Raw genomic sequence first — 57,671 nt, forward strand, 5'->3', positions numbered from 1 at the left:
TTGTGTTACGGTCGGATCATCCATCTCATTGTGACCATGGCGGCGGTAGCCGATCAAGTCGATGAGGAAGTCCTTCTTAAATGTATCGCGATATTCGAACGCCATACGTGCCGCAGCGATACAAGCTTCTGGATCATCAGCGTTCACATGGATGATAGGAATCTCGTAGCCTTTTGCCAAGTCACTCGCATACAGCGTAGAACGGGAATCTTCACTTTCCGTTGTGAAGCCGATGCGGTTGTTGACGATAAAGTGCAACGTTCCTCCATTTTGGTAACCGCGCAGATTATTGAAATTCAATGTCTCTGCTACGATACCTTCACCAGGGAAGGCTGCATCTCCGTGCATAAGGATAGCAACAGCTTTCTCTGTGTCTTGTACAGGGAATCCAGCGCTGCTTCTATCTTCCTGTGCTGCACGTGCAAAGCCCTCAACGACAGGGTCAACGAATTCAAGGTGACTCGGATTGTTCGCCAAGTTAATAGTAGTCTTGAATTCATTTTCTTCGAAGTTGCGATCAGCACCCAAGTGGTACTTCACGTCTCCTGTCCAGCCGTAATTGATACCAGTAGAGCCCTCGGAAGGGAACAGATCTTTATTCGGTGAATGATGGAACTCTGAGAAAATAGCGCCGTAAGGCTTGCCCAACACGTGAGTAAGCACGTTCAGACGTCCTCGGTGAGCCATACCCATCAATATATGTTTGGCACCATCGCGTGCGAAGTCGCGTACAAGCTCATCGAGCATCGGTACGAGTGCATCGTTGCCTTCGATGGAGAAGCGTTTTTGACCAACAAATGTCTTATGCAAGAACTTCTCGAAATGCTCAACTTCCATCAGGCGACGAAGCAATTGAATGCGATCATCATTCGTCATGACAGGAGGAACTTGTTTGTGTTCTGCTTTGTCGCGAAGCCATTGCTTCTCGTTCACATCATGCACATGTCCAAAGTCGTAAGCAATTGAACGAGTATAAGACTTTAACAAGTGCTGGATAGCATCCCATGCAGTCTTCACATCGGCAGGATGGTTATTCCATACGATGGAAGCAGGAAGAGCTTGCAGGCCTTCAACGGTTAGGCCGTACGCTTCTGGAGAGAAGCGACGAATATCTGGTGAGGCATTAATGCCAAGTGGATCGATATTAGCTGCCAAATGGCCGTACGTGCGAATATGTTCTGCAAGTTTTGCTGCATTGACTGCTTGCATGAGCGCTTCTCCGCTGCTCATTGCATAATGGACTGTAGAAGCAGTGCTGTTAACGGATTGTGATGTGTATTCCTCATTAGCAAAAGCAGGTGGCGGACCATACTGCTCAAACCATTCTTGGAATCGTGCATCAACCGCATCCGGGTTGTCTAGGTACTGCTCGTATTGCTCATGAATGTATCCAAGATTGGGACCGAAATATCGCTCCCACGCCCCGTTCTTGTTTGACACCCCAGCCGACATGGATAGGACCTCCTTAATGTTCTCGTACAGGTTGTTGGTGTAGTAGTTTTGTAATAATAAGAATAAGCCAATAAATGCGCTTTCAAATGATAATACTGGAAACGTCTTCATTATACTAAACAATTGCCGGATTGAATAATAAAGAGCATTAAATTTTAGATACAGATTAAAGATGATAATTATATCAATAAGAGATAGATGGCTCTATAGCAAGAAAAAACGCTGATACCATGCGCTTTTTCGGTCGAGGGCAAGACAATTGGGGACGTTGAAGACAGAGGTAAATTACGTTTTTTAGGTAGGGAGAATTTTTTTCTATAAAATAAGTCCTTGTGATAGGTACATTATAAATTAAAATGCCGCTGCACCTGGTAAAAGGGCAACGGCATAAGTGACTCACTATGTTTGAAATGAACAGTGACTCGGCAAAGCTGCAAGGGCAGTGTTCAAAGTCAGTGAATAAGATCGTTCACAGTTTGGATGTAGTGCGATTCGACAAACAAGTCATCATTATTTTTCATTACTACGAAGCTCTTAGTCCTTATGCTGACGTAGAAGAAGTAGAAGCCTCTTGCTCAAATGATTTTTGTTTACGTGAAGGCAGTCCCCACGATAGTGCCACCATACTGAAAGCAACTACAACTAAGATTAGAAAGATTACATGAATGCTACTTGCAAGACTATCTCGCAAGACAGAAATGACCAACTCACTCAGAGACACACTATCTTGGGCAGGCTGAATCATCGTGTTCAGCATCGCAGGTGTGACATCGCCTGCATTATCTGGATGGCTGCCAATCGTCTGTGCTGTTTGAACATTGAAATAACTGCCGATTAGCGACACGCCAATCGTTTGCCCGATGTTACGGAACAGCACGTTCGTTCCGACTGAAGTTCCGATCATATCTGGGCTGATCGCAGATTGAACGACAACGGTGTGCAGCGTAACGGAAATACCGAAGCCGATACCGATAAATGCTGTTATAACATACAGCCACCAATGGTTGCTGTCTATTTGCATAAAGAGCAGGGCGATGGCACTCAAAAATAAGAAGAGGCCGCCGATAATCGAAGAGGTGCGCATGCCTCGATTGATCATTAGTTTTCCACATAGGAAGGCGCCGAATGTCCAAGTGATAGACATAGGTGCAAGCGCTAAGCCAGATAGTGTTGCATTTGAGCCCGCTACTCCTTGCATCCATAGCGGAACGTAAACGACGATGCCGATCAACAACACATGAATAATGAAAGAAAGTACATTTGTTACGGCTACAGCCCGGTTGCGGAATAGCTGTAAAGGCATAATCGGATCTTTTACCGTTGCTTCAATACGGATGAAGGCGATTATAAATACGATAAATACGGCGAATAGAGCTAATACGCTGACAGACAGCCATTCTCCTGTTTCGCTGCCAACATGTACACCGTACAACAAAGCAGTAACGGCAATCGTGAATGTAATTGCGCCAGCGAAATCGAGCGGTTGCTTGTTCGTGCGCTTTTCCTCTTTTAAATAAATGGCAACGAGTATCATGGCTACTACGCCAAATGGGATGTTCATAAAGAAAATCCAGTGCCATGAAATCTGGTCCACCATAAAGCCGCCCACGAGCGGTCCAGCAATACCTGCTGTCCCCCATACGGCACCGATATAGCCGAGAATTTTGGCACGCTGCTCATAGGGATATAGGTCAGCGATAATCGTATTGGTGACGGGAAGGATGGCGCCGGCTCCAAGTCCTTGAATGACGCGGAACCAAATCAACTGCTCCATCGTTTGAGCGAAGCCGCATAAGGTCGAGCCAATGAGAAATAGAGCAATACCTGTTAAGAAGATGGCTTTGCGGCCCCAAATATCAGATAGCTTTCCGTAAATAGGTACGGATACGGAAGAGACTAGCAAGTAGGCTGTGAACACCCAGCTCATCATATGGAAGCCTTGCAAGTCGCCTGCAATTTTGGGCATGGCTGTACTGACGATGGTGCCCTCAATTGCCGCTAAGAAAGTGGCTACCATGAGGGAGGCCATTATCATTGTGCGATTCATATTTAAAATTCAATCCTCTCTATCATTTATCCGTGAAAGATAGGCAATGGTAGTGCGAGATGTAAAAAAGGGTTTAAAAAAGGTACACTGCGCTACGCCATTGTGATATCGATAACACGGGACAATCCTCGAAAAAGAAAGCGGTAGAGTGAGTTAATTTAAGCTGATAGAACGTTAATTAGCTTAGCTGGTAGAACGTAAATTGAAGAACGCAAATTGAATATTAGGCGGAACGAATATGATGTGGAACCAGACAAAGCTGCGCTAGGTGGGAGGTTCCTTCGGTTAGATTAAGGACAAAAATGCAGTTATTTAACCTGTAACTGTGCTTATTTGGGTGATTAGCGGCAAAAATACATTTATTTTTGCCTCTTTGCCCATTTAATTGCCGAATCGAGAAAAAGAACTGCATATTTGTCCGAATTCACGGCTAAATGGCGTTTTTCGCTTAAAATAGATGCACATTTGTCCATGACCCCATGATTTTTGCGCACTAGTCATGCGTTCATAGTATGAGGTCAATTTACAAGCTCGTGGTGGGCGCGCATGTCACGGACTCATGCTATAAGTCGTGATACGTACACATGTCATGAACCCATGCTATCGTGCGTGTTATTCACTTATATGGAAGATTGCGTGAAAACGCTGCTGATCAACGCTGTCTTTATATCTGCCTTTTCTATTGTAGATACCTTGTAAAAGTTATTAAATAGGCAAACATAATTTCGAGAAATTAAATAGCTGCTTCTATTTGATTATGTAAGCATTCAAGTTTGGCATGCTTACATATTGAACCCCCGTAAGGGATTGCTATCTTTAGAAACGGATTCAATTAGATTCGGTTAAAATTCGGTTAGTAATCTATTCTGTGATTAGGCAGCACTACCTATTATTAAGGGGGAATATGTAACTGTCAACATGGTGATGTGTGTGATTAAATGTGTATGGCAGGCATAGGGATGAAATAGTTCATGTCGGACTGTGATGAATGTGATGAATAACATGATGAGAAATAGGATGAATAATGGCCTCTATTTTTTGCTCTAATAGAATTTTTCTCTAGTAGAACAATAATAGAGGCCATACAAAATGAGGCGCTATATTAATAAGTTGTGCGCATTGGGGATTGCACTCTCATCAGCCATTCGAGCGACTGGAATACATGCTGAAGCAAATCACCATCTTGGTACACCTCTGAAAGGAATAGACCGCCCTCAAATATAGATAGAACAAGTGCTGCTGTTTGCGGAATCGGAAGAGAGACATGCAGTTGACCGTTCGAAATCCCTTCTTCGAGCAATTGCTCTAGTAATTGCTGTTTTGAACGGAAGAATTTATCGATCCGCTCACGCACGGCGGGCACTTCGCGCGAGGTTTGCGCAAATAACGTCAGAAACGTACCTCCTACGCGGCAATCTTGTTGATAGGGATCATAAGCAATGAGCCGCAGCAGAAACTCGATTCTCGTAATTACATCTACATGCTGTTGAGCTATGATAAGTGCGGAACGTGCATCGTAATAAGCGACTGCATCATCGACGATCTCAAGTAGAATGGCCTCTTTACTCGCGAAATGATAATAAATGTTCGTTTTGGATACTTTACTGATTGCGACGATGTCATCCATACTAGTTGAATGATAGCCGGCTTTTAGAAATAATTCAGCCGCAACTCGCAGTACGGTATCCCGATTCGATGATTTTCTTTTCTTCATCAAATACCTGCAGGAGATTCCTGCTTCTCCTTTCTGGTCTTACATAAGTCTTTCTATACTCGTATGTAGTAAAATCTAGACACTGGTAATGTAAGGGAGTTAAGGGTGTTTTGTCAATATTTAACGGGATAAGTAAATGGTAATGGAAATGATATGAGCCCCCTCGTTTATAGTACGAATAACTTCATAAAACAGTTACATATTGGAGGATGAAAATTATGGCAATTGCTGAAGTGACGATAATCCCCATTGGTACAGCATCAACCAGTTTAAGCCACTATGTGGCGCATATGCAGCGGGTTCTTGCTCAACAGGAGGGAATAAGCTACGAATTAACTTCGATGAGCACGATTATTGAAGGTCCCCTTGAGCGAGTATTGGAAGTCATTCGCGTGCTGCATGAATCGACGTTCGAAGCGGGAGCAGCAAGAGTGTCCACTAGCATCAAGATCGATGATCGGCGTGATCGGGAAGCTTCGTCTCAACAGAAGCTTCAGTCTGTGCAAGCCAAGTTGTCGCAATCCCTCGATAATTAATTGAATCGATTCCAGCGGTATAACTGTTGTACTTATTCAGCGGAATCAACGAAATTGACGCAACAAACGTATCAAATTTAACGAGCAGTACAAGCACCTTTCCATTCCTGTCTCTGATTAAGTGACGGCGTGAATAGAAAGGTGTTTTTTGCACATATTTTAAAATGCAGTGAAATGTAAATTGTTACAAGTGTATTTGATATATTCACCAGTAGTGCGGTGTGATAGAATATCTCTTGGTGTTTTTTTTCGGAGTATGTAAATAGATAAACAATGGATAGGGGTATTATTGAAAATGCAGACAGAGCAAAAAGTAAAAATTACGACGGCAGATCCAAGTGCTATCGGTTTGTTCGGCTTGGCAATCGTTACACTCGTCGCTTCTTCCCAGAAGCTCGGATGGACAGAAGGAACTTCGCTTATTATTCCATGGGCGATCTTCTTGGGTGCATTTGCACAGTTGTTCGCATGTATTCACGATGCTAAGAAAAACAATACGTTTGGTACGACTGCTTTCGGTGCATATGCATTCTTCTGGCTTGGGGTATCGATGACATGGATGATCCAACATGGTATGTTCGGTGAGTCTATGGCACAAGCGGCTGATACACATCAGCTTGGTATGGCATTCGTTGGTTACTTGATCTTCACGATCTTCATGACAATTGGCGCAATGGAAACACATAAAGTATTGTTCTTTATTTTCGTGCTAATCGACTTCTTGTTCATAGGTCTTTCCCTTGATGCATTTGGCATCATGTCGCCATTCTCGCATACGCTTGCGGCTGTATCCGAGTTGTTGATCGCATTGCTCAGCTTCTACGGTTCCGCAGCAGCGGTATTGAATACACATTTCGGTCGTACGTTCTTGCCAGTTGGTAAGCCGTTCGGTATTTTCAAAAAATAAGGTTGATATGAATAAAGGCGTTCCTTACTGCTTGCTGCAGAGGGACGCCTTTTTCGTATGTCTTGGTAGTTGCGGTTGGTTGTTTGCTGGTAGCGATGATGTGTGGTAGAAAGGCTTACAGCCACTTTTTTGCCCATTGCTCTACAGGCACAAGTGCCTTTCCTAATTCCGTTCCTTTTATCGTAAGTGAATACTCGGTACGGATCGGGCGAGTAGGAATAACATTTCGATTGATGATTCCGCAGTCTTCTAGCTCCTTGATGCGTTCGTTCAGCACGCGCTTGCTGAGGTCAGGAATATAGGCGTGAATCTCACTGAATCGTTTAGGCCCATCCAGTAGTGTATGAATAATTAATCCAATCCACTTTTTCCCGATTAACTGATACGAATATTCGATCTTATCGCATAAAGGGCAGTCTTCTTTTCTCTTCTTTTCCTCATCCATCTCTATTTCCTCCTTCATCTAGTTATTAATAGTAATCAGGTTATCACCAATTATGATTTGTAAATTTAGCATACTTTATCATAGAAAACGCTAACAAGAAAGAGAAAGTTCTAACGTTCACATTTTAGACAAAAAAAGGTTGACGAATGATTCCGAGAGGGGTATGATGTTTTCGTAAAGTAAATAGGTTATAAAAAGTAACTAACATCATAAATATAAACCAGTTAATGTAAGGTTGTTTGCATATAAGGAGGAGAAAGAGATGGAACCAGCAACTTTTGTCCTGTTCGGCTCGACAGGCGACTTAGCGAAGCGAAAAATATTCCCCGCTCTATTTAACCTTTATATAGATGGGAAGATGCCGTCTGCATTCTCCATTATCGGTATGGGGAGAAAGCAGATTGAGCATACGGAGTTTCAACAAACGGTACGTCAGTCTCTAGAGACATTTTCTCGCCGTGAGCCAAGTGCAGCGAAGCAGCTTGATTCTTTTTTGCAAGCGATACGCTATCAGGTATTAGATGTAACACGATCCCAAGATTATAAGAAGCTGCTTGAGATCGTGACAGATAGAGAAGCTGAGCTGAATCTTCCGCAAAACCGAATGTTCTATCTTTCGGTTGCCCCTGAATATTTTGATACGATTGCTCAAAATATTAAGCTTAGTGGTTTGGGGGATACAACAGGCTGGAAGCGACTCGTTATTGAGAAGCCATTCGGTCATGATCTCGCATCTGCTCGTGAATTAAATAAGCGTCTGAGCAAGGCATTTGCAGAAGATGAAGTGTTCCGCATTGACCATTACTTAGGCAAGACGATGGTTCAGAACCTTGAAGTGTTGGAAATTTCCAACCCAGTCCTGCATGCGCTTTGGAATAATCGCTACATTAATAATGTGCAGATTACAGCAAGTGAAACGGTAGGGTTGGAAGGCCGAGCAGAGTACTATGATCAGGCTGGAGCTATCCGTGATATGTTCCAAAATCATATGCTGCAGCTGCTTATGATGATCGCGATGCATTTGCCTAAAGGAAGTAAGGCAGAGGATATCCGCAATCGTAAGAAAAGAGTGCTGGAAGCTCTTCGTCCTCTACAGAAGGAAGAGGTGGCTGCCTCTGTTGTTCGTGGTCAGTATGAAGTAGGAACGGTTAATGACAAGCCAGTCGTGAGCTATATCGATGAGCCGGGTATTGATTCTTCTTCGCAAAATGATACGTTCCTTGCAGCGCGTCTATGGATTGATGACACGTTCTGGAGTGAAGTTCCGTTCTATATCCGTACGGGCAAGCGAATGAAAGAGAAGTCTACTCGAATTGTGATCGAGTTCAAGGACCCGATGAACAAATATTATACGCAAGATCCATCTGAACCAGAACGTCCGAATCTACTGGTCATCGAAATTAGCCCTGAGGAGCGAATTACGCTCCAGTTGAATAGCAAAAATGTTGCAAAAGGCGAAGGCGTTGAACCAATTCAAATTGACTACAAAGTTGCAAAAGAGATGCCGGAAGCCTATGAGAATTTGATTTATGATGCTTTTCGTGGTGATGCTTCCTTCTTTGCACATTGGGATGAAGTTGAGTTGTCTTGGAAGTTTGTACAGCCTATTCTTGAAGCTTTCGAGGAGAATCTCGTTCCCTTGTACAAATACAAATCAGGAAGCTATGGTCCGGCCGCATCGGAAGGGCTCGTTGGTCAAGACGGCAACACATGGTGGTTGGATTCGGAAGTTGAGCCTGCTGTTAAGAGTGGGGAGAACCTGAAAAAGCAACCTGTAATGGCCTGATTGGGCACGACGGTTTCACGGTTTCCGCGTTTTATTGGGTATCTACCTGTTAGAAGGCAAGAAACCTATACCGAAGGAAGTGACTGCAACAGCGCATCGAGGTAGTCGAGCGTCCTAGGTGCAAAGCTGAGTCATAGATTCGAAGCAGAAGCAGTGCAACAATTGCACAACGGTTGCCACAGAGGTTATTCCGTGGATGTGGATCGATTTTGAAATGTAACGGGCGTCAGTGAGCTTAATTGTCAGAGTGAGCGATATCATTCACCATTTTTACTAAAATAAGCTCGACTACAACCGTTACAAATCTGGAATGGGCTATTTCACGAAAATAACGTCCATGGCGCTCGCTAGCGGAATTGCAGAGGTATTGCACAGGTCTTGCACAAGTATTCCACAATGTACCGTGCATCGCAGTCTATAAATACTTTTTCAAAGTGGTTGCATGTGTATTGGTTAAATATCAGGTATGAAAAAGTCTAGAACATTAGCGTTGATGCTATTTGCAATATAAACAATATAAAGAACATTGGTGGAGGGAAACAACATGAAAGTAGGATTAGTTGGATTAGGAAAAATGGGCCACAATCTTGGCCAGAACTTGCTCGACCATAAGCATGAGGTTGTTGCATTCGACCTTAACAAGCAAGCAGTAGATGAAATGAAGTCTTTTGGCGCCACGGGTGCTTACACGCTTGAGGAATTGGTGCAGGCAATGGAAACGCCAAGAGTATTGTGGATCATGGTACCTCATGGTGTGGTTGACTCTGTCATCGATCAATTAACGCCACTGCTGTCTGCAGGCGATATCATCATCGAAGCGGGTAACTCACACTTTAAAGAATCGATCCGTCGCTACGAACAGTTGAAAGAGAAAAGCATTCGCTTCATGGATGTCGGCACGTCCGGTGGTATGGAAGGGGCTCGCAACGGAGCTAGCTACATGGTCGGTGGAGATGAGGATGCATGGCAGCATGTAGAGCCTATTTTCCGTGATACAGCGGTCGAGAACGGCTATCTGTATGGTGGACGAGCTGGCAGTGGTCATTTTTTGAAAATGGTTCACAACGGTATCGAGTATGGCATGATGGCTGCAATCGGTGAAGGCTTTGAAGTATTGGAGAAGAGCGACTTTGACTTCGATTATGAAAAAGTAGCACGAGTATGGAACAACGGCTCCGTTATTCGTTCATGGCTGATGGAGCTTACTGAGCGTGCTTTCTCCAAAGATGCGAAGCTTGATGAAATTAAAGGCGTTATGCACTCTTCTGGTGAAGGAAAATGGACGGTTGAGACAGCGCTTGATCTGCAGGCGGCTACTCCTGTAATCGCAATGTCATTGTTGATGCGTTATCGTTCACTAGATCAAGATACGTTCAACGGCAAAGTGGTTGCAGCGCTTCGCAATGAATTCGGCGGACATGCTGTAGAGAAGAAGTAATTGAATTCAAAAGTGGGAAAGATCGTTTAAGACGCGGTTTAATAAAGTTAAAGTACTGAATAACCACTTAGTACAACATGGAGTAGAACTTTAAATAACACGATGAGATTCTATTTGGCACGATAGGTCACCAACATCGATGTAACGATATAACCTTTTGTTAGTTGATAGGTAACACGAACGATTTTCTTTTCTAAATAAAACTTTACGTACACGAAAACAGGGAGGGTATTATCATGAAATTTTTCTTGGATACAGGCAATATGGAAGAAATCACACGCATTAGTCGTCTAGGTCTTGTTGACGGTGTAACAACGAATCCGTCTATTATCGCGAAGGAAAAGCGTCCATTCAAGGACATCATTCAAGATATTGCACGTCTTGTACCTGGTCCGGTCAGTGCGGAAGTTATCGGTACGACAACCGAAGAGATGATTAAAGAAGGTCGCGAAATTGCCACTTGGGCGCCCAATATCGTCGTTAAGCTTCCATTAACAGAGAGTGGACTAGAGGCAACGTATCAACTTTCTCAAGAAGGTATCAAGACGAACGTGACGCTTGTATTCTCAGCTGCACAAGGCTTGATGGCCGCTAAGGCAGGAGCGACTTATATTAGCCCATTCGTAGGTCGATTGGATGATATCGGGGTTGACGGGATGAAGCTCGTTCGTGATTTGAAGGCTATTTTGAGCGAGTACAACTTCTCTACCGAAATTATTGCTGCCAGCATTCGCAGTATTGAGCATGTTGAACAAGCAGCACTTGCTGGTTCTCATATTGCAACGATTCCAGGCTCTCTATTGCCTTCGTTGTGGAAACATCCGTTGACAGATATCGGCTTGGAGCGATTCTTGAAAGACTGGGCTTCTGTACCGCAAACGAAGTAATAGGTGTGGGGTTAATTGTGAAGCTAAATGTCATACTAAGCTAGGTGTGTTGCAGACTATGAAACAAAGTATGACCATGTATCTGAACGATGGGGAAACATTGTGCGCATGCGCATGAAGTCGCGAACGTCTAATTAACGAGGGGGAGACCTACATTGGCTATTTCATTTGACTATTCGCAAGCACTGCCTTTCATGGAGGCTAGCGAAGTTGATTATATGAGTGAGTTTGTGCGAACAGCGCATAATTTGCTGCATGAGAAGAAGAGCCCTGGCTCTGACTATCTTGGTTGGATTAATCTGCCGCACGAATATGACCGTGAGGAGTTCGCTCGCATTAAGCAAGCAGCGGCTGCAATTCGTGAGCATTCCGATGCGCTGGTCGTTATCGGAATTGGCGGCTCTTATCTGGGGGCGCGAGCGGCAATCGACTCGCTGTCACATACGTTCCATAATGAGATGGCAGGCAACACGCGTATTTATTACGTTGGGCATCACTTAAGTTCAGATTATGTGTCTGACCTATTGGAGCTGCTTGAGGGTAAAGATATTTCTGTTAACGTGATCTCCAAGTCGGGAACGACGACGGAGCCAGCTGTTGCATTCCGATTGTTCCGTGACTATATGGAACGCAAGTACGGTAAAGACGGTGCGCGCAAGCGTATCTTCGCAACGACAGACAAAGCGCAAGGAGCTTTGCGCACATTGGCAGATGAAGAAGGTTATGAGACGTTCGTCATTCCTGACGATGTCGGTGGCAGGTTCTCGGTGCTAACAGCGGTAGGGCTGCTGCCGATCGCAGTAGCGGGTATCAACATCGATCAGATGATGGCGGGTGCTGCTGCAGCTGCTGAGCGATTCAGCAATCCTGATCTAGCGAGCAATCCGAGCTATCAATATGCAGCGGTGCGTAATGCCTTGTATCGCAAAGGCAAATCGATTGAGCTGCTTGTGAACTATGAACCAGGTTTGCACACGGTGTCAGAATGGTGGAAACAGCTATTCGGTGAAAGTGAAGGCAAACACCAAAAAGGATTGTTCCCAGCATCTGTCGACTTTACGACTGATCTTCATTCTATGGGACAATACGTGCAGGAAGGCCGCCGCGATCTGATCGAGACGGTGCTGCAAGTAAGTAAACCTCGTCGTGAGATTACAATTGAGAGCGATCCTGCCAACCTTGATGGCTTGAACTTCTTATCTGGTATGACGATGAATGAAGTGAATCGCCGTGCATTCCAAGGCACACTGCTTGCGCATGTGGACGGCAGCGTGCCGAACTTGGTTGTTACGCTGGATGAGTTGAATGCATACACATTTGGCGAGATGGTATACTTCTTCGAGAAAGCCGTTGCGATTAGCGGACTGCTGCTCGGGGTTAATCCATTCGATCAGCCTGGTGTAGAAGCGTATAAGAAGAACATGTTCGCTTTACTCGGCAAGCCGGGATATGAAGAAGAGCAAGCCATTTTGCTGAAGCGATTGGAAGGTACAAACGTTTAAGCGGGAGAGCAGCGTGAGAACCATTGAGTACTTGCAAGTGCTTGTAAGTGTCTTATAAGTAATGTAGATACCTATAAGCGTCTGTAAGTACTGTAAGCCGCTATAAGTGCCATAAGTGCCTGTGAATACTGTAAGCGCCTATAAGTGATAGTAAGTATCATTGAGCACTAGTAAGTACCCGTGTCCAACTATCGCACCCACTATCTATCGCAACTATGGTACCCTACAGCCATAGTCAGCGATAGTTGGAGGGAGAGCGTAGCTGGCGGAGCAGATTTCGTTACCTTTGACGCATAGTTACTTTTTGAGCTTAATAGTTGCTTTTAGTGCTCGTGGCTCGTGCTCATAAGGCGAAATATCCAGCTATTTTCATTACGCATAAAACCCCCTTATTATTCTCAGCTGAGGCGATGGCTAGCCGACCAGCTCGATAATAAGGGGGTTTTTCACGGTTATTAGTGCAGACTTCATCATTTGCTGCTTTGAGGTTGTTGGGTTGTTGCGTTACATGGTGAAGATGATGTGGCGAGGCTTGGGGCTTTCTTCCGAATTCTTTAACGGTCGCTATTGATGTTATTTTCGCAAAATCGACCATATTTGAATGCTAACGGTCGTAATAGCGCTTATTGAGGCAATATCGATGAATGATAGCGCTAAACCTGACAAATAAGCTCACTGACACCCGTTACATTTTTAACATCGGCTAATATGAAGAAATAGCCTCTGTCGCAACCGTTAGGTTCAGTTGCTTCATTTCACTTTCGAAGATATATAAATCCCCCTGCATCGAGGGCACGAATACAGGGGGTGGGGTTACAAAGAAAGCGCGAACATGGTTCGTGAATTCTTTGTGATACATAATATAAAGATAACATGTGAGTTATCGATAAACAAACCCATTAGCTAACATATAAGTAAAAAAGGATGATAATCAGCGACAGCAAGCGAATCTATACCATTACATATTGCCGTATACACTTCGTCGCTGTCTGTTTACTCAACGGTTAGCGCAGCTAATCAATGGGCATCTCAGTCATGCGTTCTAGGTCACGCGTTACAGCTGTTATCGTAACTGCACGATGCTCGATTACTATTACTATCTATTGTAACTATTCTACGCGAGAGTTATTCTTCACGAATTCAATAATTTCATCGACATAACCGAATGCCACAGCCGTTACTGTATCAGCAGCACCGTAGTAGATTGCGATACGGCCTGTCTCCGAATCAACGAGCGATGCACAAGGGAACGCTACGTTCGGTACGTCGCCTACACATTCATAGAGTGTAGATGGTTGCAGCAAGTATGGCTCGCTGCGGTACAGAACTTTCCAAGGCTGCTCCAGATCAAGTAATGCCGCGCCAAATGCATAGACGAAGCCATTGCAGGAGTTAAGTACGCCGTGGTAGATCATCAACCAGCCTTCGCTAGTTTCGATCGGGATCGGGCCTGCGCCGACTTTCTTGCTCTGCCAGCCACCCATTGGTGCCATAACGTGACGGTGACGGCCCCAGAATTCCATATCAGGGCTTTCACTGTAGAAAATATCCCCGAATGGCGTATGTCCAGTATCAGACGGACGGCTCAACATCGCATAATTACCGTTAATTTTGCGTGGGAACATTACCCCGTTGCGGTTGTACGGCAAGAATGCATTTTCCATCTGGTGGAATGTCTTAAAGTCATGTGTATAAGCTGTACCGATTGTTGGACCGTGGTAAATGTTGCACCATGTTACTACGAAACGATCTTCAATCCAGCATACGCGTGGATCATAGCCTTCGATGAAGTTACCGATCTCAGGATCGTCACATTCGAACTTAATTGGCTCAGGATTGATCTCCCAGCTAAGTCCGTCTTTACTGAACCCTGCATGCAAACGCATGTAACGATTGCGGTCGTCGCAGCGGAATACGCCAGCAAAGCCATCTTCGTAAGGTACGACTGCACTGTTGAAAATACTATTCGAGTTCGGCAGCAAGTCGCGAGGAATGACTGGATTTTGGCTGTAACGCCACAATACGTCCTTATGTCCTTCTGGACGCTCTTCCCATGGAATGTTAGGCATGCTAGGACCGACAATGTTCACTTTGCTCATGAAGAAATACCTCGCTTTAGATGAAGGTTATACGCTTGATGTATTCAAAGCGTGTTAGGTGACATACATTGCGAATTCAATAAGGTTTACATTTGTCAACTTGCTGGATGATGTTCTTGGCAAAATAGAGTAGAGAGCGTGTTGTTGTTGTGTTTTTACTCGCCAAGACGCTTTGTTCATCCATTACTGACAGCGTTTTCTTTCACATCTAAAATGTAAAATAAAATGCACACTATGTCAACGAATAGTGTGCAAAAATAAGGTGTAATTTGTTTAGTTTTTGTGTACGAATTAAAGTTTGTTGATATTCCATACTTTTGCAGCCAGTCTAATTAGCTCGAAGGGGCGTTCAGGATAACGAATACGCCACATCAACTGCTCTGCCGCACGCATGCCCATTTCGTACATCGGAACGATAACGGTAGGAAGGGTTGGGTGGATCAAGGATATTTCAGCAATATGATCAAATCCAGTCAACATAATTTCCTCTGGTACTTCTTGATCCTCTTGTCGCAGCAAATGCAGCATTGTCAGCGCAATTTCGTCATTGACGCATACAAAGGCAGTTGGACGTTCCTTCATTGCTGCTAATGATTGGCGAAGAGAATGCTCATTATAATGATTCATAGGATCGTTGCTCGTTATACCATACTTCTCTTCTATGAGCAGGTGGTGGTCCTGCATAGCACGCTTAAACCCAAGCCAGCGTTCTTGGAAGCTGAGGCATGAACCGATATCACCTACAAATCCAAGCTTGCGATGTCCTTGGGCTATTAATGCAGACGTGATTTGATAGACGCTGTCTTCATTATTCACGAGCATTACATCTGTGTGAAGCTCATTCATCGAGAAGCCGGCATAGGTATCGATGAACAAGGCAGGTATATCGCTTTGCGCAATGAGCTGGTAGTACTCTTTTAAAAATGGCCCGATCATGACGATACCTGCTGACTGTTGTTCAGCTATGATGTCAGGCAGTTGGAGCGCTTGCTCATCCTCTCGGTCGACTAGTGTCATCGTCACCATATAGCGGTGCTCTTTCAGCGCTGCGTTCATGCCTTTCAGGAACTGCGACCAATAAGAGTTATTTACATAATCCGAATGGGATAGTAATGAAATAATGCGGTTGCCTGTTGCAGAAGCTCGTTCAGGCTGCATGGCAGCGGTGTGCGCTTCCAATTGTTCTAATATGTCGGGAGGCAGCTTCGTATAGCCCATATCTACTGCATGTTGAATGATGCGTAAACGGGTATCCTCGCGCAAGCCTGGTTCGTTGTTCAGTGCTTTCGATACGGTATTGCGTGATAACTGCATCGCATCGGCAATATGTTGTTGGGTAATCTTCCGGGTCATAGCGAATCTCTCCTGTATGTTCTGTCCCTAGTTAGCGTTACAATTCAAAAGTATATGATAACTTGACAATATTGACAAATGTAAAGTTTACGAAAAGATGATGATTTTCTGAAGTTCAGTTCAACTTTCTAACAAGGGATTTATCCTATGCTACACTATATATGTTGAATACGAGTATGGACCTTTATTGATGAAAAGTGATAGCTGAACGAGATAGATAAAATAGCGGGTTGAACCATAGAGAAGGGATGAATTGTGGGCATGACAACCATTCTAGTCGTAGATGACGACCGTGAGATCGCGAATTTGATTCGCATTTATGTAACAAATGAAGGATTTAACTGCCTTATGGCACATGATGGAGAAGAGGCAATTCAGCTGTTGGAGAAGCATGATGTGAATTTAGTTGTGCTTGATGTGATGATGCCGAAGCTGGATGGCTTAACGGCTTGCCGTATTATACGTGAGCAGCATGCTTTGCCAATTCTGATGCTGAGTGCGAAGACGGAAGATATGGACAAGATTATGGGGTTAATGACAGGGGCGGATGATTATATGACGAAGCCGTTTAACCCTTTGGAGCTTATGGCTCGCATCAAGTCATTGCTTCGTCGTTCGTACCAGCTGAACCAGCGATTACAGGTCGGCGGTTCTGGTTCCGCGAAGACTGCGCAGCATGTGATCAGACTTGGCGCGTTGGAGATCGATAAAGAGCAGCATCGCGTAAATGTGGATGGTCAGCAGATCCATCTTACATCCATTGAATTTGATATTTTGTATACGATGGCCAAGCATCAGGGGCGTGTATTTCGGGCAGAAGATATTTATGAATTGGTTTGGAACGAGCCGTTCCAAGGGGCGCATAACACCGTGGCGGCCCATATTAGCAAACTGCGGGACAAGCTGAAGCGCAGCGGGCATTCCTGTATTCAGACGGTGTGGGGAGTGGGGTACAAGATTGAATTGGACTAAACAACTGACTTGGAAGCTGCTTATTAATGTAGTGCTTAGTATTCTACTGGCAGGAGTAACGGTAGTTGCTCTGCTGCTGTTGAGCGTTTTATTTGCAGAAATGTTTACTATAGTACGAGATATTCTTAACGCTATTGCTGATAATATCCCTCCAGAGCTGTTCATTGTGGGTGCATGTTTGTTCTTTTTCTTCTTCTATTATTATTTGTTAATGCGATTGACGGTTAAGCGTATTAACCAAGTTATTATAACGGTTCAGTCGATTGCGGATGGCAATTTGGAACAACGAATTAAAGTACATTCTGAAGTGGATGAGCTCGGTAAGCTGGAGCAAAATTTAAATGAGATGGCGCATAAATTGCAATACTCTATCGAGGAAGAGCGACGGGCCGAGCGAACAAAGTCTGAGTTAATCACGAACGTTTCTCATGATTTGCGCACACCGCTCACTTCGATCATTGGTTATTTGCGTCTTGTAGAAGAAGACAGATATCGCGATGAAATTGAACTACGACACTATATTCGTATCGCTTATGAAAAGTCAGAAAGCTTGCATCTGATGATCGAGGACTTATTCGAATATTCGCGCATGAACGGCGGCATGAATCTGCAAACGCAGCGTGTAAATGTAGCGGAGCTAGTCAGTCAACTGTTCGTACACTATCAGGTTCCGGTAGAGGAATGTGGGATGACATTGCGGATGCTCAATGCACAGAGGCCTGCATATGTGAATGCCGATACGTTGAAGCTGGTCCGTGTATTTGAGAACTTGCTGTCCAATGGCATGAAATATGGAAGAGACGGACACTTCATTGATATGGTGGTTCATTCCGATCCTGTGGAAGCTAAAGTAGAGATCATTAATTATGGGGAGCAGATTCCGCAGGCTGATCTGCCGCATGTATTCGAACGCTTCTACCGAGTTGATAAGTCGCGGACGGGGGATAAGCGCGGGTCAGGTCTTGGTCTTGCGATCTCCAGCACCATTATTGAACTGCACGGTGGACGTATTTGGGTAGAGAGTGATGTGGAGGCAACTCGCTTTATTGTTACCCTGCCGCGAGTGCCGTAACGTGATTAGTAAAAATAAAGAATGTAAAGATACAGAAGGTGCAGACGATGCTCCAACGGTTACGTGGGCATGGTATTAAAATTACTTTAGTGGCGTAGAAGTATGCTAAAATAGCCCCCAAAGTCCATGTTATTGTGGATGTTCGGGGGCTTCGTTGTATGGATTGATATACTCATCTTTGCTCTCTCATCGTGTTTGTGACAAATCTGCATTTAAATTCCCAGCTTATCGATAAATAAGCGGGTATTACGGCAATTATGCAGTTATTTTCGGTCATTTTTCCGTTTAAGGCCTATTTCTTCTAAAAAGCCTGCACTTTTGTCGCAAATGTCTCAAATTATGCATGTTTCTGCCCAATTAACTGCATTTTTGCGGATATTCAGATTGCAGCGTTTTAAGAAGCTGATAGCTAGTTAGGGAAAAGTCTTTGATAGCCAGCATGTAGTTTTTTTCTAGTTTTCTAGATTACACTCAAGCTAGGTCTCTAGTTACCTGCTAATTCTCTTGTTGTTGATTGGTAGTTGGTTTTGAATGTTCACTTCGTTGTCTTTGTTTACGTTTACTTCGTCTGTAGAACACAATTATGACATTATGCAAAAAGATAACAAAGCTCATAGGTACTAGCCAAACCAAGGCTTCATTGTGATTGGCTAGTAAAAAGGAATTTCCGATTAGGGAAGCCGTAATCACAATATTGAGAGATATCTCTTTTGGAGTGATATTGCTTCTATAAACATGGTATGTGCAATAAACAGCCGTCCATGAATAAGCCACTATAATCACTGAAGTTAAAAATGTTACATTCATACAAGCAATCTCACTTTCTGTTAGGAAGGTTTACTTACTAGGGCACATGCTGGGCTCCCCTATCTTCAAGCTGCTCCTGTTGATCCTTCATCTTCATCTTTTCTTCATACATTCGCAAATGTTCAATCATGTCTGTTCGTTATGATTGCCTACATAAACGTATCGGTCAGGGGAGAGGACATGATGAACGATTCTAGAAATGGTTCGATGAACCGTCCAATGAATGATTCCAAGGAGACTGCTGCATCAGCAGTTTCATATACAGCGCCATCGACTGTTTCAGCAACGGAGTACAATAAGCGTAACATATTCATTGGCACGACCCTTATTATCATCGGGTTGTTGTGGTTATTCACACTGGTCAGCGAACCGATACAAAAGGCGTATGCCGCTGCAAATGAGTTCTTCTGGGTGTCTACCAATGAACGGGCAATCGCAACGGATCAAATTGCAGCAGAAGCTGCTGTAGTCCTCGATATTCAATCGGATGAAGTGCTATTTTATAAAAACGATAAAATGAAGCTTCCACCTGCAAGCACAACTAAAATGATGACGGCAATGCTTGCTTTGGAAGAAATAGAGTTGAATCAGCGAGTGGTTGTCGGTCCCGAAGTGAATTGGGTGAAGCTAGGTGAGAGCAAGGCGGGGCTTCGTCCAGGACAGCTGCTCACATGGGAAGAGTTGATTGCTGCTATGATGCTGCCCTCTGGCAATGACGCTGCACGCACCATTGCGGTGAATATCGGTATGAAGTATGCAGAAGCGGGAGCAACGAGAGAAGAAGCCTATCATACCTTTGTGGCAAAAATGAATGAGCGTGTACAAGAACTTGGGATGTACGATACGAACTTTGCCAATCCTCATGGCATGGACGAATACGATCACTATAGCACGGCGTATGATTTGGCCACATTGGCGAAAGAAGCAATGAAGGATGAGTGGTTCCGGTACATTGTGAAGCAGGAGGAATTCCAGCTTACTGAAGCCGCAGGCAATGGCAACGCACAAGAAATTATCCGTAATCGCAATCAACTGCTGCAGCCAGAAAGTGAATATTACTATGAAGGAGCTATCGGGATTAAGACAGGATTTACAGATGGGGCGGGCTATTGTTTAGTATCTGCTGCTGAGCAAAAAGATCGGGAGATAATTGTGGTCGTCCTTCATTCTACGAAGGAACAAGTATGGACGGATTCTCACAGCTTGCTGAAATATGGTTTTGATATAAAATAGCCCCCTGTAAAACTCGCACAACATGTGCAGAATTCCGCAGGGGGCCTATTTAATTCAATAGGAAGGGGACGAACGTTTTGATCTCAGTTTATGAGACTCTTATATCTATTGTAGCTGCTCCATGTTACAGCAATATGACATCTTGCTATATATTGGATTACAGCTTCGTGATGCGTCCATCCAACTTCGGTGCAACTTCTTTCTTCGCGATGAGGTAATCTTCAACAACTTCGTACAAAGTTACGCCTGTGTTAAGCGCTTTTTTGCCTTTGAACATCTCATAGCCGTCACCGCCAGCTACGATAAAGTCGTTCGTTGCTACACGGTATTGCTTCGCTTCGTCAATCGCTTTACCCGCTACTTTAACTTCTTTTACGCGGCTGCCTTTAGGAGCTTTCGCATCGAAGGAGAAGGACATTCCGCTAATTTGCGGGAAGCGTCCGCCACCAGCTTCTAGATCAGCTACACCGTTCTCCATTGCTTGGATAAGCTCTTTACCGGAGATTTCAACGACTGCCATTGTGTTAGGGAATGGAAGTACATCGTACAGGTTACGCTTCGTAATGTCGCCGCTCTTAATCGTTGTACGGATACCGCCGCCGTTCGTAATTGCTACGTCAGCTTCGAAGCCTGGGATTGCGCGAGTGCGCTCTAGCATTGCATCTGCAATCATGTTACCCAAGTTTGTTTCTTCCGCGCGAACTTTCGTACGGTCGCCTTCCAACACGTTTGGCGTAGAAGCGATCTTCACGTTCAACAATGCATCGGATTCCTTCTTCAGTGCCTCAACGCGCTTCGCTGTTTCTTCGTCTGCTTTTGTATTTTTATCATATTCAATAAGTCCGCCAGAGAAGTGCACCACTTCATCATTGTGGTAGTAAAGGTCTACACGGCCTAGGGATTTGCTGTACTCCCAGTCTTGTACGATGTATACACCGTTTACAAGCTCAGGCTTGGACAACTTCGTGTGAGAGTGACCGCCGATAATAAGGTCTACACCTTTTACGCTGTTTGCAATCTCACGGTCTGCTTCCAATCCGGAGTGGGACACGATGATTACGTTGTCTGCAAGCTCTTGCAGCTTCGGTACCCATTCTTTAGCCGTTTCAACTGTATTTTTAAAAGTAAGGCCCTTAACGTTATCAGGGTGTGTAACAATTGGTGTTTCTTCTGTTACAAGACCAAGGAACGCAATCTTCTTACCTTCGATTTCTTTAATCACGTAAGGCTTCAACATTGGCTTGCCTGCTGCATCAAATACGTTCGCGCCCAATACAGGGAATTCGAACATTTTAGATACTTTCGTCAATTGCTCATGACCGAAGTCGAACTCATGGTTACCCGCAGTCATCAAATCATAACCTAGTGGGTTCACAAGTGCAGGAACGGATTCACCTTTGGACAAGTTCACATAGATTGTACCTTGGATCATGTCCCCTGCATCGATAAGCATCGTATTCGGGTTCTCTGAACGCATTTCTTTAATTAATGTAGCCATTTTTGCGTAGCCCATTTCCTTGCCGCGCTCATCTTCAACGATATGGCCGTGCACGTCATTCGTATGACCGATTGTCAAATGAACCGTAACTGCCTCGCCTACTGCTTCAATGAAAGCTTCACGAGTAACCGTTTCGCCTTCTGCTTTTAATTCAATACCAGCTTTTTTTGCAACCGCATTCAAAACATCTGCAGATACAGGCTTGTGAAGGGATTTCCACTGCTCTGCGTCAACAATGTTAGCTTGCTTCGCCCAAGTAAGGGAACGTGCAGCCCAACTGCCTTTAACCGCAGGGTCTACTGTTTTTACTGCTGCTTCTTGACCTTGTACACGAGAGAAGATTACAACTGCTTCGATAAGCGTGATGGGACGTTCTAGTGCAAGACCATCTTGTCCACCGTTCACGAATGATTTCTCTTGCATCCAATCGATGTGCTTAACCGGCTCGAGTGGAGCTGCAGAGATAGGTCCCGCCATTACTGTTGTGAGCATAGCAGTTAGAGAAAGTGCAAGTGCAAGTCTTTTGGCAGTCATGGTATTGAATACCCCCTGGAATGATGTATTTAATTATGTTCGTTTTGATTGTATCACGGGCAAGCCCTAGAGAGTAGGCGATATCTGTAAAACGAGCGTTAAATCTGGATGAAATTTATGAATAAAATTGCAAGCGCTGTCAATTGTGTGGTTGGCGACCGATTTAGTATGGACTTTGGAGGGGGAAGTCATGATAGGTTAGGAAATTTTGATGGAAAAATTACATAGTCGGTCAGAGCTTTGGGGTGCAAAATGATTGTAATAGAGTGGTCGAAGTGGCATACTGTCTGCAAAGGAAAACGGAGTTCGTGAATGTTCTCATCCTCAGTTCTAGACTAATGAAGCTAAGGCCGTTGTATGTTCCTTATTCTTAAAGAAGACAAGGAGAAGTTATGAAGCTATTTAAGTTTCTATTTGCTTTATCTATTATTCTGAATATATTTTTGGTTTCATTTTCTTACCTTAGAAATGACGCGAATGAAAAGGCTTTTAATAATGTCTCAACTATGATGATGTCTGATTTTGTTGAATTGGAAAGTGCAATTGACTATCAGATCAAAATGAATTGGACAGATGAAAGTGTTGTTCTAGAAAAAATGGAAGACATTAGAGGAAATCTATATACAATTGAAGTTTTTGGGTCTGGATCAGGTTTGCTGAACCAACAAATGCATAATGATTTAGAAGCTTTTGAGCAGTTTCTATCTCAATATCCTGAATATACGGGTTTCCCAAATGCTGAACTAAGTGAAAAAGAAAGAAGAGAATTAATTCAGCTAAGAGATCAATTGAGGAGAGCTGGTTTGGGAATGAATATGTCCTTTACAGGAGGGTGGGACAGCTTACTTAATTCAATGAAAATAATAATGGAATAATGCTGGATGCGTTCATGGTTATAGAAAGATACATACAACATTGACGTTACTGGAATATTGACAGCATTTACAATAATTTGGTAGTATTCAAATATCCACATCTTCTTCTCTAATCCTCAACTTCATTTGGAATCCCCATCTTAGACTTTTTAATTAACTTCCGTTTAATAATCGTATGTTCAATTTAAAGATTTATCTGTAATACATGAAGGAGAAGGTGAGTATGTTGAGCAGTGTCACTTTATCGTTAGGAGAGCTGATTCATAAATACAGAACCAAGTCTAATGTGAGCCTATCTGAACTAGCGAGAATAACTGAAGTGAGTAAAGGTACACTGTCAAAGCTTGAGAATGGGGAAGTCCAGAAGCCTGAGTACTATAAGCTGCAAGCTGTTACAGACGCACTTGGTATTGCATTTGAAGAATATATTGGCCTCTATATTCAGGCAGAAAAGAGTGCTAGTGCTGTATTACGAATCTTCTCTGAGGCAATTGATCGGAACTGCCCCACAAAGACCGTAGTACATATTGCTGAACGTTATCTGACGATCGCGAAAGGCGAAAGTTATGATGTTATAGCTAAATTTTTTGATATCGCCATTCAAAAAAGTGAAACGACTCTTAAGCTTGAGCTATTGAATTTGCTAATTAAATATTCGCGAAGCCACGGTATTATGCCATACATTGCTAAAGGGCTATTCCAGAAGTACCTCATTGAGAGAAATGACTTTAGTAAACTTCAAGAAACATATCGCTCAGGCAGATATTTATTAGATTATGTTGGCTTTTTAAGTGAAAAAGAAAGTTTGGAGTTGCATTATCGGTTAGCAGTCCATGCACTTAACTTAGAGCAATATAGAGAATCCATTGAGTTAAGCGAGTATGTTATTAAAAATGACATTACGCATAGTGAGTATCGTGCGCATGCTATATTTTGTGCATGTAATTCGCATTATTATCTTAATGAGTTTGGAAAAAGTCGAGCATATCTTAAGGAGTATAGTAAACTTCCCTTTCCATTTATTAGAGATAATGTGAGCCTTATGACAGGCTGTATTAGTGCTCGTAGTGGAAATATCGATATAGGTTTAACTCAATTAGAGGAATATTTAGAAAACCCATCTGAATATAATATTATACATGTTGTTGTAGCACTCACAGATTTGTATATTGCTAAATCCGACTTTGATTCTTTAAGGAAATTGTTTGTATATGAGGAGCAGATGGTTAATTCCCTTGAGGATGCCCGTACAGTTCCGTTTAAACGAGCACAGTTGGCCTACTTTTACAAACTTAAGGGAGACTTTTTAATAGAGAAAGAGGAAAGTTGGAAGGCATACGAGTACTATCGAAAAAGTGCATTGGAATATGCTCAAATATCTTATTATGAAAAGGCATTCAATAGCCTATTATTAATAACAAATTCAACTCTACAGTCGAATAGTGATTTGGATAGAAAAGCTGTTGAAGAGCTGAATTTCGTTTTTAATTTACTTAGTTAATAATTTTCATGGGAGGAGATGGGCGTATGAAGAAGTTAGTGTCTACGATTCCGCTTCTTGTTTTGGCAGTATATTTGTCCCTAGGAGTAGTTAACTTCCATGATGTAGTGTTCCAATTCGGTGGAAGTGCCCCGTGGTAATAAACTAAATACTTGTTTAACAATACTCTAATAGTTTGCGAATGAAAGTCGATCTTAAAGTTAAAAAAGAGGTTTAAAGCCTGTCATCAATAACGGATTTTGTGCTCTTCAAACAGAAGAGGTACAAAAATAAAAGCCATTGAAGAGCTTAATTTTGTCATTAATAACTTAGTTCATAGTATGGAAGGGGATTATCATATGAAAAAGTTGGTAGCTAAGATTCCGCTTCTTGTCATGGCAATGTGTCTGTTAATAGGGGTAGTTCATTTTGGTGATGCTATGATGGCGTCAGGTGGGAGCCCTCCATGGATAAAAAACTAAGTATTCAATTGACAAAGCTTTAATGGTTTATAAAAGAGGGTCGAACTTAAAAATTATGAAGAGTGATTCATATTCTGTAATATGTTTCGACAAATCAAGTAAATGATGATGCGAGTATAAGAGTCAAACGAGAGAGTTAAATCAGTATACTAAGTTTATAATATGGAAGGGGAGTGTCATATGAAAAAGTTAGTAACAAAGATTCCGCTTCTGGTTATGGCAGTATTTTTATCGATAGGTATAATTCATGCAGATGATGTTATTGTGGCATTCACTGGGGGAGCTCCATGGGACATGAAAAACTAAGTACTACTTAATCGAGTTATTATAAATTTATAAATAAAGAAGGTTGATCTTAGGAAGAATGATTATTCTCCTTAAGATCAACCTTCTTTTGTTTCGGAATAAATAGCAAGGTGTTTCGTTCGAAAAAAAATGGAAACCGTTATCAAAAACTCATAGTAACCTATTCTCAGAGAAGAAGAGGATACGGTGTGGCGCCAACACCAACATTGAATGGGGTTCCATTTCACTATGAACTAAGGTGCTAAAAATGACCAAGATTGAAATAATTGAGAAGAAGAGAGTTGAAATGATAAAACTCATAAGTGTATGTGCAAGTCTAACAGATAGTCGGGTGATATTAATCAGTCAACAGCTTGATGAATTGTTAAATGAATACACTTATGAACAAACCCAAATGAGTAGTCATACCATCTTAACTACGGAGGTGTTGTAGTTGAATGAGATTGAACGTATTTTAAATAGTTTCAGGCAAGAGCAAATCAAAATTGCAAATCAAAACTTACATGCAAACAAACCAATCACGTTGTATTCAAACCCGCCAGTAAATGAAGAGTATCTCCTCAAGTTCCAAGAAGACATACAAACGAAGCTTCCATCCGATTATATAGACTTCCTCAAGATAAATGATGGAGCGGTATTATACCCTGATAACAAAAATACTCAATTAGATATATTTTCAGTGTACCTACTTGTGTATGAAAAGGACATGCTTCCAACCTCATCATCGCTTTCGCTACTTCCGTTTGCCCGCTACCAGACCACTACGTTTTATATGGATTTATCCAAGCTGCAATCAAGAAAATACATTGTGTTTAGCTCTTCTACAGGTCATCACTACGACGCGCATATGTGCTTTAAAAATTGGCTGCAAACCATCCTGTCGAACCCAAAGTACTTTAATTCTTATGCTAGTAAGTTTTTTCACTCTCATACTGTCCCATATTACGCAAGCATTCAAGAGCTTGTCGAAATATCTCAAGCATTTGAAATCGATCGAAATAAATGTTCTTCTATAAATTTTAATGGGCACTATAATTTTTAATTATTTCCTTCATGAAATACGGAAAGGGGTGATATACGAAGGGGAAGCGTGGGAGATGTGACATTCATTAAGGAATATAGGTATTACAACTAATAGGTTTTATATATTCTAGTGGACCAGTCACTACACATTCTTTACTTCATTAATTTTTAATATTGAATCAGTGTGGTTTCCTTTATTACAACTTTAAATCTAAGGGGGGATAATGGGCGAAAACATAAAATATGTAATTAAACTGGTGCATGAACCATAAGATTCAACAAACGTATATTTTAGCATCTGTACTAGAAAAGTTATGGTGTAACTGAAAAATTATAAATTAATAAATTGGAAGATTGATCAATATAGATAATGCACGAAAGAAAAATGTGGTATTTACAAATATACTTTTCGGTTATAAACAAAGTAATCGGTAGTATAATCAAGCCATATCTTGATATGCGGAAAACATACCTAATATTTAAAATAAGGAGTGAAAGAATGAAGAAAATATTTAAAATTTTCCTGTCAGTTTCATTTTGTTTATCCGTAATGCTATCCGTAATTTCCCCAGCTCTAGCAACTAGTACTCAAGAAATTTCCGAGAAAGAACTTAAAGATAAGATTATTGTAGAACAGCTAAAAAAAGAAATGGAAGATTCACAAAAAAGTTATCAACAACAGGAGCTTAGATTAGATAGTCAACTAAATGCTTATCACAATCAGGCAGTAGAAGGGTTAACAAAAGAATTAGTAAGAATTCAGTGGAGAAATGGAGTAATTGCACTTGTACTCGCAGGTTTTGAATTGACACCTAGGTTTTTAAGTCACTCCTTAAACGATAATCCGGAAAACCTTTCTTATCCAGCAGGATCACAATATTCGGAAATTGTTCGTAACTCTACTGAATTTAAAAGTTTAATAGCTAAATTCAAATCAAAGCTTCCTTCAAATGGTGATTACTATTCAGAACAACCACATCTTATTTTAAACTCAACTAAAGATCTCTATCTCTCATTGAATAAAGCATCCGTATTAATAGCTGCCGAGAAGGTAAATGGTAGCTGGAAGATCTATACGAGGATTCATGACAAGTATGACTTTGAATATGCTAATTATAATTCATCAAATGGGGTTCCAGCATCTTTTGTAACATTAGTGAATAATTATGCGGTTGCCTCTCAGCAACTAGGTGCAATTGTTCCATATCATATTTCATTTTATATGCAAGATACTAAGTAGAATAACCAAATACAGAAAGGAATGGTTGGCTTATTTTGCTAACCATTCTTCTGTTTAATTAGGAGTTAATAATATGGATAAATTTAAAGTTATAATAATCGGTTTGTGTTTACTTCTTTTGAGTGGATGTGGAGTCCTCGATTACTTTGTAAATGAACATAGAGATAATGATACCAATATTCTTGTGCTATCTAAAGATTATCGATTATTTCGGGCTAACGAAGAGATTCATTATGTCAAAGGTAAGGGCGATAGTGATCCTGTGGTCATAGATTCGGATGTCCTCGAGATAGCTTGGGACGATGCTCATATTTTCTATAAGCGCAGGGATGTAAAATCTAATGTGGAAGAGTATGGGGTATTTAGTGTAGAAACCAAGAATCATATAACTTTTCAAGATGCCAATTCTTTAAAGCAACACCTTGATGATAATGGGATTAAAGAGAAAGTACTTGAAAATGTGGAAGAACTACTAAAGAAAAAGAACGGACTATAGTAACTCAGTTAGGTAGATTAATTTGAATTACGAATAAAAGGTTGGCTACCAGGGAATATCGCATTAGAGCATGCTTTCAAAATGAGTGCTTTATTAGAATATGACAAAAGGATAACTGCCCAATATGCGAGTGTTGTGCCATTAAAAGAAACTTGGTGCTAAACGGTCAACCTATAAAAGATACCCCATACATTAATGATCTACTCTATGCGCTCGCAAATAATCCGGAAAATATACAGATTAACAGTGCCATCGTGAAATTCTTTCTTCAGGAATAAACAGTGAAGAAATTGAGGGGCATACACGTAAATAGCCGACTACTCTGACGAAGTCATTTAGATATATAAATTCTCACCTCAAGTAAGTGAAAAGAGGTCAATATGAAAAAAATCATAATCTTACTGATGTTTTTGTTAACTGTAGGGTGCAGTAATCTTAATGATAACGACCTTAAAGTGTTTTTAGAAAAGGAGAATTTTTCGCCTACACTCACTGAAAAATATGATGACGGCTACCTACTTATTAGAGAAGACGATAAAGATATAACCATGTATTTTCTTAGTGATGAATCTTGGGGGAAATATACATACCTTTATAACTCTTACGCTATTACTGAGCGAGGGGTTTATTTGGGATTACTTAAGGAGGGAAGTATCACTATGCATGTAAGTAATAAAGAATTTGAAAGAGAGGCCGTTGTTTATAGGTTAGAATTTGATGATGGGTCTGAAGCGGAATTTAAATTTGAAAAAGGAAAGAAAACATATAGGATTTTTGATGATCGCATTAAAGAAATGTCATTTAATTTGTATTTTTACAATAAAAGCGGTAAGCAAATATTCAGATTATTATGATTTGATTTTAAAATGACTCAGCTTGCACAGTTAAGCTCATGCAGTTTTTAATACTACTTTATGGATTATGTATGCAACTAATAATCATTATTCTGTGTTTTGAAATAAGGTAAAGCTGCTTCATTAAGAAGAAATCTGACATACCTATCTTTACAGACTCCGTTCATTTTAATTAATTTAGTCTCTCTATTGTATATAAATTAAATACCCCACTGGTATCTTTGGCATAGTGAGCAGTATATGTACGATTAATTTCGATAAGGTTCCACACATTCTTATCCTTAACAAATATTTTCATTTTTTCGATTGGTTTATATTTATCCGGATAAAAAGCAATAATCCAATACTTATCTGGCTCTTCTTTTCCTTTTTCGATTACATTTAGGTTTGAGACTATAGCTGAAATATCTTGTTCTTCGTCTTCTTTATCTGAGCAAGAAGTAATTAAACCTAAAATGATTATGATAAAGAATAGAATATAAATTTTTCTTCTCATGTATCCCGGCTCCTATTCTAACTCTTCAACTTGTGATCACATTTTGGATCCAAAATAGACTCAGAGGTCGATCCGCATCAATGGTTTTATAAGGCTTCTGCTATGTTTTTTCGACATAAGGAAATAATCTCCTTCTTCTTTCTATTGTTGATCATAAAACCATTTTGTTCACTCTTGCTAATATGGCAATAAATAAAGAGCCATTTACATATGACGAAGTCATTACATATATCAATTCTCACCTTAAGTAGTGTGCAGGGAGGGGATGGGCTGAGATGAAATTAGTAAGTAGTAAACAAGGTAAGATTACCGTGCTAATACTATCTTGCTTATTAGTAGTCGCTACATTGAGAATAATGGATGTACCTGTACTGACAATAAACTCAACGGGCGAATTATCGGTTTTTTACGATAACATGCATGAATTATTCAAAGATGCTGACTTAATTGTAGAAGTCGAAATAACGAGTGGAAAATCCTTTGAATATGACGATGTAGCATTTACTCTATCCACAGCAAACATCAGTACCCTTTATAAAGGGACTAATCCAAATATCCAAAATCTCAAAATCTTGGAGACTGGCGGCGTTGTAAACAACATACAGTATACGTTTGAGGAAAATGAGGTATTGAAAAATAATCAAAGAGCTGTGTTGTTCTTGAAAAAATATGTTGGGCCAGTTGTAGAGGGAGAAGCATTTATTATCCTTGGCGAGTATCAAGGTAAATTTGTAATAAATGAAGAAGGGAATATCATTCATTCTAACAGTTATTTATCACAACAACTAAAAGAAATTCAGCATATAAGTCAGCTTCGAAAATTAATTGAATCATGTTGTTGAAATAATGATAGTATCAATGACTGTCATAAGAAGAAGGTGATTATAGTGAAAAGATCTCTTGGTGTAAGTGTTATGCTCTTGGTGTTCCTTACTGCATGTACGAATACAAAAGCCCCGGAGCTCCAAAGTTGGGCTTACTATGTTGTAACGTGGAATAATGGCGTATATAAGATAACAGATGAAAAAGTTACTGAAATTGAAGAGGAAATTGGAACAATTAATATATATTCCACAAATGAAAGTGGAGAAATATCGAATCTATTCTCTAATAAATATAAAGAAGGAACTAAATTATACAAAATTGCAGATTTAGATACTAATGAACATATAGCAGTGTTAGACAATGGAATTTATTATAGATCAGATAGATTGGTCGGTATGAAAACATCTCCTTGATTGAACTGTTGCTGGTATAGATTAATCAAATTTTTGCTCGCCACATTCATTATTAATATGAAAGGTGGCGGTGATCTTTAGGTGAAAAGAGGTCACTATGAAAAAAGTAATAGTCTTGCTGATGTTCCTGTTAACTATAGGGTGCAGTAATCTTGATGAAAATGACCTTAAAGTGTTTTTAAAGAAGGAAAATTTCTCTCCTACACTCACCGTGAAATACGATGATGGCTATCATCTTATTAGAGAAAATGAAAATGAAGTAACCATGTATTTTCTTGAGGGAAAATCAAAAGGTAGATTTATATACTCGCGTAATATTTCCCCAATCCGTAAGTCTGGAATATATATAGGAGGGTTTAAGGCAGGCAGTTTCACTATGTACGTAAGTAATAAGAAGTTGGAAAGTCAAACAGACTATTTCAAAGTTATATTTGAAGATGGATCTGAGAAAGTAGTTACATTTGAGAAAGGTAAGAAAGCTTATAGAATCTTTGATTCTAGAATTAAGAATTTAGAAAATGTTATTGCGTTCTATAATGAAAGTGGGGAGCAAATTTTTAAATACTGAGTACATGAAGTCAGAAAAAAACAGCATTTCTATTTGTAATCGGAGAAATATTTCTCACCTACTTCTGAAAATCAATAATTTTGATAAGGTACATGCATATTGATCCGACTGTGCATACATACCACTCTTTAGGGTAATCCATTGATCATTATTGGCGTCTCTTTTCTCCGGTACACTAATGTGTGACGTAGTTGAAGATATACCATTTTCAAATAATGCATTTATCCAAATCAGATCAAAGACTAGACAAGCTATCAGTAACGTTCTTTTCATATACGCCTCCATATCATTTAATTTTGTATAGTCTACGAGTTATTGTAATCGCTGATGCAACTATTTTCCATTATTTTGCGTTAGAAATGAGGCTATCCACTTCTTAGAAGCAAGTCCACATTCCCACTTCAACAAATCACAATTACACTCAATTGACAACATTCATTAGAGTCTTTTCAAAAATCACTTTTAACAATGAAAGAGTCGCTTTATCATTTCCGTCAGCAGGCAAGAAAATTAAAGATGGATATACAGAGGAGAATGCTTTTGGCTATATAAATGGGTTTATTTTATCATCATATTCTGTGCCCTGTTATTAAGTATATCAAGCCTGGCTATAGCTATCTCTACTGGTGACAATGTATTTCTGGAAGTAATAATTGTTTTACTATGGATCGTGGCCAATGTGTCGCATCTGCATTGGATTTACAAGCATAGACGGGATTCCTAATATATAATCATCTATTCCTTATCCTTATTAGAAGGTGTGTGTATGAAGCAAAACAAGTACATATTGCTAGCACTGGTACCACTTCTTATTTCTGTAGGAGTGAATATTTATCAGTGGGAACGATTACGGATAGCGGATAAAAAATCGGAATATATCAATCGTGACTTTACTGCGGCAATTGGAAGGATTGGAGCGGGTATTGAAGAGGGCAAGCTGCCAGGGACTATCGCATTAGAGTATGCTTTCAAAATGAGTGCTTTATTAGAATACACTACTTACGATAAAAGGATAACTGCTCAATATGCGAGCATTGTGCCATTAAAGCTAAGAGACATGGTGCTAAACGGTCAACCTATAAAAGATGCTCCCTACATTAAAAATCTACTACATACGCTCTCAAATGACCCCGAGAATATAAAGATTAACAATGAAATTATAAAGTTCTTTTTGCAGGAATAAGCAATGTGAAAATAGAGGGGATGCACGTACGTAAGGAGTCTATTACATTGGACGAAGTAATTATATAATTTCGACTATGACAAGAATTGATTAATAACTCCTTTTTAAAAGTGTCTAATTAAACTGGAATATAGAATAATAATTTTTTATGTTGATAGTTACATATAATTGCTTTATATCTATGTAACGGTATGTTACTATACCCGTAGTTGGCTAACTACGGTTTGATATATAAAAGGAATATTACTTTATGAAGCTAGATAAACAATCTACTTGTCTCTCTTTAAGGAGGTTGTTATGAATATCTATTTATTTATAATCTGCATTTCTTCATTAATATTGGTATTATCCATTTATCAAGTGTTGAAAGATAAGTTTAAATACAGAAGTCTTACTAGTATGGGGAATGTTTTCTTTGGACTTGTAACCATTTTTGTAAATCCGGGTTTTAGAGATAACTATCGTGGATTATTTTATTTTTTCTTAGTTGCATTTATTGTTATGGGAATAGTATCAATATATATTTACATCAATTCACCTCGTCATGAGAAATAACAGCCAAAGACTTTTCTATATTTAGTGTTACAACCTTAAGTATTTTCATTATAATCGTTGTCACTACAGCAACTATTCGTCGTAATAACACATAGTTACAACATACGGGGTGTCCAAATGTCCTAGAGACGTAAGGCTCCCTTTTTTTATTTTAGGGGAACAGTTTGTGAGGCGGGTTATCTTAAGGTATCTCAAGTTGTCATTCAAGGTCCGAAAAATATAACTCCGAGCACCATGTACAACGGAAAAGAAAACACGAGCAATCCGTTTAATAGCAGCAACAATAAAGAAGACTTCGTTTTATTCTTCGTTTCTAGAAGAGCTTGCAAAGCCGCCATAGCACCAACAACTCCAACGATGACTGAAGCACAATAAGCGATAAGCTTATAGTAATCACTCCACTGCACAGCGTAGGCCATATACACCACAACGAGAAGGCTCATACCTAGCACGCAAGCAAGTGCGGCAAACAAACGATAATTGATATTTGCTGTTTTGCTCATCGTAGACCTCCTAATAAATAAAAGTAGGTTGTAACGGGTAGGATAGATTCATGATTAATCGGTTAGAGCGTTTAAGTCAGATAATGTGAAAATAGAGCAAAGGAGCATACTATGAGTATAGGGGCGTTTTCTGTAAGTTTAACCGTGAAAGATATTCAGCAATCCAAACAATTTTACGAGAAGCTTGGCTTTCATGCTTTTACCGGAGATATCACACAGAACTGGCTTATTATGCAGAACGGCGATTGTACGATTGGGCTGTTTCAAGGGATGTTCGAGAAAAATATACTGACTTTCAATCCCGGCTGGAATGATAAGACGGAAGAAGTGAATCCATTCAAGGACGTAAGGGCGCTGCAAGAAGAGTTCCGCAATCAAGGAATACCGATCATTGGCGATGCGAATGCAACTCCAGAAGGACCAGGCAGCTTCGTCATTGAAGACCCAGATGGCAATCCTATTCTTATCGACCAGCATAGATAGAGTGGACAAGTTTCTATTTTTACTTAGCATATAGCTAATTTGACGGAGCGTTATCAAGGGAGAGTCCTTGGAACGCTCCGTTTTTATTATGGAAGCTTTATTTTTACAGCGGGGCGCACGCCGTAACAAGCTAAGTTGACGTTCCCATAACTGCGGATGCTGCTACGAGTACCAACAAAATACGCACGCGAAGAGCGACTAGGTTGAGTTCTAAGCCACCACCATGAACAGCCTAATTGTTCGCCATTTTCGATTATATAATTATCTCCGACGGTTTTATCGTACACGTACAAGTTACATCCATCGTTCTTTTTTAGTTTAGCAAATTCAGTTCCTATTGTACCACGCCGCGCACGAAAAGGATCTTCAGCTAGTTTAGCGGTTAGTTCTTGCGCCTCCGGAACACTGAGTAAGAACACTTTGTCTTCCGTATCTGCACTATCCTCTCCGTTGTCGGTACAATGTGTAGTCTTGATGTACTTTTTCTCAGAGTCATCGAAAGCAGCGTGATAGAACTCATTGTTCAGCCATTTTCGCACATCAGAGTCGCGCCATGTAATATCCACATTTTCAGCATAATAGCGCTTGGTATCCAAAATATACTCGCTAAAAAGAAATAGCTCTCCATTTGTATGCTGCAGCACTCGCCACTGTATTGGCGTTCTGTCTGATCCGTCTGCTGCTTGCGGATAAGTGCCGAACGTAATGATTGCACCGGGCTTCGCGCTCTTAAGCGGTGTATTCAATAGATTATCCTTTTCCAAAGAGATGACCTCCTTATTGTTTTAATTTAATCGTACAACATGTATGCAAGTGCTAAGATAGCGTCTGCCTATACTTGAGTTCTCTGAGTGTTAAATTAGAAAGTTTATCAATGTGTCTTAATGTTTTCCTAAAAGGTTGATGCGTAAGGGGATTCGTATACGTGGACCGTTTTGCATTCTAACCGACCACGTTTCTCCGTATGCTAGTAAAAAAGCTGATATGGAGTTGAACAGCATGGTGATTTCACCCCATATACCGAACTTGCCTTATGTAGAGGAGAATGGCATTAAGTATTTTACCTTAGTGGCAGAGCCTGTGAAGAGTGAGATTCTTCCGGGGATTTATATGAATGCTTGGGGCTATAATGGAATGTCTCCAGGTCCTACGATCTGTGTGTATCCCGATGATTATGTTTGTATTCGCGTCTATAATAAGCTGCCCCAACCGACCAGCGTGCACTGGCATGGATTAGATGTGCCGAATGTGATGGATGGGGTGCCAGATATCGAACCTTCGCCACGCATCGAGCCTGGTCAGTATTTTGATTACCACTTCAGGATTACCAATCCGCCTGGGACACATATGTACCACTCTCATTTTTATACGATTATGCAAGATATGATGGGGCTGGAAGGGGGACTGATTATCCTCGATCCTTGCGAATCGAAGAAAGAGGTGCAGCGCGATTATTATTTAATGTTAGGTGCCTTTGCCTTAAAGAATATCGAGATGGGGGTTCTCCCATCCGGCGTCTATGATATTGATCCGTTTGCTCATAATTCGAATTTTTTTACGTTGAACGGAAGATGCTTTCCATATACAGCAGCTCTGCCCGTTTCAGAAGGGGAGCGTGTGCGGATTCGATTTGGCAATATTGGCATGATGAATCATCCGATGCATTTGCATGGTCATCAATTTTGGGAGACGGCTGTTGATGGGAACTCGATTCCGAAGGACAATCAGCTTCGAAAGAGTACGATCCTCGTACCTTCGGGCACGACAAGAGATCTTGAATTTATTGCGGATAATCCGGGACGATGGCCGCTGCATTGCCATTTTCCACATCATGTGAGCAATAATATGACTTTGCCACTTGGAGGAATGACGACGGCGGTTGTATACGAGTAAGGAGCGTTTTCTATCTTTGACAGTCCGCATATAAAAAAGCAGGCCACCTTCTAAGGCGACCTGCTCTTCGTTATTTTCTAATACATATGTATCGTTCACTAGCATAGTTTCAATAATTAACTAAGAGTAAGAAAGCGGTGTACGACAATACTCGCATGATTTACTTTCACCCGGTTTCAGGGTAGCTGGTGCGCCACAGCTTGCGCATGCTATCGTTTTCGGTTTATTGCTCTTTCGTGCAGACTTCGGTTTGGTATTGCTCGTTGGTTGACCTGAACCGTAGTTTACGTTAATCGAAATATTTCCTTCTGAAATGTTAATAGAGCTGTTAGGCCCTTGCCCAAATGCTTGTTCGAATATTTCTTCAAACTGTTCATGTAGTTCCTCTTCTCCATTTGGTTCGGATACCGAGTCTTGATGTTCGTACTTTTGCTCTTGCTTTTGTTCTGGCTCTCGCAAAGCAATGACTTGAGAAGTGAGAGAGTCAATCTGTAGATCGGGCAGCATACCTAAATAACTCATTCTCTCCAACTCATTCGTTACACGTGGCACGTTCATACTTACGTTCTGTGCTAAGTGTGGGATGGAGGTTATCCCTTGTTCATGAATATATACATGATATAGATGGAAGCGAGTATTGAGTTCTTTCTTAGTTCGTTTGGACGCCTTATAAAAGGAAAAGCCAGGCAGGAAAAAGAGAATAACCAGAATCATATACGTAGCGAAATCGGGAAATGATCCTAAAGAGTTATCGGAAAAATATACTATAGATAATAAAGCGAAAATAAAGAAAAAGATACCTGCCACAATATTGAGATCGGACGCTTTTTGATAGGTATAGTTTCGGTGTTTAATTGCTCGCAAAGCCAAAAGAAGTAGCCCTACTGGGAAAAAGATAATTAAGAAAAAGATAACGATACCATTGCTAATAGAAGGTTTACCGCTAGCATATGAGACGTTCATAACGAGTTCTCCTTTAATGATGTTTCGTTCCATATTGTTAAATCCTACATTTGTTATCACTATTTTCATTATACTATTTTCTATATTTGTTGGGGAGTAGGTAATGGGAGTTTTGTCCTATTCTCAATTGAATATTGTTAATCGTTACTTTAATATGAAAGTATTACTACATACCGACGGAGGCATATATATGGGAATTATAAAAGCGGCGGTACATGCAGTTAAAGGCGGATTAGCGGATCAGTGGCAGGAAGTCATAGAGCCTTACAACATGGGGAATACGACCGTGATGACAACTGGTGTCAAAGTACGGGCGAAAGATGCTCGCAATGGAAATAGGCAAGGGACAGACCAGACGGTGTCTAACGGCTCGGTTATTCATGTGTATCCGAATCAGATGATGCTGCTAGTCGATGGAGGCAGAGTTATCGATTACTCTGCTGAGCCGGGATACTATACGGTGGATCAAGCAGCGATGCCATCATTATTTAACGGTGAGTTCGCAGAAACTTTAGTAGAGACATTTAGTCGAATTAAGTATGGTGGCGTCCCTTCGCGCGCTCAGAAAGTATATTATATTAACTTGCAAGAGATTCGAGGAATCAAATTCGGTACTCGTAATCCGATTAATTACTTTGATGAATTTTATAACGCAGAATTGTTCTTGCGTGCTTATGGATCGTATTCGGTCAAAATTGTTGATCCATTTACCTTCTTTGCAGAAGCAATTCCGAGAAATAGTGACCAAGTCGATATTTTTGATATTCATCAGCAATATTCAGCAGAGTTCATGACTGCGCTTCAGTCGGCTATTAATCGATTGTCTGCTGATAACGTACGTATTTCTCATGTAGCCTCCAAGGGGCTGGAACTTTCCAATCACATGTCGACTGTATTAGCTGATGATTGGAACCGTAGACGGGGCATTCAAATCCAATCTGTTGGAATCGAAAGCATCTCTTATAATGAAGAGTCTCAAGCGCTCATTAATTTGAGAAACAAAGGAGCTATGCTTAAAGATTCGATGATACGAGAAGGTTACGTTCAGGGAGCGGCAGCTCGTGGATTAGAGGCAGCGGGATCGAATGCGAGCGGAGCGATGAACGGCTTTGTAGGACTCGGCATGGGGATGCAGGGAGCAGGTGAGGTTGCGAGGACATTCTCGGATACGAATCGCGAGCAATTTCATGCTGAGAATCAAGTGACGAGAAATGGCAAGGGCATGTCCGATACCGTCCATGCTTACTCTAACGCAGCAACAAATGCGGAGCATTGGAATTGTGGATGTGGGCAACCGAACAGCGGTCGTTTTTGTACAGAATGCGGTCAAGCCAAGCCTACAGCCATGTCTGCGGAATGGAAATGTAGTTGTGGTCAGGACAATACAGGCAAGTTTTGTACGGAATGTGGATCGAAGCGTCCGGAAGGTCTGGCCATAATTAAATGCGATAAGTGTGGTTTTATGCCTCCAAGTGGGGCGAATTTAAAGTTTTGTCAGGAATGCGGAGATCCATTTAATGAAGAGGATCGGTTATAACATATAAGTGGTGCGCAAGGGCTGGAGCAGCAGTCTTTGCGCACTTTTTTAAATAGAGTAATGATTCCATAGAAAGTGTGAGGTGTTGATTCAATTGGATGAAACTCATATCCACAATTGTATTGCTTTTAAATGGAAGGACCATCCGCAAATTTAATAATTCGCATATTAGCGGCGGCACCAAGTGAAGTTCCAGCTGTAGTGACAATGGTTCGGGATCCACCAGAAATGTTTCGCAATTGAATGGTGAAGGGAAGAAGTCCTACAGTAATGTTAATTAGTGCCCCTCCCGCAAAGTTTCCTCCAGTAGTGGAAGCATTTCCGAATGCGGAAATTTCCACTCCATTTTGCACCATTACAAATACACTGGTTGGACTGCCACTTATTAAGTTCACAGACCAGTCTACGTAATAAAGACCAGGTTCAATGACAGTGATGGTGTCTGTTCCATTAAAGGTGAATGCCGTGCCCTGATTATCAGTAACAGCATCAAATACGACCGCTGTACCTCCTGCAATAGCCTGTGTACCAAGAGAAACTCGCTGTAGCTCAATATAACTGGACAATACTGGACCTGCTGGCGCAGTTGGTCCTGTAACCCCAGTGACCCCTGTAACTCCTGTAGTTCCTGTCGCGCCTGTTATTCCAGTTGGGCCAGTAATACCTATTCCGGTAGCCCCTGAAGGACCTGTCGCTCCAGTTGGTCCGGTAGGTCCCGTGGCACCTGTAGCTCCCACTGCTCCATCCACCCCTGTTGCCCCTGAAGGTCCTGTCACACCTGTAGCTCCCGTGACCCCAGTAGGACCCGGTGGCCCTCCAGATGGACCGGTAGGTCCAGCAGGTCCTGTAGGACCAATAGAAATGGGCGTATTTAAAATGCTGCTAAGCTTACTGTCCAACAAATACTCCTTCTTGGTCAGTTCCCGGATTGTATCGCGTACGCTCTCGTTTATCGTTAGTACGTCGCTAATTGTGGCTGGCGGAGAAGTAACGCCTGGTAAAGTTCCCAGCACATATTGCAGCTTCTCACCCTCGGCATTCAATATATGGCTTAACCCTAGCTCTTCTAGTGCGATAGATGATAACAGCAATGTGATCGCATCATCACGTGTAACTGATATAACCGGTGTAATATTCGGAATATTAGACTGTGACATGTTGAGCTCCTTTCACCCATGTAAGGGAAACTCTCTAATCGTTATATATTATTCTCGTAATAGTATTCTGATATAGTTACATGCATATTTACTATATTCATAATGAGGTACACTGCAACGTGGTATAACGTTTGAGTCTTATCGTATATTTTTCTTATTAGGGTTGTTAATTCGGTCTGCTAGATCACTTATATAGTAAGCACCGAGATGACGGTGCAACTAAAGGGAGGGATCTTGTATGGCAGTTCTACTGAATGATGCAACGAAAACAGCGAGAACACCGAGTTGGGCATCGAAGGGCAATAGTACGGTGGTGAAAGGCGGAGGCTATGTATTTTACTCTGACAATCCTGAAGCAGTAGATTCGATTGACTTGGCCGATGCTGGCAAGTGGTTGAGTCGAGATACGGTTACAGGCGCTGGACTCGTGTATTTATGGCATCACAACAAGACAGGCATTGCTATTAAGCACGGCTTAACTATCTACAATCCCAATAACTTTGCGATTAAAGTTACCTCTAGCAATAACGGCAGAACGAATCATGCAGGCAATCCTGATTCAAGTGCTTGGAAAGATTATTTTTCTGGCGCAGGTGCGACCTCTGTTGTCATTAATCCTCTGGCATGGGGAACGATATTCCAAGCGACGATTCCTGCTGGGAATAACTTTGGTCTCGTTGCGCGTACGAATGTTACGAATAACAGCACTGGAGTAGCAGCCTCCGCCATATTTTACGACCTAGCATGGAATACGAATTCAGGGGGAGCTACTGCCTTTGCGAAAAACAAAGGTACAGAGATGAGACGCGGTAAAGCTCCGACTTATTATAATACGATTAATTTTGATACGCTTGCTCCGACTACGACAAACGGTGTAGCTTACCGAATTTGCGGTTCTACCGCTTATCCAGGTATTTTCGGTACCGATGATATTCCATTGGTCACTGATCCTGCACCAACAATTCCGGGGCAGAATCAAAATGTAACGGGTCTATTGGATGGTGGTTACGGACAGCAAATGTCCGTTACGATGAAAATTCAAAACACGACTTCAACAGCACGAAAATTCCGAATATTTATGGGGCGGACGACTGGATTCTATGCCTTCCCGTTTGTAAATATGGCGGGTACTTCGGTCTATCACAACTGGGTTGGCGGTGGCAGTTATGTAGATATGATTGAGACGGCCAATCTCGCACCAGGCGCTACAGAAACGGTATCGTTCTTCTTAGTTATACCAGCCATTTCGACGACTCCATTTGTGGTTGGTGCTCGAACGATTTAATAGAACCAGATATGCTGATGCGACAGAGGGCGAAAGCCCTCTGTTTGCTTTTTTTTCAATGTTCTATGAAGCTTTCGGGGGATCTCAAACATTTACAAATGAAATGCGTATAAAAGTTACCTAGCCGAGGAGGTATTCTATTAAAAATGAGATTTTTCGCTTTGTTTATTGCAGCAGTAGTAGGCTTGCTTCTAGTGGGTTGCTCTGCAAATTCTCCCCAAGACAAAATTAAAGACAATGCGGCAAGCCAACCGGAAAATAAAAAGGCTCAATTTGATCCTAATTTTACACCGGCTGTTCTTATTCAACCTGATGATTATAAAGATGACAAAGAGAAGCAAAGCATAGCCAATGGACTTGTTATTACGCTTCAAGCTCTTGTTGACCGCGATAAGGAAAAATTCGATGCTAATTTTGTTGATCCAAAGAAAGCTGAAACGTATCATTATTTATTTGATCCAGAGGTACAATACCGTTTCGACAGCTTTGAGATCGTTCAGTTTGTGAATCCTACTAAGGCTCATGTAACGGTGAAGTACAGTGGAAATACGATCGCAGAAGGTGTAGAGGAAGCATTATTTAGTCGCAATGCTACGTATTTTCTAGAGAAAACCAAAGAGGGGCAATGGAAGGTGACAGACATCGATTAAAGTATTTTTTCTCTTACTAAAAGGAAAAAAGAATGAAGAAAATGGTGCGATTTAGGAGGTTTTATGGTATAATAATAGAGTAAGTGAAGAGCAAATTGATCCGATTGGGTCCTTTTTTTTGCTCATAAAATAGAACAAATGTTCTCATTTAGGTTGTTTTTACCGCCATGCTTCTCACTTTACTATTGAAGAAGACTAAGGAGGTGTGTGAATGCTAAATGAAGATCAGATGAATCGATTTACCGCTTTTAAAAGAAAGAATAATGTCCTTTTTGATGACCGCGTTATACAAGAATTCTTCTCTCATGGACGTAATGTTGAGCTGTTGTTACTTACACTGGAAGGAGATTGTGTTAGCAAACGGCAATTGGAGGACAACTTCCGCAAGCATTTCTTCCGCATTCGATTCGTTAAATATTTGGTTTCCACGATTAAGTTCTGTGCGATTGATCAATTCCGATTCAACCAACGAAATGATACACGTCATCCGCTCATTTTTGACCAACCTACGATGGACGATCAGTCCACGGCTACACTAGGTGAATTGCTCTGCTCACAAGTTGAGCAAACGACCAATTCTTTGATTTCAGACCCAGAGCAATTCATAGATGATATTTCGAACGAGACATTAGAATCTGCTTATTCCCAGCTCACTCCACATCAGAAGGTAGTCATTACGCTAGGTTACGGCATGTCTTATCGAGACAATGAGATTGCCAAGATGCTGGGAGTTTCGCCTCAAGCCGTCGGCAAATCTCGCAATGCTGCCCTTAAGAAAATGCGAGCATCCATATCAATGAAGGAGGTGATGTAAGATGGATAATCAGTCGATGTTTCCTTCCGATTTATTGTCGGCCATAAGCCAGGTAGGATTTCCAATCGTGTTGACGGGATATTTGCTGCTGCGGTTTGAGAAGAAGTTGGATATTCTCACAGAAACGATCAAAAACTTAACAGACGTAGTCTCTGCGAAAAGGGAGGATGATTCAAAACGTGACCGATGAATTGTTCGATTTAGTAGAACTTGCACATCGCGGTGATAAGGATGCGCTGATGTCCATTATTAGCCTGTTCACACCTGTTATTAATTCTGTTCGCTGTAAGACCAAGTATGATAGGCAGGATGATCTTGCTCAGAGCATCAATGAGATCGTCATTAAAAAAATTATGGCCTACGATCTGACCACCACGCTCGATTTCACCTCGTTTTGCAAATTACGTACAGCACATATACTTGATACAAATAAAAAGGGTTAATGTTCAGGATGGTTGATCAGCCGTCCTGCTTGTTTTGAATAGGAGTTGAACGAGGGTGATTCGAATGCTGCATGTGTAGAAGCCTTAGGGGGCCCCGAGGCTTCTTTATTGTGCTTCGGCGTGTGAGTTCTTTTGCGTAGGATACAGGCCAAATGATATTTCATCGATGTAGGGATGAACAATTAATTTGGTGCCATCTATTTTTTGATACACATAGACAACTCCGATGCTTTGTTCGGTATTGGGAACCCCTCTTTGGTCAATGCGTAATGAAAATAGGTTTCGTACACATAGTAGGAGCCGACAATTAGAACGATAGCAATTAGAATGGCAGCCGGACCTTTTTTCAACATAATCATCATTTCCCTCATATTTAAATTTATAAAACGTGATGGATGTAGATAATGATGTTCTATGGATGTAAAGTTTCGCAAAGCAAGCATGAACTTGATTTATTGCTTTGACTCTTAATAAGACGTTAGTTTGTATATTAGGTTGCAGGTACATGGATGGATGATTGAGTTTCGAGCAAGATTTTAAGGAGCGTGTTTAATGCTGCTAAATGAAGAGAGATGCCCCTAAGCCCATTTCAATGGCGCTTGAGACATCTCTTGTTGCTATATTTATAGCTATGCTTAGAATAAAATTAACGCAATGCCTCAACCAAGCTGTGTCCGAATGCTTTAGCACCGTCTGGACCATCGCTAGTAATAATATCGTTGTGAGCAACGACATGCTCAGAGACATAGTCGACATTGTTATTTTTCAATGCGTTGATCATCACATCGACGGGATAGCAAGTAGCTGCTCGTCCAGCAAGCAAGCCTGTTTCCACAACGGATACAGAGCCAGCGCAAATGCCTGCTACGAGTACTTGCTGCTCATGGGCTTCTTTCAAATAGCTGATAAGTGCTTCGTTGCCCCAAAGGTGATCGATCGTGCCAGAACCGCCGATTACAGCCACAGCGTCATATTGGTTAGCGGCAGTATCAGAGAAGATCGCTTCCGAGTTCACTTTTCCTTCATAGTCGCCTGTAATTTCACCAACTACCGTGCTTGCAATCGTCACTTCAACGCCTGCTTGCTCCAATACTTCTTGCGGATGAAAACATTCATCTTCATTAAAACGCTCGGGTGGTATAATAAACAATACTTTTTTATTCATGTGTAATTCCTCCTAGTTGTGAATGAATCGTTGTAAGATTACTTACACTTTAACGCTGATTTTCTAAACTGTGAAGAATGCACTATTTTGTGCGGAAGTTACCTGAAGGTTACTTTTGCGTAGGACAAGGAGTTAACGAGCATCGATGTCAGATACATTACGAGAAGAAATTAAACAGAAAATATGGAACGGTGATTTTAACTGTGAAAAAGAACTGACGTTATCCATTTTGAGCGGCAAATGGAAAGTCGTTATTTTATGGCACCTAGGTGTAGAGGGGCCTCATCGCTTTAGTGATTTGCAGAAGTTGTTCCCTAAAATCTCGCACAAAATATTAACGAACCAACTGCGTGAACTGATGGAAGACGGGATCGTTCATCGGGAGGTTTATCCTGAATCTCCACCGAAAGTCGAGTACTCGATGACAGAGCTGGGCATGACCATTTTGCCTATCGTTGAAATGATGTATGACTGGGGCAAGAAGCGGATGATCGAGATTAAGCGAGAAATCGGAAGTCCTGAACGTGAATAAGCTAGCTCTCTCAAATGGTTGCGTAAATAAATAAGGCTAGGATGACAATAGAGAAGATCGTAAACGGCTTCTTACTTAGTCTTTTGTGTGCCACCCAAAATCCATAAGAGCATACTAGGGCAATGCTAGTATAAGCCAACATAAATAGCATTCCTTCTGGAGAAAATACAAACCATATCGTAGTGAAAGCAAGGAATCCCATCATTATGGGAACTAACATAACGGGGATGAATCCTAGGATGACAAAGAGTAGAGTCTGCAGCCAAAAGGAATATCTATTTAGGGAACGAAGAACAGCTACTGCAATGGAGTATAGAAGAAGTCCGACTGTGAAAAAGGCAGGTGCAGTCCACGTTATTAGCTTGTTAATCTCATTAAATGTTTCCCCGTATAAAGCCCAAAGAGAAGCTATATAAACGATTATCCCTGTTAAGTAACCGGTAACGGCAGCCCATATGTAAAATAAATCTGATCGCTTCATGTCAAAAACCTCCCGAATGCATGTATGAATGGATGAATATACAATTTAGTGGCAATCAATATACGTGAACTTTGTATAAGATGTTTCCTTTTGAGTGGCACATGAATTTCATGGAGAAGAGCCTAACCTGACTTACTGCCGGGCTAGGCTTTTTTGTGTATGGATTGAAGTTACGACTTCGAAGTATACGTTCATTTTTTTAGAAATAACAACTCGATAGCCTCAGTGATGGCTCAACTCGCGCACATTGAATCGGACTTAACTTCTAACTATGCTTTTCAATTGCTTCCTCTAACGAACGCTATTGACGTTATGTTTACGAAATTGTACACAATAGAATTTTAACGGTTACGAGAGAGCTTGTTTCAGTAATGATAGGGAAGAACATTGATTTATTAGATAAATAAGCTCAATGATACCCGTTGTATTTAAAAATAAGCAAATATAAGCCGAATAGCCTCTATGGCAACCGTTAGCGTCACGCAATCGACCATGCCGATAGAGATAGAGCTGCTGCCAATTGAACATTTTAATACACAGCTAATCTAATCAACAGAACCGGATTTAAGCTGCTGTTTGAATTGGGCTGTTAGTAATGGCACGACTTCAAATAAATCACCTACGATGCCATAATCGGCAATTTGAAAGATAGGAGCATCTGGGTCTTTATTGATTGCAATAATAACCCGTGATTGGCTCATGCCTGCGACATGCTGAATCGCGCCGCTAATGCCACAGGCGATGTATAGCTCGGGCGTGACGACCTTGCCCGTCTGGCCGATCTGCAGTGCATAGTCGCAATAGCCCGCGTCGCAGGCACCGCGAGATGCGCCGACTGCGCCGTTCAGCACTTCGGCCAACTCTTCGATTGGCTTGAAGCCTGCTGCGCTTTTGACGCCGCGCCCACCCGAGATGACGATCTTCGCTTCGCTCAGATCGACTCGTCCTGCTGCTTGTGTGACGACATCTCGAATGAAAGTGCGCAGTGTTGAGGCGGGGTAGGCGATGTTTACTACAGGTGCGGTGCGTCCTGTCTCATAAGACGGGAGCGGGAAATTGTTCGGTCGGACGGTGACGACGGACTGGGCAGAGGTGAACGTCCGCTGCTCGAATGCTTTGCCAGCGTAAATGGGACGAGTGTAGAGGATGCTGCCACTTGCAGCATCGGTTTCCAAAGCGATGATGTCAGAGATTTGGCCAGCTTGCAGCGAAGCCGCGGATAGCGGAGCAAGGTCTTTGCCGATGGAGGTGTGGCCGAAAAAGATTGCCTTTGGCTGGGCAGCTTGAATGACCGCTTGCAGCGAAGCATCGTAAGCTTCGGCGTTATAGTGTGTTAGGTCGTTGTGCTCGACGACATATACATGATCTGCTCCATAAGCGGCGAGCTCGTTGGCGAAGCGGGATACATCGCTTCCGATTAAGACAGAGGCAACCGTTGAGCCTTCCCCTGAAGCTTGCCGTGCAGCAGTAATGACCTCGAAGGATACTTGCCGCAAGGCACCTCCTTTTACTTCAGCTATCGCGAGATATACAGTAGTCATGCTTTCAACGCCTCCTTAACGTTAAGTGAATAGCTTGGCTTCCGTTTGCAGCAGTCCAATAAGCTGCTGGACTTGCTCCGCTGGAGCACCTGATAAACGCTTACCTGCCTGACGTGGCGGAGGAGTGGACACCGAAACACGTGCGGTGAGCGGCTGGCTGTGGATTGAGTCGAAGTCCGAAAGCGATAGCTGCTGCAAAGGCTTACGCTTTGCTTTCATGATGCCTTGTAATGACGGATAGCGAGGCTCGTTCAGCCCTTGTTGAGCGGTAAATAGAGCAGGCAATGCCGCTGTAAGCTGCTCGGTATCGCCTTCTGCGTCACGCTCAATTTCAGCTTGCCCGCCTTGGATGACAAGCTTCGTAATTGAACCTACATGAGGGATGCTTAATAACTTGGCGAGTCGAATCGCAACCTGCCCACTTCCGTTATCGACGGAGAAATTGCCGCCAAGAATAAGGTCGAATATTTGCTGGCTCACGTACGCATGAAGAATTTGTGCGACAGCGTGCTCATCAAGCGCGGCTCCTTCATCGCTAATAAGAACGGCTTCATCTGCACCCATTGCCAATGCGGTGCGAAGTGCTTCAGTAGCTCGTTCAGGGCCTATTGCAATGACCGTTACTTTCCCACCGTGCTCGTCACGAAGCTGAATAGCTTGTTCTACCGCATATTCATCATAGGGGTTGAGCACGAACTTAACGCCATCTTCCGAGATCGATCCCTGCTCGATAACAATCTTCTCTTCGGTATCGAAAGTCTGTTTCGCCAACACGATAATGTTCATCGCAGATACCACTCCTTTCATGGCTCACATTCGTTAATCATAGTAAGCAATTTCACTAACACACGCGTCCTTCGTTATATATATGGCTTAACCTCAGATCCTATTTCTTTGTGTGTACGGAACAGAGAGGGGAGAATATCCTTCTTTTGCTTAAAATATATATCAATCATACTGAGCGATTGCACTAGGACATCCGCTTGGCTGCACAGGAACGAAGCTGACAGCGACATTGATCCATGAGCTGCGCCGTCGTGGCGGTGGTTATGGTGTCGTATCGATGTGCATAGGCGGCGGTATGGGGGCTGCGGGCGTGTTTGAGGTGTTTGGCGCTGAACGGTAAGGTTTGATGATATTTTATCAGTTGGCTATTTTGTGCGTGGAAGGGGCGTTGGGATATGACGAAGACGAAAATTGTAGGAGGCAGCTTTGTCATTGAGGATGTGGGAGCAGACGCGATCGTAACACCGGAGGATTTTACGGCTGAGCAGCGGATGATACAGGATACGACAAGAGACTATGTAGCGACAGAAGTTATTCCGCATGATGAAGAACTAGAGAAGCAGGATTATGCACTGACGGTGAAGCTGATGCGCAAGGCAGGGGAGGTAGGCTTGCTTAGTGCGGATATTCCTGAATTGTACGGCGGACTTGGACTTGATAAGGTCAGCTCCACAATCATTAGCGAAACGTTATCACCAGCTTCCTCCTTCGCTTTATCGATTGGGGCACATGTTGGAATAGGTACGCTGCCAATTGTATTTTTCGGCACACCTGAACAGAAGCAAAAGTACTTGCCCGACTTAGCGACAGGTGAAAAGATTGCAGCTTATTGCCTCACCGAACCTGCGTCAGGGTCGGATGCGTTAGGGGCGAAGACGACAGCGAAGTTGTCTGAGGATGGCCAGCACTACATTCTTAACGGCTCGAAAATTTATATTACGAATGCGGGCTTTGCAGATATTTTCATCGTGTATGCCAAGGTGGACGGTAAAGACTTTACAGCCTTTATCGTGGAGCGGGATATGGAAGGCTTTGCGGTAGGTCCTGAGGAGAAGAAGATGGGGATTAAGGGTTCCTCGACACGTCCGCTGTACTTTGAGGATGTGAAGGTTCCGGTTGATCATGTGTTAGGTGAGATTGGGCGCGGCCATCTAATTGCTTTTAATATTTTAAATATCGGTCGCTTTAAGCTGGCAGCAGGTTGTCTTGGTGCTCAAAAAGAAGCAATTGCTTTAAGTTCTCAATATGCCAATGAGCGTAAACAGTTTGGACGTGCGATTTCTTCATTCCCACTTGTCGCTGGCAAGCTGGCAGATATGAATATTCAGACGTATGTATCGGAAAGTATGGTATACCGCACATCAGGTCTTATCGATGAACGCTTAAAGGACGTCAATGATCAAGATGCTGACTCTGGTACACAGGCTGCGAAAGCAATCGCGGAATATGCGCTCGAATGCTCGATCAACAAAGTATTTGTCACGGAAGCGCTTGATTTTGTGGCAGATGAAGGGGTACAAATTCACGGCGGCTACGGTTATGTGCAGGAATATAAAATTGAGCGTATTTATCGCGATTCGCGGATTAATCGTATTTTCGAAGGAACAAATGAGATCAATAGGCTGCTTATCCCTGGCACGCTGCTGAAGCGCGCGATGAAAGGTGAGCTGCCGCTAATCGCGAAAGTCCAAGAGCTGCAAGGAGAGCTAATCTCGCTTATGCCTGGGCAAACCTTTGAGGGAACGTTGGAACAAGAAGCGCATTTGGTAGCAGCTGCGAAAAAAGTGTTCTTAACAGTTGGAGGATTGGCCGTACAGAAATACGGGACTTCCCTGGAGAAAGAACAAGAGGTGCTTAGTTATTTGGCAGATTTGATGATCCAAATTTATGCCATCGAGAGCACGCTGCTTCGTACCCGCAAGCGGATCGGTAAGGTAGGGGAAGAGAAGGCGAAGGCCGCGATTCAGATGACCGAAGTGTTTATTCATGAGGCATTTGCTAAGATCGAGCATATTGCCAAAGAAACGGCAGCTGCCATGGAGAGCGGAGATACACTGCGTACGCATTTATCGATATTGAAGAAGCTCGTACGCCGGACACCGATCAACGCCGTTGGCTTGAAGCGGGAGATTGCGGCGCGCGTCATTCAAGCGGAGGGCTATATTATTTAAGAGCAGTTGAACCACTAGAGGAGATGACTGCATTTACATGCTTTACTTCATCTAATCAACTTCAGGCACTTAGACTGGACTTTTGGCGGGGCAAACAGTGGGCTGCGGCATGTTAGACTATCTTTATCCAAAACGCTGCGACAGAACGAACATCTCAGACCTCTTACATCGAAACGAAGCGTTAAGCAGATAAGGATGTGGGGCATATGAAAAAGTCAACTTGGCCGTTAGTGATCGTTGCTGTCTTTGCATTAGTCATTTCGGTGATGGCATGGAATCAGTATATTTTTACTCCAGATGCGCTGGGGGAGAATGGCGACGGATTAATAGGGGTAAAGCAAGGTGAAGCAACTACGTTTACTGCTCTGTGGACAGGAATGCTGTACGTTCATATCGTAAGCAGTGTAATTGCTTTGGTTATCGGAGCCTATCAATGGTTTCCACGGTGGAGGAAGAAATATCGTGGGGCTCATCGAAAATTAGGAATGTTGTACGGCATTGGCGTGCTGTTTGGTGGAATTAGCGGACTGTATTTAGCTGTATATGCGACGGGTGGCTGGATTTCTCAAGCGGGGTTTGGAGTACTTGCCGTATTATGGCTGTACACGGTGTTTTATGGAGTACGTGCAGGCATTCAAGGCAATTTCCGTGAACATCGCAAGTGGATGCTGCGCAATTATGCGCTAACGTTTGCGGCGGTTACACTGCGGATGATGATATTAATATCTGTCTCCTTGTTCGGTGGAGAGAATTTCTTAGCTTATTACGTTGTCATTTCCTGGATGTGTTGGGTGCCGAATTTGCTCGTAGCAGAGTGGATAATCCGCAGGAGTGACACTGTTCAACACAAGCTTGCCACGTAGAAGATTAAATAAAAGAAAAGGAGCAGTGTCCGTGACAGGACGCTGCTCCTTTGTTCGTTGGCATCATTATTATCTATAAAGATACCTTCGTAATTGTCCAAATTATTAAGAGCTAAACTGCGCGTGATGCAAGCGGCTGTAAATCCCGCCAGCGGTTACAAGCTCATCATGCCTGCCTTGCTCGGAAATGCCTTCCTCTGTAACAACGACGATACGATCTGCGTTCTTAATCGTCGCCAATCGGTGCGCGATGACGAGTGTCGTACGTCCAACAGAAAGTTCCGCCAAAGACTGCTGAATCGCCTGTTCCGTCTCGGTATCAAGAGCGGAGGTCGCCTCATCAAGAATGAGGATCGGCGGGTTTTTCAAGAACATGCGCGCTATCGCTAAGCGCTGCTTCTGACCACCAGAGAGCTTCACGCCGCGTTCACCAACAACAGTCAGCAAGCCATCTGGCTGTGAACGGATAAAGTCGTCCAATCTTGCACGACGAGCAGCCTCCAAAATTTCTTCATCGGTTGCACCAAGCTTGCCGTACTCAATATTTTCCCGAATTGTTCCTGCGAATAGGAACACATCTTGCTGGACGATACCGATCTGGCGACGCAAGCTTGTGAGCGTCATATCGCGAATATCGATGTTATCAATCGTGATGCTGCCCTTATTTCGCTCGTAGAAGCGGGGGAGCAGGCTGCACAGCGTTGTCTTACCAGCGCCTGATGGACCGACAAATGCAATTGTTTCACCTGCATGAATCGTCAAGTTAATCTGGTTAAGAACATTAGCATGGCCTTCGTAACCGAACGTTACGTTGTCATAACGGATATTTCCGTTTAGATGAGTGACCTCAATTGCATCCGGCATATCTGCTACATCCGGCTCTGTATCAATAATTTCGAGATATCGTTTGAAGCCGGCAATGCCTTTTGGATAGCTTTCGATAACAGCGTTAATTTTCTCAATCGGTCTAAAGAACACGTTCGTAAGTAACAGGAAGCCGACAAACTCACCGTTTGTAATTTTACCTTGAAGGACGAACCACGTCCCTGATATTAGTACAAATAAATTTCCCAATCGCATAAGCAGGTAGCTGGTCGAAATATTGAAGCCCATTATTTTGTAGGCCATCAGCTTCGCTTCACGGAAACGCATATTGTTGACGGAAAATTGCTTCTTCTCATGTTCCTCGTTCGCAAACGCTTGAACAACGCGGATACCACCAACACTATCTTCCACGCGCGCGTTGAAATCCGCGATATCGGAGAACATGCGGTCAGCCGCTACCGTCATGCGCTTGTTGCACACTACGACCAGCCATGCCATAAATGGTACGATAATGAAAGTCATCAAGGCCAGCTGTACATTCATATACAGCATAATCGTAAAGGAACCGATCAAGGTCATGATCGCGATAAAAATATCTTCAGGACCGTGATGCGCGACCTCACCAATTTCGAACAAATCATTCGTCATACGAGACATCGTATGTCCTGTTTTATTGTTGTCGAAGTAACGGAAGGACAGCTTTTGAATATGGTCGAACAGCTTTTTCCTCATGTCTGTTTCAATGTTGATACCAAGCTTATGGCCCCAGTACGTTACTACATAGTTGAGTCCTGTATTGATGATATACAAGATGAGCAGCCCGAAGCATGCCCATGTGATCCATGTCCAGTTATTGCTTGGAAGTAGATCATCTACGACTCTATTAACAACGAGTGGGAATCCTAACTCTAAAATAGCAGCGATCACAGCACATGAAAAATCGAGTATAAACAAACCGCGATAAGGACGGTAGTACGAGAAAAATCGTTTTAACATGGAAATGCGTTTCACTCCTTTGGCTACTGTGCATATGGTTAAAGATAACTAATTGATAATCGTTATCAATGGTAGCATCAATTGTATAGGATGTCTACAAATCTCATGAATATTAATGAGGTGTTATTTTAAAAAAAGAGCAGCGCCACCAATGTGACTCTGCTCTTTCTGAATGTAATAGATAAATAAAATAATTACAGCTTACAGCTCGTCGAAACCGTTGTCGTCGCCAGCTTTTGCGTACGTGCGAGACTTCGCTTCAAAGAAGTCAGTCTTCGTTGCATTCAAAGCTTCGTCAGAGAATGGCTTAATCCAAGGCATGCAGTTCACATCAACGCCTTCATAGGCTTTGTCCATACCCATGAGAGCAAGGCGGCGGTTCGCGATATGCTTGATGTAGTCAGACAATTCACGAAGGTCAATACCGCTAATGTTTTTAAGCGTGTAATGTGCCCAGTTCGTTTCCAATTGTACAGCGCGCTCAATTGTATCATATACAAATTTGCGGTTTGCTTCTGTATCCAACTCTGGGAAGTCGCGCATCAACTGCTTGAACACTTCACCGAAGAAGTAGCAGTGCTGGTTCTCATCACGTTGAATGTAAGAGATCATTTGGCTCGTACCCATCATCTTCTGATCGCGTGCCATGTTGTAGAAGAAGGCAAACGTTGAATAGAAGAAGATGCCTTCAAGAATCAAATCCGCAACCAACGATTCGAAGAACGTTTGTGGAGTCGGATTGTTACGGAAAGACTGATAAATATCAGCGATAAAGCGATTGCGCTCAAGCAATACTTCATCGTGTTTCCAGTACTCGAAAATTTCTTTCTGTTCCTGCTCTGAAACGATAGAAGAAAGAACATAAGAGTACGATTGATTATGAACAACTTCTTGCTGCGCGATAATTGCAGAAATCGCTTCAAGCGAAGAGTCTGTAAAGTACTGCTTCACGTCGCCAACGTACATCGTCTGCATGGAGTCTAGAACAGCAAGTAAGGAAATGTTGATTTTGAATGCACGGCGCTCTTCTTCAGACAATTGAGCAAACTGCTGTGCATCTTTGTTCATTGGAATTTCGTCTGCGATCCAATGATTCAATAGCAATACTTTGTACAGCTTGTACATATGTGGCATGCGAATATCGTCCCAGTTCAAAATACCGGAGCATTCGCCCATAATAATACGAGTCGATTGGTTAGGTGCCGATGTATTAAAGATCGACTGGCGCTTCAAATCTTGTTCTAACAAGCTCATGAAGGAGCACGTCCTTTCTGCGTAACAATAATAATAGAAATAAGATAGAGATGAAATAGGGAAGCAAAAGCATATATCATAAAGTTTCGAATGCGAAACCGTTTGTCCAAAGGAAGGGCACAAGAGGAAGGCGTTAGCCAGTAACTCATTGTGCCCTATTATCATATATACGTGTTCGTTTAAAAAGCGTGAAAGCTTATCAATCTTTAGCTATTAAGAGCTGCAAGATTCACATTCTTCAACCGTCAATGCTTGGCTGCGCACGTAGTACGTAGACTTCATGCCATCGCGCCATGCGTGAAGATGTAGCTCAAGGAACTCAACTGCACGAATGTCAGGACGAACGTACAAGTTGAAGCTTTGGCCTTGATCAATATGACGCTGACGAGCAGCTGCCATACGGATAGATGCATGTTGGTCAAGACGGAATGCCGTCTTGTAGAACCACATCGTCTTGTCGGACAAGTCTGGAGCCGGATTCGCAATCTTGTAAGTTGTTTTCTCTTCGTAGCTCAACAACTCATATACAGGGTCAATACTTGCTGTAGAACCTGCAATGATGGACGTAGAGCCATTTGGTGCTACTGCCATCAACCAGCCATTGCGCATACCGTTCTCACGAACGTCTGCCGCCAACTGCTGCCATTGCTCAGTTGTAATAAATTCACCAACGCGAGTTCCTGTTGTATACTCACGATCTTCGAAGTAGCCGCCATTTTCCCACTCGGAACCAGGGAAGAGCTCGTAAGTTCCTTTTTCCTTCGCCAACTCCATGCTGGAGCGAATAGCCAAGAAGTTAATGCGCTCATAAAGATTGTCATTGAACGTAACCGCTTTGTCGGATTCCCAAGCAATTCCTTCAAGTGCAAGCAAGTGATGCAGACCGAATGTACCAAGACCGATTGCACGGTAGCGGCGGTTCGTGTGCTGTGCTTGCAATACTTCAATATTGTTAATGTCGATAACATTATCGAGCATACGAACCTGAATCGGTACAAGGCGGTCCAATACGTCAGCACGTACGGCACGAGCCAAGTGAATGGAGTTCAAGTTACATACAACAAAGTCACCAGGTGTTTTCGTAATTACAATGCGTGTTTGGCCGTCTTTCGTTACGAGCTCTTCGTGCTCAACAACGGTAGCGGACATGTTTTGGAAAATCTCTGTACACAAGTTCGAGCTGTAAATCATACCGTGACCTTTGTTCGGGTTCGCACGGTTGGCAGCGTCTTTGTAGAACATGTAAGGTGTACCTGTCTCAAGCTGAGACTTCAATACACGCTTCATAATGTCGATTGCCGGCAGCGTAATGCGGGACAGTTGAATGTTAGCTACTGCCTCAGCATACTTTTCACGGAATGTGCCTTCGCCGAACTTCTCATCATAGAAGTCTTCCAAACCAAGTGGTCGACCATTCGCATCGGTCCAACCCATTACTTTCTTAATTTCGTGTGGGCAGAACAGGTGCCAGTCTTCACGCTTCTCCACAGCTTCCATGAATAGATCCGGAATAGAAATACCGTGGAAAATGTCATGCGCACGCATGCGCTCATCCCCGTTGTTCAACTTTAAGTCGAGGAAGGACAGGATATCTTTATGATACACATCTAAGTAAACAGCGATTGCGCCTTTACGCGTACCCAATTGGTCAACGCTTACTGCTGTATTGTTCAGCTGGCGAATCCATGGGATTACGCCGGAGCTTGTATTTTTATGTCCGCGAATATCGGAACCGCGAGCACGTACTTTACCTAAGTAAACGCCGATACCGCCGCCCATTTTGCTAAGACGAGCTACGTCTGTATTGGAATCGAAAATACCTTCCAAGGAGTCGTCGATCGTATCGATGAAGCAGCTGGAAAGCTGACCAGCGACTTTCTTACCAGCATTCGCCATCGTTGGCGTTGCTGCTGTCATGTACAAGTTACTCATTGCCCAGTACGCTTCTTTAGCAAGCTCTACACGGCGCTCCGCAGGCTCTTGGTGCATCAAGTACATGGCGATAACCATGTAGCGCTCTTGTGGAAGCTCCATCGTACGAGTATCGAAGTCAGTAGCCAAGTAACGCTCACGAAGCGTCAAAAGGCCGATATAGTCGAACAACTCATCACATACAGGCTCGATCGCAGCACCCAGATCACGAATCTCCTCTGGAGTGTATGCATCAAGTAGTTCTTGACGGTACACACCGATTTCGACGAGGCGTTTGATCAATTTATAGAAATCGCCATATGGCTTGTCTGGATAAGCTTTGTAGTTGCGATGTACGGCTGCTTCTTTGTACAGTTTCGTCAATAGGGAACGCGCAGCGACGAACTTCCAGTCCGGCTCTTCACGGGATACGAGCTCCAGCGCAGACATAATGCCAGCTTGTGTAATTTCTGCAGCTTGTACACTAGAAGAACGAAGCTTCGTAAGCACACTGCGGTGCCAGCGCTCGATCTCAAGATGCGGGTAATCCTCCATAATACGTTCACCGTATACACGGATACGATTGGCATCGAAGGCAAGAGAGCGGTTGTTAGGCTTAAGTACCGTCTGCACGGTATGAGCAGTATTGGTTGAATACATAGGTTGTTCCTCCTCCACATAAATCCGTACTATCCTGCGTCATGTACATCCATATCATAAGCTGTCATTCAGCTAATCCTTCTATAAATAGTAGGCATTAGGCATGATACAGCGTTCTAACCGTCCGTCATGAGTCATAAGGAAGCCTCTTTGCTGCATAGACGTGACTGTCGGATCGTTCCGAACAGGTGTTAGCAGCAAAGAGGCGTACTATTGTTATAAATTGCGCATACTGAATGTACCCTTATTCTCTAAAGGGCTGTGTTACTCATTAACGTTGTCTTGGGTGGCTGTCCTGGGACAGCTTGTCTAAGTCCAACGCGACCTTGGCAAGGTTATCATGTAGTAAAAATAGAGCACTCTGAACTTCCTGCGAGGTCGATAAAATGGTTCATCCATATCAGTAATCAAGTTGTTAATATACTACATGAAATAAGGGGAAGTAAATAGGACTGAGTGACATTAATCATACCATATTGGGCTAAACCTTTGGTGCCATTGGCTTTAATTCGAGAGAAATTTTTTTTGGAAATGATGAGCTTCACCATGTGTCATTTTGAACACTGAAATTGTAGCAGCTCGATGCTCACTTTTCTGTAGGTTTATTACTAATATACCAGTAAGCTATACCGACAAATACTATTCCGCCAACTGCATTGCCAACCGTAACAGGAATCATGTTGTACAGCCATCCTGCCCATGTGATGGAATCAGGGTGCTGCGGTAATAGGAGAGACAAAGTGAGCAATGACATATTGGCAACACTATGCTCATACCCCGTCGCTATAAAGGCATATAGCATCCACCAAATAAGTATTAGTTTTGCGATGTCTTCCTTTGCACGCATTGATGTCCATATCGCTAAGCAGACCAGCCAGTTGCACAAAATCCCTCGGAAAAATAGCTCATGGATCGGCATATTCATTTTCGCTGCTGCGGTCGTAAATAATAAATGATCGGGGGCAACTTTTCCGAAAATGCCTGTACCATAGATGAGCAGACTGAATAATACAGCACCAGCCAAATTGCCAAGGAAGACAATGACCCAACTGCTCCATGTTACGGACCACGGTGTTCGCTTGGAGAGGCTGCTCACTGTAAATAGCATATTGTTACCCGTTAGCAGCTCCGCCCCTGCAAATATGATTAAAGTAAGCGCGATGCCAAAGGAGGCACCCATAATTACCGAAGTAGCCGGAGAGTTAGCTTCCATAAAGGGACTGCCAACTTTGAAAATAAGCATAATGCCAAAGCCAACGTAAGCACCCGCTAGCATCGCTGCCACCCAATATCGTGCCAGGCTTGATTGCATTAATTTCTTCTTCGTTTCTACCGCTTCATTAATCTGGTCAATCGTTGGCTGAAACATGTTACCCCTCGCTTTTTCAATTACGAATATATAGTAGTTTTTATTTGATAAATTTTGATGAAGTTCTATTAGTAATTCATAGCTTTCAAGTAGTTTCTAGTTTATTACAACGTATATGGAATTGTCTCGAATTTCGGAGTAAGAAAATAGAGCCTCTTAAAGTCATCATTTGTTATTGATTAGCTAACGATCAGCGATCAGCAGCTAGTGATGCGTTCGATAGGCTCTTGCGATACTAGGGAAGCACTGGATTAGAAATTAGCGGCAAAAATGCAGTTATTTCATCTGTTAATAGGCTTATTTAGGCTGTT

The 57,671-nt window shown here is 42.4% G+C and carries 53 protein-coding genes and 1 pseudogene (1 of these 54 cut by a window edge); 33 read left to right on the forward strand and 21 right to left on the reverse strand.

Annotated elements, in window-relative coordinates; translation table 11 throughout:
- The 3 genes from FPZ44_RS19750 to FPZ44_RS19760 all read right to left on the reverse strand — a co-directional run.
- A protein-coding gene (locus FPZ44_RS19750) for a 2-oxoglutarate dehydrogenase E1 component (RefSeq protein ID WP_144993060.1) crosses the window boundary here: on the reverse strand, positions 1 to 1,452 show its 5' portion. 1,410 nt of this gene lie to the left of the window's left edge; only the first 1,452 of its 2,862 coding nucleotides appear in the window; the start codon lies at positions 1,450 to 1,452; the stop codon falls past the left edge of the window.
- Positions 1,453 to 1,993: 541 nt separating this feature from the next.
- On the reverse strand, positions 1,994 to 3,499 hold the full coding sequence (locus FPZ44_RS19755) for an MDR family MFS transporter (protein WP_144993063.1): 1,506 nt from the start codon (positions 3,497 to 3,499) through the stop codon (positions 1,994 to 1,996).
- A gap of 1,102 nt (positions 3,500 to 4,601) precedes the next feature.
- Positions 4,602 to 5,213: a TetR/AcrR family transcriptional regulator gene (locus FPZ44_RS19760; protein WP_144993066.1), complete on the reverse strand. Its 612-nt coding sequence runs from the start codon at positions 5,211 to 5,213 to the stop codon at positions 4,602 to 4,604.
- A 218-nt stretch (positions 5,214 to 5,431) separates the two neighbouring features.
- Between FPZ44_RS19760 and FPZ44_RS19765 the strand changes: the two genes are divergently transcribed.
- Together FPZ44_RS19765 and FPZ44_RS19770 are read left to right on the forward strand one after the other, a co-directional pair.
- Positions 5,432 to 5,749, forward strand: a complete 318-nt coding sequence (locus FPZ44_RS19765) for an MTH1187 family thiamine-binding protein (RefSeq protein WP_144993068.1) — start codon at positions 5,432 to 5,434, stop codon at positions 5,747 to 5,749.
- Between the two features lie 295 nt (positions 5,750 to 6,044).
- A complete protein-coding gene (locus FPZ44_RS19770) occupies positions 6,045 to 6,656 on the forward strand; it encodes an acetate uptake transporter (protein WP_144993071.1) in 612 nt (203 codons plus the stop codon).
- 115 nt (positions 6,657 to 6,771) lie between these two features.
- Here FPZ44_RS19770 and FPZ44_RS19775 read toward each other — a convergent pair whose 3' ends face one another.
- Complete coding sequence (locus tag FPZ44_RS19775) at positions 6,772 to 7,101, reverse strand: winged helix-turn-helix transcriptional regulator (RefSeq protein ID WP_144993074.1); 330 nt, start codon at positions 7,099 to 7,101, stop codon at positions 6,772 to 6,774.
- Positions 7,102 to 7,363: 262 nt separating this feature from the next.
- Here FPZ44_RS19775 and zwf point away from each other — a divergent pair, with 262 nt between their 5' ends.
- From zwf to FPZ44_RS19795, 4 genes are all read left to right on the forward strand, one after another.
- On the forward strand, positions 7,364 to 8,887 hold the full coding sequence (zwf, locus tag FPZ44_RS19780; protein WP_144993077.1) for a glucose-6-phosphate dehydrogenase: 1,524 nt from the start codon (positions 7,364 to 7,366) through the stop codon (positions 8,885 to 8,887).
- Positions 8,888 to 9,431: 544 nt separating this feature from the next.
- Positions 9,432 to 10,325, forward strand: coding sequence for a phosphogluconate dehydrogenase (NAD(+)-dependent, decarboxylating) (gnd, locus tag FPZ44_RS19785; RefSeq protein WP_144993079.1), 894 nt, complete (start codon positions 9,432 to 9,434; stop codon positions 10,323 to 10,325).
- A gap of 236 nt (positions 10,326 to 10,561) precedes the next feature.
- The gene (gene fsa, locus FPZ44_RS19790; RefSeq protein ID WP_144993082.1) at positions 10,562 to 11,212 is read left to right on the forward strand and encodes a fructose-6-phosphate aldolase; all 651 of its coding nucleotides are present in this window, start codon (positions 10,562 to 10,564) and stop codon (positions 11,210 to 11,212) included.
- A gap of 155 nt (positions 11,213 to 11,367) precedes the next feature.
- Positions 11,368 to 12,714: a glucose-6-phosphate isomerase gene (locus tag FPZ44_RS19795; RefSeq protein ID WP_144993085.1), complete on the forward strand. Its 1,347-nt coding sequence runs from the start codon at positions 11,368 to 11,370 to the stop codon at positions 12,712 to 12,714.
- Positions 12,715 to 13,823: 1,109 nt separating this feature from the next.
- Here FPZ44_RS19795 and FPZ44_RS19800 read toward each other — a convergent pair.
- Both FPZ44_RS19800 and FPZ44_RS19805 read right to left on the reverse strand, forming a co-directional pair.
- The gene (locus FPZ44_RS19800) at positions 13,824 to 14,813 is read right to left on the reverse strand and encodes a glycoside hydrolase family 130 protein (protein ID WP_144993088.1); all 990 of its coding nucleotides are present in this window, start codon (positions 14,811 to 14,813) and stop codon (positions 13,824 to 13,826) included.
- A 291-nt stretch (positions 14,814 to 15,104) separates the two neighbouring features.
- Positions 15,105 to 16,166 (reverse strand): LacI family DNA-binding transcriptional regulator, encoded by a 1,062-nt coding sequence (locus FPZ44_RS19805; protein WP_144993091.1) that lies wholly within the window; start codon positions 16,164 to 16,166, stop codon positions 15,105 to 15,107.
- Positions 16,167 to 16,427: 261 nt separating this feature from the next.
- Between FPZ44_RS19805 and FPZ44_RS19810 the strand changes: the two genes are divergently transcribed.
- From FPZ44_RS19810 to FPZ44_RS19820, 3 genes are all read left to right on the forward strand, one after another.
- Positions 16,428 to 17,138, forward strand: coding sequence for a response regulator transcription factor (locus tag FPZ44_RS19810; protein ID WP_144993094.1), 711 nt, complete (start codon positions 16,428 to 16,430; stop codon positions 17,136 to 17,138).
- On the forward strand, positions 17,125 to 18,210 hold the full coding sequence (locus tag FPZ44_RS19815) for a sensor histidine kinase (protein WP_144993097.1): 1,086 nt from the start codon (positions 17,125 to 17,127) through the stop codon (positions 18,208 to 18,210). Before FPZ44_RS19810 ends, FPZ44_RS19815 begins: the two co-directional genes overlap by 14 nt.
- Before the next feature lie 987 nt (positions 18,211 to 19,197).
- Positions 19,198 to 20,250: a D-alanyl-D-alanine carboxypeptidase family protein gene (locus tag FPZ44_RS19820; RefSeq protein WP_186786155.1), complete on the forward strand. Its 1,053-nt coding sequence runs from the start codon at positions 19,198 to 19,200 to the stop codon at positions 20,248 to 20,250.
- A gap of 157 nt (positions 20,251 to 20,407) precedes the next feature.
- Here the strand turns inward: FPZ44_RS19820 and FPZ44_RS19825 are convergent, their stop codons facing one another.
- Positions 20,408 to 22,282 (reverse strand): bifunctional metallophosphatase/5'-nucleotidase, encoded by a 1,875-nt coding sequence (locus FPZ44_RS19825; protein ID WP_144993103.1) that lies wholly within the window; start codon positions 22,280 to 22,282, stop codon positions 20,408 to 20,410.
- Between the two features lie 392 nt (positions 22,283 to 22,674).
- Between FPZ44_RS19825 and FPZ44_RS19830 the strand changes: the two genes are divergently transcribed.
- The 8 genes from FPZ44_RS19830 to FPZ44_RS19860 all read left to right on the forward strand — a co-directional run bounded on the left by FPZ44_RS19830 (position 22,675) and on the right by FPZ44_RS19860 (position 29,038).
- Complete coding sequence (locus tag FPZ44_RS19830; RefSeq protein ID WP_144993106.1) at positions 22,675 to 23,157, forward strand: hypothetical protein; 483 nt, start codon at positions 22,675 to 22,677, stop codon at positions 23,155 to 23,157.
- Positions 23,158 to 23,380: 223 nt separating this feature from the next.
- The gene (locus tag FPZ44_RS19835; protein ID WP_186786156.1) at positions 23,381 to 24,658 is read left to right on the forward strand and encodes a helix-turn-helix domain-containing protein; all 1,278 of its coding nucleotides are present in this window, start codon (positions 23,381 to 23,383) and stop codon (positions 24,656 to 24,658) included.
- A gap of 641 nt (positions 24,659 to 25,299) precedes the next feature.
- A complete protein-coding gene (locus FPZ44_RS26940; RefSeq protein WP_261378438.1) occupies positions 25,300 to 25,425 on the forward strand; it encodes a hypothetical protein in 126 nt (41 codons plus the stop codon).
- A gap of 247 nt (positions 25,426 to 25,672) precedes the next feature.
- Positions 25,673 to 25,858 carry an aspartyl-phosphate phosphatase Spo0E family protein gene (locus tag FPZ44_RS19840; RefSeq protein WP_144993111.1) on the forward strand — a complete coding sequence of 62 codons (186 nt, stop codon included), beginning with the start codon at positions 25,673 to 25,675 and terminating at the stop codon, positions 25,856 to 25,858.
- Positions 25,859 to 26,467, forward strand: a complete 609-nt coding sequence (locus FPZ44_RS19845) for an SMI1/KNR4 family protein (protein ID WP_144993114.1) — start codon at positions 25,859 to 25,861, stop codon at positions 26,465 to 26,467.
- Positions 26,468 to 26,947: 480 nt separating this feature from the next.
- Entirely contained in the window at positions 26,948 to 27,688 is a 741-nt protein-coding gene (locus tag FPZ44_RS19850; protein WP_144993117.1) for a hypothetical protein, read from the forward strand.
- Positions 27,689 to 27,761: 73 nt separating this feature from the next.
- Entirely contained in the window at positions 27,762 to 28,184 is a 423-nt protein-coding gene (locus FPZ44_RS19855) for a hypothetical protein (protein ID WP_144993120.1), read from the forward strand.
- A gap of 380 nt (positions 28,185 to 28,564) precedes the next feature.
- A complete protein-coding gene (locus tag FPZ44_RS19860; protein ID WP_144993123.1) occupies positions 28,565 to 29,038 on the forward strand; it encodes a hypothetical protein in 474 nt (157 codons plus the stop codon).
- A gap of 172 nt (positions 29,039 to 29,210) precedes the next feature.
- Here FPZ44_RS19860 and FPZ44_RS19865 read toward each other — a convergent pair whose 3' ends face one another.
- The gene (locus FPZ44_RS19865; protein WP_144993127.1) at positions 29,211 to 29,534 is read right to left on the reverse strand and encodes a hypothetical protein; all 324 of its coding nucleotides are present in this window, start codon (positions 29,532 to 29,534) and stop codon (positions 29,211 to 29,213) included.
- A 275-nt stretch (positions 29,535 to 29,809) separates the two neighbouring features.
- Here FPZ44_RS19865 and FPZ44_RS19870 point away from each other — a divergent pair, with 275 nt between their 5' ends.
- From FPZ44_RS19870 to FPZ44_RS19885, 4 genes are all read left to right on the forward strand, one after another.
- Entirely contained in the window at positions 29,810 to 30,376 is a 567-nt protein-coding gene (locus FPZ44_RS19870; protein ID WP_144993130.1) for a hypothetical protein, read from the forward strand.
- Positions 30,377 to 30,421: 45 nt separating this feature from the next.
- Complete coding sequence (locus FPZ44_RS19875) at positions 30,422 to 30,772, forward strand: hypothetical protein (RefSeq protein ID WP_144993133.1); 351 nt, start codon at positions 30,422 to 30,424, stop codon at positions 30,770 to 30,772.
- A 97-nt stretch (positions 30,773 to 30,869) separates the two neighbouring features.
- A complete protein-coding gene (locus FPZ44_RS19880; protein WP_144993135.1) occupies positions 30,870 to 31,340 on the forward strand; it encodes a hypothetical protein in 471 nt (156 codons plus the stop codon).
- Positions 31,341 to 32,106: 766 nt separating this feature from the next.
- Complete coding sequence (locus FPZ44_RS19885) at positions 32,107 to 32,523, forward strand: hypothetical protein (protein WP_144993138.1); 417 nt, start codon at positions 32,107 to 32,109, stop codon at positions 32,521 to 32,523.
- A gap of 758 nt (positions 32,524 to 33,281) precedes the next feature.
- Here the strand turns inward: FPZ44_RS19885 and FPZ44_RS19890 are convergent.
- Positions 33,282 to 33,581, reverse strand: coding sequence for a hypothetical protein (locus FPZ44_RS19890; protein WP_144993141.1), 300 nt, complete (start codon positions 33,579 to 33,581; stop codon positions 33,282 to 33,284).
- Positions 33,582 to 33,692: 111 nt separating this feature from the next.
- Here FPZ44_RS19890 and FPZ44_RS19895 point away from each other — a divergent pair, with 111 nt between their 5' ends.
- Entirely contained in the window at positions 33,693 to 34,064 is a 372-nt protein-coding gene (locus FPZ44_RS19895) for a VOC family protein (protein WP_144993144.1), read from the forward strand.
- A gap of 86 nt (positions 34,065 to 34,150) precedes the next feature.
- Here the strand turns inward: FPZ44_RS19895 and FPZ44_RS19900 are convergent, their stop codons facing one another.
- Positions 34,151 to 34,828, reverse strand: a complete 678-nt coding sequence (locus tag FPZ44_RS19900) for a DUF6273 domain-containing protein (protein ID WP_144993147.1) — start codon at positions 34,826 to 34,828, stop codon at positions 34,151 to 34,153.
- Positions 34,829 to 35,063: 235 nt separating this feature from the next.
- On the opposite strand from FPZ44_RS19900, the gene FPZ44_RS19905 reads away from it, so the two are divergent.
- A complete protein-coding gene (locus tag FPZ44_RS19905; protein ID WP_144993149.1) occupies positions 35,064 to 35,957 on the forward strand; it encodes a multicopper oxidase family protein in 894 nt (297 codons plus the stop codon).
- 120 nt (positions 35,958 to 36,077) lie between these two features.
- Here FPZ44_RS19905 and FPZ44_RS19910 read toward each other — a convergent pair whose 3' ends face one another.
- A complete protein-coding gene (locus tag FPZ44_RS19910; protein ID WP_144993152.1) occupies positions 36,078 to 36,920 on the reverse strand; it encodes a hypothetical protein in 843 nt (280 codons plus the stop codon).
- Positions 36,921 to 37,110: 190 nt separating this feature from the next.
- On the opposite strand from FPZ44_RS19910, the gene FPZ44_RS19915 reads away from it, so the two are divergent.
- Positions 37,111 to 38,457 carry an SPFH domain-containing protein gene (locus tag FPZ44_RS19915; protein ID WP_144993154.1) on the forward strand — a complete coding sequence of 449 codons (1,347 nt, stop codon included), beginning with the start codon at positions 37,111 to 37,113 and terminating at the stop codon, positions 38,455 to 38,457.
- Between the two features lie 128 nt (positions 38,458 to 38,585).
- On the opposite strand, the gene FPZ44_RS19920 is transcribed toward FPZ44_RS19915, so the two are convergent.
- A complete protein-coding gene (locus tag FPZ44_RS19920) occupies positions 38,586 to 39,614 on the reverse strand; it encodes a complement C1q domain-containing protein (protein ID WP_144993157.1) in 1,029 nt (342 codons plus the stop codon).
- A gap of 238 nt (positions 39,615 to 39,852) precedes the next feature.
- Between FPZ44_RS19920 and FPZ44_RS19925 the strand changes: the two genes are divergently transcribed.
- The 5 genes from FPZ44_RS19925 to FPZ44_RS19945 all read left to right on the forward strand — a co-directional run bounded on the left by FPZ44_RS19925 (position 39,853) and on the right by FPZ44_RS19945 (position 42,806).
- Positions 39,853 to 40,899, forward strand: coding sequence for a hypothetical protein (locus FPZ44_RS19925; RefSeq protein ID WP_144993160.1), 1,047 nt, complete (start codon positions 39,853 to 39,855; stop codon positions 40,897 to 40,899).
- Positions 40,900 to 41,045: 146 nt separating this feature from the next.
- A complete protein-coding gene (locus FPZ44_RS19930) occupies positions 41,046 to 41,549 on the forward strand; it encodes a hypothetical protein (RefSeq protein ID WP_144993163.1) in 504 nt (167 codons plus the stop codon).
- 211 nt (positions 41,550 to 41,760) lie between these two features.
- Positions 41,761 to 42,363, forward strand: a complete 603-nt coding sequence (locus FPZ44_RS19935; protein ID WP_144993166.1) for a sigma-70 family RNA polymerase sigma factor — start codon at positions 41,761 to 41,763, stop codon at positions 42,361 to 42,363.
- Between the two features lies 1 nt (position 42,364).
- Positions 42,365 to 42,553: a YvrJ family protein gene (locus FPZ44_RS19940; RefSeq protein ID WP_261378439.1), complete on the forward strand. Its 189-nt coding sequence runs from the start codon at positions 42,365 to 42,367 to the stop codon at positions 42,551 to 42,553.
- Positions 42,531 to 42,806, forward strand: coding sequence for a helix-turn-helix domain-containing protein (locus FPZ44_RS19945; RefSeq protein WP_144993168.1), 276 nt, complete (start codon positions 42,531 to 42,533; stop codon positions 42,804 to 42,806). Before FPZ44_RS19940 ends, FPZ44_RS19945 begins: the two co-directional genes overlap by 23 nt.
- A gap of 197 nt (positions 42,807 to 43,003) precedes the next feature.
- On the opposite strand, the gene FPZ44_RS26545 is transcribed toward FPZ44_RS19945, so the two are convergent.
- Both FPZ44_RS26545 and FPZ44_RS19950 read right to left on the reverse strand, forming a co-directional pair.
- Positions 43,004 to 43,159, reverse strand: coding sequence for a hypothetical protein (locus tag FPZ44_RS26545; RefSeq protein ID WP_186786157.1), 156 nt, complete (start codon positions 43,157 to 43,159; stop codon positions 43,004 to 43,006).
- A gap of 293 nt (positions 43,160 to 43,452) precedes the next feature.
- A complete protein-coding gene (locus tag FPZ44_RS19950) occupies positions 43,453 to 43,971 on the reverse strand; it encodes a DJ-1/PfpI family protein (RefSeq protein ID WP_144993171.1) in 519 nt (172 codons plus the stop codon).
- 145 nt (positions 43,972 to 44,116) lie between these two features.
- On the opposite strand from FPZ44_RS19950, the gene FPZ44_RS19955 reads away from it, so the two are divergent.
- Positions 44,117 to 44,503, forward strand: coding sequence for a winged helix-turn-helix transcriptional regulator (locus tag FPZ44_RS19955; RefSeq protein ID WP_144993174.1), 387 nt, complete (start codon positions 44,117 to 44,119; stop codon positions 44,501 to 44,503).
- Positions 44,504 to 44,513: 10 nt separating this feature from the next.
- Here FPZ44_RS19955 and FPZ44_RS19960 read toward each other — a convergent pair whose 3' ends face one another.
- From FPZ44_RS19960 to FPZ44_RS19970, 3 genes are all read right to left on the reverse strand, one after another.
- Positions 44,514 to 44,984 carry a hypothetical protein gene (locus tag FPZ44_RS19960; protein ID WP_144993176.1) on the reverse strand — a complete coding sequence of 157 codons (471 nt, stop codon included), beginning with the start codon at positions 44,982 to 44,984 and terminating at the stop codon, positions 44,514 to 44,516.
- Positions 44,985 to 45,529: 545 nt separating this feature from the next.
- Entirely contained in the window at positions 45,530 to 46,525 is a 996-nt protein-coding gene (locus tag FPZ44_RS19965) for an electron transfer flavoprotein subunit alpha/FixB family protein (protein ID WP_144993179.1), read from the reverse strand.
- 21 nt (positions 46,526 to 46,546) lie between these two features.
- Positions 46,547 to 47,311: an electron transfer flavoprotein subunit beta/FixA family protein gene (locus FPZ44_RS19970; protein ID WP_144993182.1), complete on the reverse strand. Its 765-nt coding sequence runs from the start codon at positions 47,309 to 47,311 to the stop codon at positions 46,547 to 46,549.
- Between the two features lie 175 nt (positions 47,312 to 47,486).
- Between FPZ44_RS19970 and FPZ44_RS19975 the strand changes: the two are divergent.
- The 3 genes and pseudogenes from FPZ44_RS19975 to FPZ44_RS19985 form a co-directional block, all read left to right on the forward strand.
- Positions 47,487 to 47,651 (forward strand): annotated as a pseudogene (locus FPZ44_RS19975) (acetyl-CoA C-acyltransferase); the annotation flags it as partial.
- Between the two features lie 55 nt (positions 47,652 to 47,706).
- A complete protein-coding gene (locus FPZ44_RS19980; RefSeq protein WP_144993185.1) occupies positions 47,707 to 49,482 on the forward strand; it encodes an acyl-CoA dehydrogenase family protein in 1,776 nt (591 codons plus the stop codon).
- A gap of 206 nt (positions 49,483 to 49,688) precedes the next feature.
- A complete protein-coding gene (locus tag FPZ44_RS19985; protein WP_144993188.1) occupies positions 49,689 to 50,345 on the forward strand; it encodes a DUF2306 domain-containing protein in 657 nt (218 codons plus the stop codon).
- A 105-nt stretch (positions 50,346 to 50,450) separates the two neighbouring features.
- Here the strand turns inward: FPZ44_RS19985 and FPZ44_RS19990 are convergent, their stop codons facing one another.
- From FPZ44_RS19990 to FPZ44_RS20005, 4 genes are all read right to left on the reverse strand, one after another.
- A complete protein-coding gene (locus tag FPZ44_RS19990; RefSeq protein ID WP_144993190.1) occupies positions 50,451 to 52,166 on the reverse strand; it encodes an ABC transporter ATP-binding protein in 1,716 nt (571 codons plus the stop codon).
- Positions 52,167 to 52,367: 201 nt separating this feature from the next.
- Positions 52,368 to 53,399: a ribonucleotide-diphosphate reductase subunit beta gene (locus tag FPZ44_RS19995; protein WP_028596777.1), complete on the reverse strand. Its 1,032-nt coding sequence runs from the start codon at positions 53,397 to 53,399 to the stop codon at positions 52,368 to 52,370.
- Between the two features lie 234 nt (positions 53,400 to 53,633).
- On the reverse strand, positions 53,634 to 55,991 hold the full coding sequence (locus tag FPZ44_RS20000) for a ribonucleoside-diphosphate reductase subunit alpha (protein WP_144993193.1): 2,358 nt from the start codon (positions 55,989 to 55,991) through the stop codon (positions 53,634 to 53,636).
- Positions 55,992 to 56,577: 586 nt separating this feature from the next.
- The gene (locus FPZ44_RS20005; RefSeq protein ID WP_144993195.1) at positions 56,578 to 57,360 is read right to left on the reverse strand and encodes a formate/nitrite transporter family protein; all 783 of its coding nucleotides are present in this window, start codon (positions 57,358 to 57,360) and stop codon (positions 56,578 to 56,580) included.
- Between the last annotated feature and the right edge of the window lie 311 nt (positions 57,361 to 57,671).

The sequence above is a fragment of the Paenibacillus agilis genome (genome assembly GCF_007786455.1).
Classification (GTDB): Bacteria; Bacillota; Bacilli; order Paenibacillales; family Paenibacillaceae; genus Paenibacillus_B; species Paenibacillus_B agilis.

Bases quoted from the DNA above. Each gene is read 5' to 3' on its own strand.
- FPZ44_RS19755 (WP_144993063.1), bottom strand. From the start codon at position 3,499: ATGAATCGCACAATGATAATGGCCTCCCTCATGGTAGCCACTTTCTTA.
- FPZ44_RS19760 (WP_144993066.1), bottom strand. From the start codon at position 5,213: ATGAAGAAAAGAAAATCATCGAATCGGGATACCGTACTGCGAGTTGCG.
- FPZ44_RS19765 (WP_144993068.1), top strand. From the start codon at position 5,432: ATGGCAATTGCTGAAGTGACGATAATCCCCATTGGTACAGCATCAACC.
- FPZ44_RS19770 (WP_144993071.1), top strand. From the start codon at position 6,045: ATGCAGACAGAGCAAAAAGTAAAAATTACGACGGCAGATCCAAGTGCT.
- FPZ44_RS19775 (WP_144993074.1), bottom strand. From the start codon at position 7,101: ATGGATGAGGAAAAGAAGAGAAAAGAAGACTGCCCTTTATGCGATAAG.
- zwf (WP_144993077.1), top strand. From the start codon at position 7,364: ATGGAACCAGCAACTTTTGTCCTGTTCGGCTCGACAGGCGACTTAGCG.
- gnd (WP_144993079.1), top strand. From the start codon at position 9,432: ATGAAAGTAGGATTAGTTGGATTAGGAAAAATGGGCCACAATCTTGGC.
- fsa (WP_144993082.1), top strand. From the start codon at position 10,562: ATGAAATTTTTCTTGGATACAGGCAATATGGAAGAAATCACACGCATT.
- FPZ44_RS19800 (WP_144993088.1), bottom strand. From the start codon at position 14,813: ATGAGCAAAGTGAACATTGTCGGTCCTAGCATGCCTAACATTCCATGG.
- FPZ44_RS19805 (WP_144993091.1), bottom strand. From the start codon at position 16,166: ATGACCCGGAAGATTACCCAACAACATATTGCCGATGCGATGCAGTTA.
- FPZ44_RS19810 (WP_144993094.1), top strand. From the start codon at position 16,428: ATGACAACCATTCTAGTCGTAGATGACGACCGTGAGATCGCGAATTTG.
- FPZ44_RS19820 (WP_186786155.1), top strand. From the start codon at position 19,198: ATGATGAACGATTCTAGAAATGGTTCGATGAACCGTCCAATGAATGAT.
- FPZ44_RS19825 (WP_144993103.1), bottom strand. From the start codon at position 22,282: ATGACTGCCAAAAGACTTGCACTTGCACTTTCTCTAACTGCTATGCTC.
- FPZ44_RS19830 (WP_144993106.1), top strand. From the start codon at position 22,675: ATGAAGCTATTTAAGTTTCTATTTGCTTTATCTATTATTCTGAATATA.
- FPZ44_RS19835 (WP_186786156.1), top strand. From the start codon at position 23,381: ATGTTGAGCAGTGTCACTTTATCGTTAGGAGAGCTGATTCATAAATAC.
- FPZ44_RS26940 (WP_261378438.1), top strand. From the start codon at position 25,300: ATGAAAAAGTTAGTAACAAAGATTCCGCTTCTGGTTATGGCAGTATTT.
- FPZ44_RS19840 (WP_144993111.1), top strand. From the start codon at position 25,673: ATGACCAAGATTGAAATAATTGAGAAGAAGAGAGTTGAAATGATAAAA.
- FPZ44_RS19850 (WP_144993117.1), top strand. From the start codon at position 26,948: ATGAAGAAAATATTTAAAATTTTCCTGTCAGTTTCATTTTGTTTATCC.
- FPZ44_RS19855 (WP_144993120.1), top strand. From the start codon at position 27,762: ATGGATAAATTTAAAGTTATAATAATCGGTTTGTGTTTACTTCTTTTG.
- FPZ44_RS19860 (WP_144993123.1), top strand. From the start codon at position 28,565: ATGAAAAAAATCATAATCTTACTGATGTTTTTGTTAACTGTAGGGTGC.
- FPZ44_RS19865 (WP_144993127.1), bottom strand. From the start codon at position 29,534: ATGAGAAGAAAAATTTATATTCTATTCTTTATCATAATCATTTTAGGT.
- FPZ44_RS19870 (WP_144993130.1), top strand. From the start codon at position 29,810: ATGAAATTAGTAAGTAGTAAACAAGGTAAGATTACCGTGCTAATACTA.
- FPZ44_RS19880 (WP_144993135.1), top strand. From the start codon at position 30,870: ATGAAAAAAGTAATAGTCTTGCTGATGTTCCTGTTAACTATAGGGTGC.
- FPZ44_RS19885 (WP_144993138.1), top strand. From the start codon at position 32,107: ATGAAGCAAAACAAGTACATATTGCTAGCACTGGTACCACTTCTTATT.
- FPZ44_RS19890 (WP_144993141.1), bottom strand. From the start codon at position 33,581: ATGAGCAAAACAGCAAATATCAATTATCGTTTGTTTGCCGCACTTGCT.
- FPZ44_RS19895 (WP_144993144.1), top strand. From the start codon at position 33,693: ATGAGTATAGGGGCGTTTTCTGTAAGTTTAACCGTGAAAGATATTCAG.
- FPZ44_RS19905 (WP_144993149.1), top strand. From the start codon at position 35,064: ATGGTGATTTCACCCCATATACCGAACTTGCCTTATGTAGAGGAGAAT.
- FPZ44_RS19910 (WP_144993152.1), bottom strand. From the start codon at position 36,920: ATGAACGTCTCATATGCTAGCGGTAAACCTTCTATTAGCAATGGTATC.
- FPZ44_RS19915 (WP_144993154.1), top strand. From the start codon at position 37,111: ATGGGAATTATAAAAGCGGCGGTACATGCAGTTAAAGGCGGATTAGCG.
- FPZ44_RS19920 (WP_144993157.1), bottom strand. From the start codon at position 39,614: ATGTCACAGTCTAATATTCCGAATATTACACCGGTTATATCAGTTACA.
- FPZ44_RS19925 (WP_144993160.1), top strand. From the start codon at position 39,853: ATGGCAGTTCTACTGAATGATGCAACGAAAACAGCGAGAACACCGAGT.
- FPZ44_RS19930 (WP_144993163.1), top strand. From the start codon at position 41,046: ATGAGATTTTTCGCTTTGTTTATTGCAGCAGTAGTAGGCTTGCTTCTA.
- FPZ44_RS19935 (WP_144993166.1), top strand. From the start codon at position 41,761: ATGCTAAATGAAGATCAGATGAATCGATTTACCGCTTTTAAAAGAAAG.
- FPZ44_RS19940 (WP_261378439.1), top strand. From the start codon at position 42,365: ATGGATAATCAGTCGATGTTTCCTTCCGATTTATTGTCGGCCATAAGC.
- FPZ44_RS19945 (WP_144993168.1), top strand. From the start codon at position 42,531: ATGATTCAAAACGTGACCGATGAATTGTTCGATTTAGTAGAACTTGCA.
- FPZ44_RS26545 (WP_186786157.1), bottom strand. From the start codon at position 43,159: ATGTTGAAAAAAGGTCCGGCTGCCATTCTAATTGCTATCGTTCTAATT.
- FPZ44_RS19950 (WP_144993171.1), bottom strand. From the start codon at position 43,971: ATGAATAAAAAAGTATTGTTTATTATACCACCCGAGCGTTTTAATGAA.
- FPZ44_RS19955 (WP_144993174.1), top strand. From the start codon at position 44,117: ATGTCAGATACATTACGAGAAGAAATTAAACAGAAAATATGGAACGGT.
- FPZ44_RS19960 (WP_144993176.1), bottom strand. From the start codon at position 44,984: ATGAAGCGATCAGATTTATTTTACATATGGGCTGCCGTTACCGGTTAC.
- FPZ44_RS19965 (WP_144993179.1), bottom strand. From the start codon at position 46,525: ATGACTACTGTATATCTCGCGATAGCTGAAGTAAAAGGAGGTGCCTTG.
- FPZ44_RS19970 (WP_144993182.1), bottom strand. From the start codon at position 47,311: ATGAACATTATCGTGTTGGCGAAACAGACTTTCGATACCGAAGAGAAG.
- FPZ44_RS19980 (WP_144993185.1), top strand. From the start codon at position 47,707: ATGACGAAGACGAAAATTGTAGGAGGCAGCTTTGTCATTGAGGATGTG.
- FPZ44_RS19985 (WP_144993188.1), top strand. From the start codon at position 49,689: ATGAAAAAGTCAACTTGGCCGTTAGTGATCGTTGCTGTCTTTGCATTA.
- FPZ44_RS19990 (WP_144993190.1), bottom strand. From the start codon at position 52,166: ATGTTAAAACGATTTTTCTCGTACTACCGTCCTTATCGCGGTTTGTTT.
- FPZ44_RS20000 (WP_144993193.1), bottom strand. From the start codon at position 55,991: ATGTATTCAACCAATACTGCTCATACCGTGCAGACGGTACTTAAGCCT.
- FPZ44_RS20005 (WP_144993195.1), bottom strand. From the start codon at position 57,360: ATGTTTCAGCCAACGATTGACCAGATTAATGAAGCGGTAGAAACGAAG.